The following is a 57,671-nucleotide window of genomic DNA, read 5'->3' on the forward strand; positions in this document are numbered from 1 at the left end:
ATTCCGACAAAATACATGAACACTGTCATCAGACAAAACATTCCTATCAGATACAATGGAACCTGTCTATATCGGTTGTACAGCCCCTCTACATCTCTCTTTTCATTCATATGTCACTGCCCTTCTTATCCTTCCATTCACAATGCAAATGATCAGGCTCAATTCTGAGCCTATACACTTCATAAGTATAACATTGTGCGATTCTGATTACAAGAAATATAGAATTGCAAAAAAATGCAGGTGTGGCAAAACACACCTGCATCTCTTATATATTAATCTGTAAAGATCTATTAACCGTTGATTCTTGCAAGAAGCTTCTTGCCAAGCTCCTCGTTGCCCGGCTTGCCGAGAAGAGCGAACATGTTCTTCTTGTAGCTCTCAACACCTGGCTGATTGAATGGATTTACACCAAGTGTGTATCCACTCACACCACATGCAAACTCAAATGTGTAGAACAGCTCACCGAGAGTGAACTCATCAATCTTGTCGATGTTGATCTGGATGATAGGAATTCCACCATCTGCGTGTGCAAGGATAGTTCCGTTCATAGCACTCTTATTTGCAAAATCAACTGTCTTGCCTGCAAGATAGTTAAGTCCATCAAGATCTGAGTCCTCTTCCTCCATAACAATCTCACATGTTGGGTTAACAACATTGATAACTGTCTCGAAATGGTTCTGTGAACCCTGCTGGATGAACTGTCCAAGTGAATGAAGGTCTGTTGTAAAGTCCGTAGCTGTTGGGAAGAGTCCCTTGCCATCCTTACCCTCGCTCTCGCCGTAGAGCTGCTTCCACCACTCTGATACATAGTGAAGTGCTGGCTCAAAGTTAGCAAGGATCTCGATTGACTTACCCTTGTTGTACAGTACATTTCTTACTGCTGCGTACTTCATAGCATCTGAATCGTCGAAGTCCTGTGCAAGACAATCCTTTCTTGCTGAAGCTGCGCCTTCCATAAGCTTATCTATATCAGCACCGCTTACTGCTATTGGCAGAAGACCAACTGCTGTGAGAACTGAAAAACGTCCTCCTACATCATCAGGAACTACAAATGTCTCATAGCCTTCCTCTGTTGCAAGTGTCTTGAGAGCTCCCTTTGCCTTGTCCGTTGTGGCGTAGATTCTCTTTGCTGCGCCCTCCTTGCCATACTTCTCAACAAGCTTCTTCTTGAAGATTCTTGAAGCGATACCAGGCTCTGTTGTTGTACCCGACTTGGAGATGATGTTGATAGAGAAATCTCTGTCACCGATCACCTGAAGCAGATGAGCCATGTATGTGCTGCTGATGTTTGATCCTGCATAGTAGATCTCAGGAGTCTTACGGATTGACTTGTCAACTGAATTATAAAAGCTGTGTCTTAAAGCTTCGATGGCTGCTCTTGCACCCAGGTAAGAACCACCGATACCGATTACTACAAGCACGTCTGAATCTGCCTGGATCTTAGCTGCTGCCTTCTTGATTCTCGCAAACTCTTCCTTGTCATAGTCTACTGGAAGGTCGATCCATCCAAGGAAATCATTTCCCTCACCGGTCTTGTTTACAAGTGTTGCCTTTGCAGCTACTACCTGATCCTTGATTGCTGCGATATCAGCGTCTGTAGCCATGGCTTTTGCATTCTTAAAATCGAAACTTACTGTCTGTGCCATTTGTTTTCTCTCCTTACTTGTATTAAATTTTTCACATTGAATCAATTTTAGCAAATAGGTATACCATAATCAACTATTAATCTCAAAAAACTCCCCCAAAGCCACAACCGGTTTGGAGGAGTTTTCAATTATAACCATGTCTAAAGCACTACTTAACCGTCACTTTGATCTTTGCACAAACACCATTTTCAGACATTACATAAACCGTACATGTGCCCTTACGCACTGCCTTTATAACTCCTGCAGATGAAACAGTTGCCACCTTTGCATTGGATGTTATGAACCTTTCCTTCTTCGTAAGATGGTTTAACGCCTTCTTCTTTGGATTCTCAAGCTTAACCTTCTTGGTGATCTTAAATGTTTTACCTTTTGCAAGGTTAGCCTTGGTCTTGTTCACAGTAACTTTCAGGACATTTGTCTTTGCTGCATAAGGCATTGCAACATGGACTGTATTTGTCCTGCCGAGATATACCTTCTTGCCACCCGACATCTTGTATGCGACTGTAAAATACTTGTATTCTCTCTTATTATTGAGGTTCTTATCGGCATATTTCTGGGACTTCGGTACATTAGCAAGCTTATTGAAGTTGTTCTTTCCATTATAGTATGACCAGTATACATCATATCCTGTTGCACCTTTGACCTTATCCCATGTCAGATCTATTCTTGTTCCTGTTCCCTTTCCTTTCATAAGGAAGAACGGAAGTGTCTTCTTATAGAGTTCTGTTCCACTAGGTTCAACATTTGGAGATTTCTTTATAACAAGACGGCCAATGGCAAATGTTATATTGTAGTTTGGATTTGCACCCTTCTTCTGGCTTGCTGTGATCGTGTATGTTCCGGACTTCTCACCAGCAGCTCTCTTGAGAACAATTCCTGTAAGCTTATCCTTGCCAACAAGTCCCTCCGCTGTAAATGTAAACTTCGGATCCGCCTTGCCTTCATACTTAGATGCGTCATTTGCAGTTACTCTGATGGCTTTTTTGTTTACCGTGATCGCAACCTTTGCAGCTGCTGCCTTATAGTTCTGATTTGCCGCAACGGATACTGTCACAACCGCCTTGCCTGCACCAACTATAGTTACCTTGCCTGTGCCATCCACCTTGACAACCTTTGTATTGCTGCTTGTAAATGTTTTCTTGTCATTTCTACTGCACTTCACATCGAGGGCAAACTTTGCACCTCCATATGTCTTAGCTCCAACCTTTTCTACAGTAAGAGTTGTTCCCGCAGGAGTGATATCTGCCTTTGCTGTCTGCTGCTGGGCATCTTCTGTAAGTACATAGTTTGAAGCGGTCTTTCCGCTGATCTTTATATCTGTGATGCTTACAGTTTTGCCTGTTCCCACATCTGCACTGTCAAATGTTCCTGTAGCTGTAACTGCAATCACATCTGCGCTGACCTTACCATTCAGAACAACGCCTGAATAGTCAAGCTTTGCCTCTGTCTGTCCATCGTAAGCCTTTGATGTAGCTTTGATTCCCGATACAGCAAGTGGTCTTCTGTTGATGGTGATAGTTGCATGTCCGGATATCGTGTCATATCCCCTTGCTGCAACCTTATAATATACAGTGTACGGTTCATCTGAAGCCTGACTGTACTTCGGACTTACAGTCTTATCGCATGCATCCTCAGAAGTTCCATACGTCACAACCGCATCCTCTGGAATATCACCTGTAACTGTTATTCCATATGACTTGCCGTCATATGTCTTTACAATATCTGCCGCTGTTATGTCTGTCGGAGCTTCTCTCTTTGCAACTGTGAACTGAACCGGTTGTGTTACATACTCATTGTAATTGGTTGTAGCACAAACCTTGGCATACATATAATATGTGCCCGGATCTGCCGATCTGGAGTTCTCCCACAATGTTCCATCCGTGTTGCTGTTCTCTGTTGTGTAGTAATACTCTATAACAGGATCCTCTTGTGCTCCTGTAACCGCTGGAGCCTCTACACTGTCGCCAAATGTGTAATTGCATACATCAAATTCAACATTCTGGTCAAGTCTCTGTATTTCAAATTCTGCATATGCCGTAACATCAGCTATCTTCACAACAAACTTATAAGTACCTGCATTTACCGGCGCATTCTCATTTTCCGGATAATCGGTGTCACCTGTTCCCTCATAATATGTAACAGCTGCCTCTCCGGTCTTCTCTGTTATCCAGTTATTAACAACTGCACCTGCATATTCTGTGCCGTCATACGCTCTGCTTTCTGCTGTCACAGTACAGCTGACCGCCTCGTTTCTGCCCTGATATGCGCAGTGTGCCGGATTCTCAGTTTCATTGCAATATGCAATTATCTTGTTACTGTGGCCTTCTTTTATCTCATACGTCCAGTCATGATAATGAACCATATCCCATGACTTGTTCTGAAGCATGTAATTGGCTGCATTTCCCGTAGTTGCAAGCCCAAATCTGTATGTAGTTACAACCTTCTCTATTCCTGGTGTAACGTCCCACAGTACCACAGTATAATCCTCGTCATATACCAGTTCTTCTCCATCCAGCAATCCTGAGAACTGGATTCCCTGTATATATGCATTTTCATCAACGATTACCTTATCCGCTGTGATCGTTTTCTTTTCGATAGTCACAGTCACATCGCCAAATACCGGTGAACACTCATCTGCTGTAACAAGGTAATACACCTTATATGTTCCGGCATTTTTAAGTTCTGGAACCGTCTGTGTGTACGGCTCATCTGCTGCCAATGAATAACGGATAGAAGCTCCATCCAGGCCATCTGCAATTGTAACAGATGGGCTATGTATCAATCCATCGTAAGTGCAGGTTGTATCTTCTGCAGTTACTCCGACGATCAGGTCACGTGAGACTGCCTTGGCATCTGACCACAATGAAGCTGGTTTTGTCGTATTAGCCACGTATCTTGTGCGAACATATACCCTCTGATTCTCTTCAAGTCCTGAGATAACATAATTATCTGACACATTCAGATCATCGAGAACTGTCCAGGTCGCTCCATCCGTCGAATACTGATACTGCTGTCCGCCAAGCGGGCTTACAGTCACAGAATCGCCAGTCACGCTTACTATCTCAACGCCTTCGCCGTCTGCAGCACTTTCCATATCGGCTGGTGTTGGATTCTGTATGTCTGCAAGAGTCTTCGGTGCAGATGGTGCCTCCGGTCTTGCTGCAACAGTTATATCAGCAGGTGTATCCTGACTGTCTTTCTTGCGGATACTTATATTTTTACCAAACAAACTATATGATACGTCGTTATCATCTGTTCCCTCAAGAGCTATATCACCATACATATCACTCACAATGTCATATGACTCGCCATCAACAGTGATGATATATGATGTATCGCCATCAAGCTCTGTCAGATTTTCTGTTATATAATCAACCTGTCCTGTAACTGCTCCTACATCAGCCACCGCTCCAACGCTGAATTTGAAACCTATATGTCCGCCATCTTCAACATTTGTCCATGACATTGTCAATCCCGAATCTATTCCTTCAACCAGGGATGCAGCATTCTGACCATTTATTTCAGCAGTTTCCTTTATGTAGCTTGATGAACCTGTATTGTACTCAAATATTCTTCTGGAATCATAGCCCCCGATCCAGTAATTACTTGCCTGTGTTATAGGTGAAAGAACAAATGATGGAGTATCATCTGCCGCATCTGCCGCTTTAGCAACTCCCATCATCGCTATCTGCTGTAATTCACCATTCTTGACAGTGGCAGCAAGCACCGCTTCATCTGCACTGTCAGAGCTTGTAATACTATTTCCAATGTTCGCATCCGCTCCTATTGCAAATGAATGCTGTCCCTCACCAAGTTCAGCATCAAAAATCAGATCGTGAGTATTCATAGGATCAAACGACAATCTTAGAGCTGCAAGCGAAGCCACAGATACTTGTGATGTAGCCGTTTCTGCTGAAGGCTCTGAATCGCTTCTGCTGTACAATCTCCATACTTTGTCGTAGCTTGTTCCAAGCATATAGTTCTTTCCGTCCTTGGTATACAAGCCAACAATATCAACCCCTTTGTCATTGGCCATGTAAGCCATAACTCCATTGCTTATATACCAGCAAGTATTTGGCTTTGTCCACGTATTTCCATTGTCACTGGTAGGGATAACTGCCTTTACCGCTCTGCTGGCTGTACCATCCACCACGCACCTGTACCAGTATCCATGAGTCGGGGTGAACGTATATGTACTTCCATTTGCACCTTCAATATCTGTAAATGGTCCACGCTTACTGGTTGCGCTCTGCCACTGATATGTTGCAGCTTCCCCTGTCACGTCCATAACGAGAGTGATTGAACTATTTGTCATATTCTTGCCATATGGATATCCATTGTTCATGAATACAACTTCTTCCTCCGAAGGATCTGTATTGCCTCCGCCTGAAAAGCCACCGATCTGAAATGTTATTTCATTGCCGCTGGCGTCCACGATCTTGCCAGCATTCAGATCAATACTTCCTATGTAAATATCAGGGAATACATAACCATTGTAATATGTCCACGTATACAGATAATACACACCCGTGGTACCCATATCTATTCCCTCTCCGGAAATGGTATCCGTTCTGTCATATGTACCTGAACTCCTTGAGAACGAGTTCTCTGTTATCCAGCCTTTAAATCCGCAGCCTTCAGGTGACTCGGCACTCGCCCATCCACTGTACCTATGGCTGCTCAGATAATCACCAAAGTTTGTGAGATCTCCAGTCGTGAACTTCTCAGACTGAATGCCAAGCTTGCAACTCGCGCTGGCATAACCGCTGGTTGTCCACCCCCACTTGAGACCTCTCATATGTCCATCTGTGCTTATATCCACGTCTGTTACCTTGATATTCTCCATAGCCGCTGCGTAGGCAGTATTCTTACCACCTATCGAAATCAAACACGTTATGACCATGAAAGCTGTCATGAGCCATGCCATAACTTTTCTGCATAGAATTCTTTCTTTCATACACTTCCCTCTCTTTCTCAATAAAACCTCTTTTTCGTGTGTCCGTTAATGTTTTCTCTCTGCAACCATTACCTCCTGTTAATTCTTGACTCTTTCCCTTTAACAATTTATGATAATTATAATTCGTACATCAATGTTCAAGTCAACAATATTTTTGCGGTATTTATGCAATATTCACAATTTTTTTTGTCTATTTTTAAGGGGAGGGAAATCATATGAATCACGCAAATAAAAATCTATATCAAATTGGGGAAGTCACTAAAATGCTTGGAGTGACAAGAAGAATGCTGTTAAACTACGAAGACCTGGGGCTTCTGACACCCGCATACAAAAATGAGAGCAGCGGTTTCCGCTACTACTCTGCCGATAACATCGTACATATACGAATTATAAAAGTTCTTCAGGGACTAGGATTATCGTTATCCGAGATTAACAAGTACTTCAATAATACCGAAAAGCTTGAGGATGTCATTGAACGTATGACTGCGCTCCGTTCCCAGCTGGATCTGTGCATAGCCCAGCTTCAGCTGCGTCAGTCCCAGACATCAGAACCGGAGATCCATTTTACCACTCTTCCCTCATTCACTGCATTTTGTCAGGAGTTCAAAGACTCTGATCTGGCCAGAAAAACTGAAGATCTGCGCAAGACCTTTATCGAGGCAACAAAAAAATATCAACTGGACACCACAGGCAAAATGTGTACAGAGGTTTTTGTCGAATCAACATCCGAAGGAAGATATGTCATACCTGTCGCAGCAGATCCTGACACCAATGACGAACACATAAAAAAACTTCCACAGACTGCAGCTATCTGTATATACTATCGTGGTCCATATGAAAATTTCGACACTGTCCAGAAAAAACTATTGGACTATGCAAAAGAAAACAATCTTGCGACCTGTGGTTATTTTCGCAATTCATTTATGGAGGGTCCTCCAACCCACGGAGCAAATAAAGATGCTTATATCACACAGATCGCACTGCCAATACACAAAAGCTCTCCGTTCGGATCAGCATGATCCGCACAGAGAGCTTCTGTTTCTGATACTACTATTCAATTTTCATCTCATTCAAAGACCTGAACTCATATCCCTCCTTCTCCAGGTTTGTGAGAACCGTATCAAGTGCCTGCGCATTGGACGACGACACATTGTGTATGAGAGGAATGGCTCCCGGATGATGATATTTCGCAAAATGATCAATGACATAGTCCGTCCCCGGCTGATTGTTCACATCATAATCAAGGTAAGCCATACTCCAGAATATGGTCTTATACCCCATATCCTTAGCCAGCTGCAGAACCTGTTCACTGTACTCACCGCTCGGCGGTCTGAAATACATATCCATTTCATACCCAGTTTCATTCCTCATAAAGTCTGAGCACTCCTTTAACTCACTTTTCTGCTCCTCCACACTCTTCTCCGGCATGCACGGATGATGCACCGTGTGGTTTCCCACCTGATGTCCCTCCTCCTTCATCCTCTTTACTATATCCGGATTGTCCCTTATGTAAGTCATCGTCACGAAGAAGCAGCCCTTTGCATTGTGCTTTTTGAGCACATCCAGCATCTGCTCTGTATATCCGTTCTCATACCCACAGTCAAATGTCAGATACATCACCTTTTCATTCTTCTCAGCACACACTCTGTCCACGTAGAACGCATCGTACTGCTCCAGCGGAAAGCTGTTGTCACAGCCACTCATTCCATGATTTTTGTCCCGCACTATGTACCATGAATATTTCTTTGTCGATATCTGGCTGTAATCCCTTAGTCTGGTCATATCCTCACCCTGACTCTCCCCGTCTGTGTCCGTGTTACTCTCCGCATCTTCCGTCTTGTCTCCCGATTTTTCTTTTCCTTCCGCATCACCTTCCCCATTCTTCGCACCGTCCGCCTGACACTCTGCGTCCCCCGGAGTCGCCACCATCTTGGACAGATCCTCCTTGTCATATATGGAGCATCCGCTGAGCACGGCTCCGATCACGCAGGCAGCATACAGTCCTGCTATCAAGTACAGCTTTCTCACTATCTACCATCCTGAATTTATTGGCTTCTGCAGGCGGCTTTCACCTGCATTTCATCTGCCACGCACCTGCTCATCAACACCCCTGCTATCCGTCCGCAAGCATCTTCTTCATGATCCCGTCAAGCAGAGCATCATAATCTGACTTATCACTCCGCTGTGCTTTCCGCGCAGGCTTCGCCTTTCTTTTTATCCTGTCATTTTCATCTGTCTCACTGCATGCTGCCATGGCCTCAACAGTATCCTGCTTCGTTGTCTGTTTCCCTTCTTCCTTTTTCAATCTGTTTGCCAGGCTGTTGCCCAGATAATTTCTGGCGCTGTCACGCAGAGTCCTCATATGCCATTCACAATTCCACTGGTTATGAGCAGCCACCAGCACTATGCAGGCTGCCAGTCCACACCCCAGCATCTTCAATGTCTCCACGCCATCGCCTACTACATAATATTGATACGCCGCTGCAAATATGCCTGTCCCAGCTGCGGCCACTCCCATATTTTTCACAAATCCATTCCACACATTTATCGGTATAAAACCTATCTTCAGCCTGTCTATGTACTTGTCCACAAATGCGGCAGTGTCATGTATGTTCACATCCAGCGATGTTATATCCTCATACCGCCTGCGCATCTCCATCAATTGTTTTTTCCGCGTCGTTCCCATGCGCTCAGCCGCCTTTGCCAGTCTTGCAAGATAACTGCTCATCACAGCCCGTCCTGTCAGCCCTATACACCCACACACTATCATCACATACATACACACATTCTGATTCAACAAAATTTCAAACATAGTTTTCCCTCTCTTTTCAATTATTCGATCATATCCTGTCAGGGCTTAACCCCACATCCGTTTGGCCGGTCCGGATGGTAGTATTATATGAGCGACATTCCGGGGTATACAATTATTTTCGCTCGACAAATGTTTGTCTTTTGCATGCTCTTTTGATATACTTCAAGATGAAAAAAGCAGGATACATATATCTTAGAATGTATCAGCGAATATTAAAATGATTGGTTAAGTACAATAGAAAAGAGGTATTGTTATGGTTTATAAGACTAAAGGAACCTGCTCTGTCGAGATCAACTTTGACGTCATCGATGGCAGGCTGCATGATGTAAAGTTCACCGGAGGATGCAATGGTAACCTCAAGGGTATCGGAGCTCTCGTAGAAGGCATGAAGCCAGAGGACGTCATCGCCAGACTTGAGGGCACAACCTGCGGTTTCAAGCCGACTTCATGCCCGGATCAACTGGCTCAGGCACTCAAGCAGTATCTGGCTTCAGCACAGTAACAGGAGGATTAACAATCATTATGAAGAGAATTATATTGACAGGCGGCGGTACAGCAGGTCATGTCACACCAAACATGGCACTTATGCCGGAGCTGAAGAAGCACGGATATGACATCCAGTACATCGGTTCATATGACGGCATGGAGAAAAAACTTATAGAAGATATGGGCATCCCTTATCACGGCATAGCTTCAGGAAAGCTCAGAAGATACTTCTCAATGAAGAACTTCTCAGATCCGTTCAAGGTACTTAAAGGAATATCTGAAGCAAAGAAGCTCATGAAAGAGCTCAAGCCTGATGTAGTATTCTCAAAGGGAGGATTTGTCACAGTCCCTGTGGTATTTGCCGCACACTCAGCAGGTATCCCTGTGGTGATACACGAATCAGATATGACTCCCGGCCTTGCAAATAAGCTCGCCCTTCCAAAGGCGACAAAGGTATGCTGTAACTTCCCTGAGACAAAGGATCTCTTCCCTGAGGGCAAGGCAGTCGTAACCGGAACCCCTATCAGAGAGGAACTTTTCCGCGGCGATTCCGCATTTGCATATAACTACTGCGGTTTCACTGACAACAAGCCTGTTCTCCTTATCGTGGGCGGAAGTTCAGGAAGCGTCATAATCAACAACGCAATAAGAGACAATATCGACCGTCTTCTGGAGACCTTCAACGTCATCCACCTGTGCGGCAAGGACAATCTGGATGAATCCCTCAAGGATAAGAAGGGCTATGTCCAGTACGAATATGTAAAGAAGGAACTTGCAAGCATGCTTGCACTGTGCGATATCATCATCTCACGTGCAGGAGCCAATGCCATCTGTGAGCTTCTCGCACTCAGAAAACCGAACATCCTCATTCCTCTGTCAAAGGCTGCATCAAGAGGTGATCAGATCCTCAACGCCCAGTCATTTGAGAAGAGCGGATACAGCTATGTGATCCAGGAGGAAGAGCTGAACACAGATTCCCTGTTCGCCGGAATAAATGAAGTGTACAACAACAAAGAGAAATATATCCAGGCTATGGAGTCCAGCAACCTGACCGACTCAACGGGAATCATCATCAACATGATAGAGGATCTCGTAAACGGCCACGACTGATCTGCATAAGATCTGCAAAAGCAATTATAAAAAGGCAAAATAAAACTCCACACCGTCTAAATCATAGTCGGTGTGGAGCTTTATTGTATATTAACTATTATTAGTTAGCCAGAGCCTGAAGTACAGCAGCCTTCATCGCATCGTCACACTGCTCATCTCCTATGTACAATGTAACTGTACTCTTTCCGCCTGCAGGGAAATCAAATACTGCCTTCAGTGTCTTGTCTATATATGTTCCATCTGAACCATACTTTGCAAGATCCATGCTGACCTTTGTTCCATAATATGTGATTCTGAATCCACCGTTTGTTGTGTCCTCATAATACCATACTGTTGTCTTGGCCTTCTTATCAAGAGCGTCTCCATATGTAACACCTGTAGGAACCTTCTTCTCTGTTCCGTTGCTCTGTACATCTGTATAGACGATCTCATTCTTCTTAAGGCTGTCTATCTTGTCCTTTGCCTCATCGTTAGTACGATACTGAATATTACCCTTTACAAATATCTGAGCTGTCTCAGGAAGAACCAGATACACACCGCCACAGATAGCTGCTACCACAATAATGGCTACAAGGATCTTAACAAATGTCTTCATAATTATCTCTCCTATCCACAATCAAATTCATCAATCGATACTAGAACAGTTCTTTCTCAAGCTGGAATATGAAATCCTCAAGGAGCTGCATGCGTTTGCTGTACTCAAGTCGTCCAGCCTCCGTCTTACATCTCTTGATCTTTGGTTTATTGATCTTATAAAAATTCTTGATTCTGTAATATGCGCGCTTATAGCTTGCCTCGTCCTCTATAGCCGTAGCCATGGAATCCCACAGAACACTGATCGCTCCCACTTCATCCAGCAGGTCTGCATCCATAACTATCCTGCACTCAAGTGACAGATCTGCATCAGTATCCTTCTCCTCATGGATCATGATTATCTCGCCTATCTTGGCTATCTTCTGTGGATCGACTCCCAGACTGTCAAGATAATTGACAGCTATCTCTGCTCCGACCTCCCCATGTGGTCTCTCGTCATCCCAGCCCACATCATGAAGAAGTGCCGCGAGAACTATTATATCCAGATCTCCACCTAACTTCGACTGAAGCTTTATCGCCCATCTATACACCCGCATAGTATGTTCAAATCTGCTCCTGAATGGATAATTAGGCGGCCTACCATTAACGGCTGTCTGTTCCTTTACAAAATCAATTACTTCAGCGTAATTCATATCCGTTTCGCCCCTTGGAAATCACTATTCTGCAGCGCATAATAACACTGCAAAAGTATCATACTTGATGATAACATCTTTTGTGGGATTTTGCTATATTTTTTTAAATTTTTAATAAATAATGTTAAAAATAAAAAAATCCATGCGATCTTCCTTCGAAGCGTCACCATAGACGTTACCTCAGCAGTTAACTCAGCCCAGGCACCCTCACGGCACACAGGAGATTCCCCTTAGTGCTGCTTCGTCTCCGACCTGACACGGTTCGAAGATTCCTGTTGCGCGAGACCCAGACATCAACATCACTTACTGAGGGCAGCCCTACAGCGGCCACCCCTCCGGAAGACCATCACCCCTGCTATAGCGGATTGCAGGTACAGGGCGCCGCTACCTCCCCGGTTGCATGGAAACTTTAAAACATATTTAATTGGCTGTGCACAAGATGCACCGCAGGCTACATTATATCTGACATGCCGCCCGCCGTCAAGCATTCTTCGCTTTTCCCTGTCTCAGGTCGCGAAAAAAGCTCTTCATCATCTCACTGCATTCATCCTGCCGCACACCACGTATAACCTCAACCTGATGATTGAACTGTTTCATGTCCAGCAGGTTTATTATGGAGCCCGCACATCCGGCCTTGGGATTCATACATCCTATCACCACATTTGGGATACGGGCCTGCACTATGGCCCCGGCACACATCTGGCACGGTTCAAGGGTCACATACATTGTGCACTCCTCCAGCCGCCAGTCGCCGAGCTTCTTTGACGCCTGTTCTATGGCCAGTATCTCCGCATGTGCAAGTGTGGTCTTTTTCAGATTTCTCTTGTTGAAGCCCCTTGCGATTATCCTGTCATCGTGGACTATGACACAGCCTATCGGAACATCGCCATTTGCATAAGCCCTCTTTGCCTGGGCTATGGCTTTATCCATATACTTCTCATGGATACGCCGCTCCTCCGGCGTCAGCTCATCTATATTGGTATCTTCCATTCTCTTTATCCTCTTCTTCCTATCTTATATCCACTATCCAGTAGCCGAAGCTGCCGGTCTTGATATGTGTCTCCTTCTCCGGCACGAATCTGTCAAATCCAAATATCCCGGCAAGGTATTTCTCCCTCGAGGAATACACCCCCGGAACTCCAAGTATGTAACTGACGCGGTCATCATCTAGGGAAAATATGACTTTGCCAAACATCAGGTATTTGTAGCTGTAATACCCGTGTGTCAGGAAGCTGTTCACCCCGAGCTTCCAGTTGCACATGTCCAGCAGACCTATGTCATTCGGGGATATCTTCACGCTCTCTATGACGCTGTCCAGCCCGTCATCCAGGGAGCTTCCCGGAAGAAGTGGCAGACGTTCATAATTCTCAAACATTTTGTCTATCGCCGTTCCGGTCTCGGAGGTCTCGACCTCATCAGAACATACAGGCTCCGCCGGTGCAGCACAGCTCTCAAGCTCCAACTCTGCCGTGACCGTATCTGTTATGGAGGCCTCTCTCACCGCCTCGCTCAGTTCCTCAGCATCGCGGCCCGCACGTTTCGCATCCCACATTCTGGAATAATCTATCACACTGTCCGTCCAGGACGAACAGAATATATCGCTGTCGTAATACTCCTGCCCCATATTTCCATCCGGCTGTATACGCCTTATGACGATACCGGCAAATGCAGTCACAGGCCGTCCACTCTCCATGACATCATCCCAACAGAATGAGAAGCACTCCTCACCGTGTCCATTTCTGAGTCTCATCTTACCGACGAGCACCGGCAGAGGGATCATCACGGGTTCATTTGTCTGTTCACCGCCCACTGCGCCTTCGTCGGCCAGCGTCTCCCTGTAAATGAACACGCCATAGAATTCCTCTCTGCTGTTCATTCCGTTTCTCAGTCCAACCGTGAGTCTTCCCGTTCTCCCCACCTTTGCCACCTTGGCAAATCCTGAATTTTCACATTTGTGTCCGTCGTGATACCTGTAAATATACGATATAAATCGGTTCCAGTACACCATAGATAATCCTCCTCTCCCTTCCGGAATTCTGCGTCCTTTTCCGGGGGCTTTATCAATTATCTATGATTCTGTCTCACCACCTATGACATTATTTGTCCGTGAGAATGTCGCTCAAAGCTGCAAATTCCGCCAGGCTCAAACTTTCTCCACGGATATTTGCTGATATTCCAAGGGATTCCAGCGCCTTTGCGATCTGCTCCTTGGTAAATGACAGTTCTCCGCTGTTGGCTATGCCGTTCTGAAGAGTCTTTCTTCTCTGGTTAAATGATGCTCTTATCAGCCTGAACATGAGCTGCTCGTCCTTCACCTTGACCGGCGGCTCCTGGTATCTGTTCAGTCTGATGACCGCTGAGCCCACACCCGGTCTCGGTATAAAGCAGTTTGGCGGAACATTTGCCACTATATACGGCTCGGCATAATACTGAACTGCCAGGGACAGTGCTCCGTAATCCTTGGTTCCCGGGCCCACCTGCATGCGGTCCGCGACCTCCTTCTGCACCATGACCGTCACCGAGAGAAGCGGCACATGCTTCTCGAAAAGTCCCATGATGATCGGTGTGGTTATATAGTATGGAAGATTCGCAACCACCTTGATAGGCCTGCCGCCATTTCTCTCCTCCACGATCTTGTTGATATCCACCTTCAGTATGTCATCGTTGATGATGGTCACATTGTCGTACTCCGCAAGGGTCTCGTCCAGAATAGGGAGAAGATTCTTGTCTATCTCCACCGCCACAACCTGTCCGGCACTCTCCGCAAGATACTGGGTCATGGTTCCTATTCCCGGACCTATCTCCAGCACGCAGTCGTCCTTCGTGATGTCCGCTGCGCTGATTATCTTATTTATGACATGGGCATCTATGAGAAAATTCTGACCGAACTTCTTCTGAAATGCAAATTCGTATTTCTTTATCGTCTCTATCGTGACCTGTGGATTGCTTAACTTCTCCATGCTTTATCCTTTCCTGCGTCCAGACAATGGCGGTTTCATCAAGATTTGTGTCACGACCAGGACTTTGTGGTATGCCTGCCTGGGGAATACCACAAAGTCCTGGTCTCAATTCACATTACGAAACCTCCATTGCCTGTAATCTACGTTTTTATTACATCTTGTACATTTTCAGGGCATTCGCGTATGTCTGGTCATACACTTTCTGAACCGGAACGCCCTTGATCTCGGCTATCTTCTCAGCTATATAAGGTATGTTGAGGGCAGAGTTCCTTGTTCCCCGGAATGGAACCGGAGCCATGTATGGGGAGTCTGTTTCGAGAACTATCTTTTCCAGAGGGATGTCCTCCACGACCTCCTGAAGCTTCCGGCTGTTCTTGAAGGTGACTACTCCGCCAACCCCTATGTTAAATCCCATCTTAATATATTCTCTTGCCTGTTCTACGCTGTATGAATAACAGTGTATCACACCGCCATTTCTGCCGCCATCCATTCTTTTCAATATCTCCATGGTGTCTGACGCGGCGTCCCTGCTGTGTATGATGATCGGCATGGCAAGCTCCTGTGCAAGCTCAAGCTGTCTGACGAACCATTTCTTCTGCACATCCCTCGGGGGATCATCATCAAAATGATAATCAAGGCCTATCTCACCTATGGCTCTCACCTTTGGATTATCCAGCACCATGCTCTTAAGCTCCTGTATATCCGTCTCCGTCAGCTCACCGACCTCACTTGGATGCACGCCAACCGCTGCATAGAAATGCGGATACTTTCCGGCAAGCTCCACCGAATTCCTCGACGACTGCATATCCGCTCCGACGTTCATGACCTTGTCTATATCCTTCTCAAGGAATTCTGCAATTAACTGTTCTCTGTCCTCATCAAACTGAGTATCGTCATAATGACCATGTGTCTCAAATATCATATCTCAAACCTCTCTTATGGTACTAATGCATTGTTTATAGTACCGCAATATCGTATCCGTCACGCTGTATTATACAGAAATACCCGCACTTTGTGAACGTTTAATTATTTGTTTATGATTAGTTATTAATCTTTATAAATAGATTAATCTTTAAACACATTTTTTTCACAAATCCTGAATATACTAACAATCGTAAAGAGTTTTTCATTTATTTGAATCCTCTCTCCCCTCATTTTTTTGCAAGAGGCAGCAGATCTTCCCCGTTCTGTTACCTCTTGTTTTTTTGTGTCCAAAACTGTATATTTATTGTGATGTATATATGTACACATAGATTACATCAACGTATAATATGTGTCCACATTACATGTGTCATATTGCATTGATTTTATATGTATATTTATCATAACATTTTACATAACAGGAGGACTTTCATGATTTCAAAGAAATATTCATCAATGTTAAACAACACTTCCATCATCAGGGAATTTGCACAGTATGCTTCAAAGCGTGCCGCTGAGATCGGTGCTGAGAATGTGTTCAACTATACTATAGGCAACCCATCTGTGCCTACCACAGACGACTTCAACAAAGGACTTATCGATCTTATCCAGAATGAGGATTCACTGGCACTTCACGGCTACAGCCCTACACTTACTATTTACTCTGTAAGAAAGGCTGTCGCAGATTCTCTGAACCGCCGTTTCGGCATGGAGTATGTTCCTGAGGACATTTTCATGACATCAGGTGCTGCCGGAGCCCTGGCCCACGCCATCAGATGTGTCACAGAGCCGGGCGACGAGGTCATCACATTTGCGCCTTACTTCCCTGAGTATGTTCCATACGTTGACGGAACCGGTGCTGTTCTCAAGGTCGTTCCCGCGGACATTACTTCATTCCAGATCAACTTTGACGCATTTCTCGAGATGATGAACCCAAATGTTCAGGCAATCCTCATCAACTCGCCAAACAACCCATCCGGAATCGTCTACTCAACAGAGACTATAACACATCTTGCCCAGATCCTCTCAGAGAAACAGGAGGAGTACGGACATGACATTTACCTTATATCAGACGAGCCTTACAGAGAGATCGTATTTGAGGGAACTGATTCGCCATTCATCTCAAAGTTCTACGACAACACCATCTGCTGCTACTCATTCAGCAAGTCTCTGTCACTGCCTGGAGAGCGTATCGGATACGTGGCTGTAAATCCTAAGTGCAAGGACGCTGAACTCATCATCAATATGTGCGGACAGGTATCACGTTTCACAGGACACAACTGTCCTTCATCTCTGATACAGCTCGGAGTTGCAAAGGTGCTTGACGAGACATCTGATCTGTCAATCTATGAGAAGAACAAGAACATCCTGTACAAGGAGCTCACAGCTATGGGATATGAGTGTGTTGAGCCAGGCGGAACTTTCTATATGTTCCCTAAGACTCCTATCGCAGATGCAAATGAGTTCTGTAACATGACTGCCCATGAGCTTGATCTGATCCTTGTTCCTGGCGACAGCTTTATGTGTCCGGGACATATGAGACTGGCTTACTGTACTACAACAGATATGGTTGAGCGCTCTCTGCCACTGTTTGAGAAGGCTATTAAGATGTGTAAATAATGATCTGTGTGTACGACAATAACAGATCTTGTTTGTACAAAATTATTTTAGGAAAGTATAGAGATATAGCATATGACTAACATAAAGATAATTCTCGCCTCGGGATCGCCTAGAAGAAAGGAACTTCTGGCCCAGGCGGGATACGACTTCGATGTGTGTCCAAGTCTTTCTGATGAAGATCTTGAACCGATGGCTCCATCTGAATATGTAATGCTTCTGGCTAAGAAGAAGGCAGATGAAGTGTGCAACAGGATCATCGCCCAGGATGTTGTAAGACGGGTTAAAAAGCTTCCTGAACGCTTCGTTGTCCTCGGCGCAGACACTGTTGTATCGCTGAACGGAAGGATTCTTGGTAAGCCTTACGACTACGACGATGCATACAACACCTTGAACAGTCTGTCCGACCAGACGCATCAGGTGTACACCGGCGTGTGTCTGATATATGTGAACGGAAGAGCCAAGTCATCCAGCTCATTCTATGAGAAGACGGATGTCACCTTCTATCCTGTATCCCACGACGAGATAATCCAGTACCTCGCCACAAATGAGCCGTTTGACAAAGCCGGAAGCTATGGAATTCAGGGCAAGGGCGGTCTGTTCGTCAAGGGAATTGATGGCGACTACAACAATGTTGTCGGGCTGCCACTCGCAAGGGTGTATCACGAGCTTGATGATTTGATTTCTTGAATGGTTTGGAAATATTTTCTCTAAATGGCAATTATATTTATTTTACGACACTAAATTATCCCTTTTTGAGGAAAAGATCTTGAAAAAGGCACAAAATCTGAGATTTTGTATCTTTTCAACTAAATTTCCTTGAAAAGGGATAATTTTATGCACATATTATTAAATTCCACGATAAACAGCACAAAGACTTTTATCCGCCATCGTGCCATAAGAAATAATTCCTACACGAATCCTTACATAAGCTCTTTCTTCACATTGAAGATAGTTCCAACAACCTTTGGTCCTGCATTGGATGCAACTGCTGCCCCGATCTGGAAATAGTCTGATGGGCCATATCCAACCTTCTCCGTCATACGAGCTGTCAGTTCGTCTCTGACGGTCTCATCATTTCCGTATACTACCTGGTACTCTGAACCTGGCTCCATCTCTTCTACTGTGACATCCACCATCTTTGCCATGAGTTTCTTCTCACCGCGGCACTTGATAGCTGTCACGATCTCATTTGCCCAGATCTTCATGATAGGCTTCACGCCGAGTGCGTCACCAACCAGAGCTGCCGCACTTGGAATTCTTCCTGACTTGGCTGCATACTTGAGGCCATATATTCCGAAGTATATCCTTCTCTTTGGAAGCTCTTCCTTCAGATACCACACGATATCCTTGGCATCCCTGCCCTCCTGAACCATTCTAGCTGCCACAACCACCGGATAGCCATACTGTCCACTGTAGCCTATTCCGTCAAATACATATATATTGCACTTTCCGGCACACTCAGGATATTCCTCCTCGAACTGATCTGCGGCCATCTGCGCATTTGCATATGAGGCAGAACCATCCTTGTTGATGCTTACATATATAATATCCGTGTAACCCTGCTCCACCAGCTCCTTATACACCTCGCCGAACTGGTACGCTGTGATCTGTGATGTCTTTGGAAGATCATCATTCTCTGCCATGAGCTTGTAGAAGCCCTCATTGTCAAAATCGACTCTGCTCAGATAAGACTTGCCACCTATTACGACCGGGAAAGGAAGAATCTTGATTCCAAGCTCCTTCTCCTCATTCTCTGAAATGTCACTGGCAGAATCTGTCATTATAATAATTTTTCCCATAATTCACAAAACTCCATTTTTTGCTAATGAGCAGACGCATGAAATGCGCTGCGCGCGGCGTCTGCGTGCTTCATAAGATGTCACTAAGCCCAGCTTAGTGACGGCGCACCCAGTGCGCCACCTCCTTACGAAAAGTTACTTATCATTCTCCATACGCCACTTGATACATCTGTTGAGATAATGAACATAATCTGGATTCTTGCACATACCCTTGCCCTTATCATCAGATATCTTGGCAACATCCATGCCGTTACATGCTGTAGTCTTCATAACTATGTTGAGCGGTTCATCGCACGTATCGTTGGATATATATGTTCCTATTCCAAATGCAACCTTGATCTTGTCCTTGAAATAGCTGTTGAGTTTGTCTGCTTTCTCGAAATCAAGGCTGTCGCTGAACAGAAGTGTCTTGGTCTTTGGATCAAGTCCAAGCTTCTCATAATGATGAACCATCTTGTCGCCCCACTCATAAGGATCGCCACTGTCGTGTCTCACCCCACTGAAAAGTGTCGCATATGTGAGCTGGAAATCCTTTAGGAAGCAATCTGTTGTGATGGCATCAGTGAGAGCTGTTCCGTTCAGCACTCCATACTCCTTAACCCATGCATCCAATGCATACCAGTTGGAATATGCAGGATTGTGCTTATGATTACCCTGTCCAACACACATGATCCACTCATGCGCCATAGTTCCAACCGGAACCAGATTATACTTCCTTGCCAGATATACATTACTTGTTCCGACAAATGTTGAACCCGGATACTTGCGCTTGCTGAGTTCCTTGACTGCAAGCTCCTGAGCTTCAGCCGAAAGTCTTCTTCTGAGTCCAAACTCACTGAAAGCTCCAAGGTTATACTCTCCGGTCTCGACTTTTCGGACCTTCTCATCAAGCTTCTCCCTGAATGATGCAAGCAGCTTATCATAGTCATCGTTCATTCTGAAGTAGACCTCATTCACTATAGCCAGAGTAGGTATCTCATACATGGAAGTATTGAGCCAAGTGCCTCTCGCCTCTATCTTCAGTCCACACTCAGCGTCATCTGATATCTCAAAGTCCTCATATCTTGCCTTCCAGAGTCTCAGGAAATCAACATAAGAACCCTTTATCCACTTGATATTGTGCAGATACTCAAGCTCCTCCTCTGTAAATCTCAGATCACAGTAGAGCTGTATCTGTCTCTTGATCTCATCAACCATCTCCTTTGTGAAGAACACGTCAGTATTCCTGCACTTGAATGACCATGTTGTCTTATAGTCACTGAACTGATGGTAAATCGCCTGTCCCATACTAAACTTGTACATATCCGTTTCAAGCAGGCTTGTGATTATTCTTTCCATTTTTATACTCTTCTTTCTCTTTTTATCCGCTCCACACATACGGCTTAACCGCCATATATCACGGAAATACGGAAGTATACGCAAGTTCAAATACTTCCACTTATAATAAGTTAGCACACAGCCCGCTGTCAAGCACTATTACCTTGCAACTATCACACATAGTATTGTATAATGTTACCGTTCAGAGCCATGCAGCACAATATAAGAAGTGGCTTGTCATGCTTGCATGAACAAGGCATTTCTTATATTGTGCTATACGGCGGATACGCCGCACCGAACAGGCTCGAAGAGACTGTGAGGTGGCATGGCTCTGAACACAGCAGAGTCGTACACTTCGAACAGGCTCGTAAGAGACTGTGAGGTGGCATGGCTCTGAACACGGCAGAGTCGTACACCAGCCGAACAGGCTCGTAAGAGACTGTGAGGTGGCATGGCTCTGAACACAGCGGAGTCGTACACTTCGAACAGGCTCGAAGAGACTGTGAGGTGGCATGGCTCTGAACACGGCATAGTCGTACACCAGCCGAACAGGCTCGTAAGAGACTGTGAGGTGGCATGGCTCTGAACACGGCAGAGTCGTACACTTTGAACAGGCTCGAAGAGACTGTGAGGTGGCATGGCTCTGTGTATACATTATGAAAAGAGGATAGATTATGTTAGAGCAGAACAACGGAAAAAAGCCTAAGAAGTACGCTGGTATTCTGGCTCACCCGACATCATTCCCAAGTCCTTATGGAATCGGAGATCTGGGTCCGGGCGCTTATCAGTTTATCGACTTTCTTGCAGCTTCAGGATTAAATCTGTGGCAGGTGCTTCCACTCGGTCACACGGGCTTTGGCGATTCACCTTATCAGCCATTTTCAGCATTTGCAGGACAACCACTTATCATCGATATCGACTACCTCAGAAAGAAGAAGTTACTTCTGGACGAGGACTTCTCAGCTATGCCTGACTGGGATCCTGAGAAGATCGACTATGGAACACTTATAGAATTCAAGACTGGCCTTCTGAAGAAAGCGTACGAGAGATTTATCGACGCTGACTATGCAGATGATATGTCAGGAGACGAGGATCTCATGGCAAAGTTCGATGCATTTGTCAAGAATACATCATGGCTTGCTGACTACTCTCTGTTCATGGCAGGCAAGGATGCGCACGAGGGAATGCCTTGGTACATGTGGGATGATTCACTGAAGAAGCCGACCGCAAGGCAGAAGACCGCATGGAAGAAGAAGCTTGCAGACGGCATCGGCTACTACAACTTCCTCCAGTTCCTTTTTACAGAGCAGTGGCAGGCCCTCAAGACATATGCAAATGATCTCGGAATCAGTATAGTAGGTGACACACCTATATTCCTCGCATGGGACAGCGCAGACGTATGGTCCAATCAGGAACTGTTTCTGCTGGATTCAAAGGGATACCCTATCGAGGTTGCAGGTGTTCCACCAGATTATTTCTCAGCTACCGGTCAGCTCTGGGGCAACCCTCTGTACAACTGGAAAAAGCATACCGAGACAGGCTATGCATGGTGGATAGAGAGAATCAAATATCAGCTCACAGTAACAGATTTCCTCAGGATAGATCACTTCAGAGGATTTGACCGTTACTGGGCAGTGCCTTACGGTGAGGAGACCGCCATCAACGGCGAGTGGAAGCCAGCTCCAGGGCTGAACTTCTTCACACAGCTCGAAGCTAATCTCGGCTACCATCTTCCTATCATCGCCGAGGATCTCGGCGAGATAGATGATTCAGTCATAGAACTCAGAGACAAATTCGGACTTCCTGGAATGAAGATCCTTCAGTTTGCATTTGAAAATCCAAACGAGAACGACTTCCTTCCACATAACTATACACCTAATTGTGTATGCTATACAGGAACACACGACAACGACACCACCCTTGGATGGTATACGCAGGCTTATGAGGCTTCAAAGGATAAGCTCAGAAGATACTACAGCACTGATGCAAGTGATATCTGCTGGGTTATGATAAGAGCATGCTTCTCTTCTGTTGCCAACATGGCCATCGTTCCTATGCAGGACGTGCTAAAGCTCGACTCATGGGCACGTATGAACACGCCAGGCGTTGGAGAGGGCAACTGGGCATGGAGATTCAAAGCCTCAGACCTGGGCAAGCAGTTGTCAGACAGGCTTCTTGAGACATCAAAGCTCTATGGAAGATATACTCCAATACCGGAGAAGAAGGATTCTGAGGAGAAGTAATCATACGACGAGTCAAATCAATGCTGGAACATTTAAAATAGCATAAGGAGAATTATAATATTGAGAACAATATTTGCATATTTATTTGCCTTTCTGGGCATCATCCTGTGTACTCCGTATCACCTGTATCTGTACCTTCTGGCTAAGAAGGATCAGGAAAAGGCGTACCGCCATGCCCAGAAGCTGGTCAAAGGCTTCTTTGGAATAGTCATGTTCATATGCGGTGCCAAGTGCACTGTCATAGGTCTGGAACGGGTGCCCAAAGATCAGCCTATTCTGTTTGTCGGCAACCACAGAAGCTTCTTCGATATACTGTGCTGTCACAACGCACTGGACAGGCCTCTGGGATTTATGTCCAAGGACGGAATCCTGAAGGTTCCTATCCTTCCATGGTATATGAAGGACATAGGATGTACATTCCTTGACAGGTCCGACCTGAAGAAGGGACTGGAGACTATCATGCAGTCGGCTGATATCGTAAAATCCGGACATTCCATGATGGTATTTCCTGAAGGACACAGAAATGACGGCGAAGAACTTCTTCCTTTCAAGGACGGAGCATACAAGATCGCACAGAAGGCCGGATGTCCTATCGTACCTGTATCCATATGCGGAACAGACAATATCATGGAGGCCAACAAGCACAACTTTATCAGAAGTCACAAGGTGGTCATCGAATTTCTTGACCCTATCGACATAAATGGCTTGAAGCCAAAGGAGCGCAAGGAGGTTCTTGAAACCATTCCGGCACTCATTCAGAAAGCAAGGGTTAAGAATCTTCCCCTTGCAACAAAAAAGTGATCAGACTATAATAATCTGATCACGACAAGACAAAACACCAATAACTAAATATAATCAGGAGGAACTAAACATGGCATGGTGGGTATGGTTGATAATAGTTGCAGTTATACTTATCGGAGGTCTTATTGCATTATACATAGTGGGCAATAAGCTTCAGAAAAAGCAGTCTGCACAGAAGGAAATGATGAAGGAACAGGCACAGCCTGTGACGATGCTTGTCATCGACAAGAAGATGCTCCCTATGAAGGATGCCGGATTGCCTAAGATGGTAATGGAACAGACACCAAAGCGTTACCAGAAGGCCAAGATGCCTATAGTAAAGGCCAAGATCGGACCTCAGATCATGAATCTTATCTGTGATGACGGTATATATGATCAGATGCCTGTCCGCGGAGAGGTAAAGGCTATGGTCAGCGGTATCTATATCATGAGCGTCAAGAATGTTCGTGGTAAGATCGAGGAGAAGAAGGGCAAGAAGACCTTTGGTGAGAAGCTTCGTGCAAAGCAGAGAAAGTATCAGGATATGTACGATAAGGATGTAGCCGAGTCAAAGCTCAGCAAGGAGCAGAAGGCCGCAGCCAAGGCTAAGGCCAAGGAAGAAAAAGAGAGAGCTAAAAAGATCCAGAAGATGTAACAGCTTGAAAGGAGATTCCCAATATGAAGAAATGTCATATTAACCTCCGCGAACTTGGAATAGCTTTACTCGCACCGATATGCATAACTTTTGTCCATGGGCTTATTCCATCATCTCTGGTATCATGTGTTATAATAATTATTCTCTGCGGATGTATACACCATGTATATCCTTGGGTATTCACCACAGGAGATAACCGTAACAATAAAAACAGAACAGGAACGAGATCACTCTCATTCCTGTTCTGTTTTTGTATTTTTATACTTATTGTCATAACAGGCCTCAGCCTGCAGTTCTTTTCGACCGGAATACTGAACGCCATTGAGCTCCATCGTCCAGAGCTTCTCGGCAGTTACAGAGACATGGTTCGTTCATCATTCTCTCTAAACAACGGTATCTTCAGAGTTACAACAGTCATGCTGCTTGCACCGGTCTGTGAGGAGCTTGTGTTCAGAGGGATCTCTCTGAGTTCTTCCAGACGTGCATTTACATGCAGACATTCAGATGCCATCGCCATCCTGCTGTCAGCGCTGCTGTTCGCCCTTTATCACGGCAATTTAGTCCAGTTCTGCTACGCCCTTCCCATGGGAATCCTTCTCGCGCTGCTCGCCACATGGACGTCTTCCCTGCTGCCATCGATCCTTCTTCACATAACGATCAACGTATCTTCTTATTTCACCGGGATGCTGCCATTTGCACTGCCACATACAGGCTGTATACTTGCAACTGGTATCACGTCAGCCGCAGGCTTCATCGCCCTATATCTGCTGTTGCGCCGAAGTGGCAAATCACACAAAGTATCTTGACATGTGATACACATACACTTTTTCATCGGGATCCTCTTCGTATCCTGACAACTTGATGATATTCTTCAACACAAAATACCTGCTGTCCCTCATGACTCTCTGATATTCAAATGTCGGGTAGTACAGCATCAGATATATATTTCTCGGTGCCCTGCGCACGGAATCTATTATATTGTCTATGACCTTCTTGAACACCTCCGGGGAAAATGGATTGAAGAAATAGAAATAATTATCTTCATCTGCAACCTCATACTCCTGCGCCGGAATGTTATAGAAGTTCATCCTGTCTTCCTGATCATAAAATCTGCTCTGATAACCCGCGGCATTTTCCAGAAGCTTCTCGTATATGTCAGCATCTGCCTCTATACCCGTGGCGCGGCAGTAATGCCTTGAGTTGCCATAGAACAACACACGCCCCAGTCCGCAGCCAAAATCAACAAGTGTATCCTCCGGCTCCATGGACACGGCATTGAACAGGGTCACAAGATCCCTGTAGTAAGTCGCCTGATATATATTATTCTCCTCGGTGGGCTGCTCCGCACCTATACACAGCGTCGTATCTATAGACAAAAAATCATCAAACGCCTTCTCGTCATCCATATAGCTATCCTCACTCCACGGTTATCCTGAGTACGTTAAACGATACACATTCATTGCCATAATCCATCACATACACCACGACCAAACCAAACCCCTTTTCCGTCTCCACGAGCTGATAGCCTTCAGTGAGTATGCTTATATTCATCATACCAACCGGAGTAGAATAAAATGCCTCTCTGGTCTCTCCCGGTCTGAATGACATGGCAGCACTGACTTCGCCCTTCTTTGTCAGGTCAAGTCCTAATTTGTCAAACTTCAGCAGATTTCTCGCCGGTTTCTCAAGATCCTCATAATACTCATCGTATTTCAGGTAAAATACCCCGTCCTTCTCATGAAGGCTTCCCCTGGTAACAAGCTCTATGGGTTCAACATTGTTCTCTTCCCTGCTCGTCCTCTGCTCTCCAACTACTGTCACAGTAACATTCTTTACCATATAAACTTCCAATCTATGTAATTTTATAAATTTATCTCTCTTTTGCCATCTCAATAAGCGTTGTGACGAGAGTCTTTATATCGTATCCCTGAGCATTCCACAGCATTGGATACATGCTTATTCCTGTAAATCCAGGAAGTGTGTTGATCTCATTGAATACAACTCTGTTTGTTCCATTCTCAAGGAAGAAATCCACTCTGGAGAGTCCGAAGCCGTCAAGTGCTTTGAATATCTTCACAGCGTCTTCCCTTATCTCGTTCTCTGCTTCCTTAGGGATGTCGGCGCCGATAACCGTTCTCGACTCAGCATTGTTGTACTTTGCATCGAAATCGTAGAACTCAGCAGCGGCAAGTATCTCGCCAACTCCCGAAGCCTTGGTATTGTCCTTGTAACCGAGGACTCCGCACTCAAGCTCACGTCCAACTATCGTCTCCTCAACGAGGATCTTGTTGTCGTGCTTTACGGCCTCATTCAGCGCATACAGAAGGCTTGCTCTGTCAGTCGCCTTATTTACACCCTTTGATGATCCGGCCTTTGAAGGCTTTACAAATACAGGGTAATCAAGCTCAGCCTCAACTCTGTCCATAGCACTGTCTATGTCGCTGAAATCCTCTGCAAGCACAGGTACAAATCTCGCCTGTGAAACACCGATGTGATCAACGATTATCTTCGTATAGAATTTATCCATGGATGCCGCCGATGCCAGAACGCCACATCCAACATATGGAATATCTGCCATCTCGAACAATCCCTGTATAGTTCCATCCTCGCCATACATACCGTGAAGTACAGGGAATATGACGTCCACCTTCTGGCGCTCCACACCTGCATCGGAGAAAACTATAAGCTCTCTTCTGGTGTCCGGTGAGATCACTGCTGTGACCTTGCTGTCATACCAGCTTCCATCCGCTATACTCTCTATATTATCTGCCTTTAACCATCTTCCATCCTTGGTAATGCCAACCAATGTCATATTATACTTTTCAAGATCAACCCCCTTGGCAACTGTCTGTACCGATATACATGAAACCTCATGCTCTGATGATCTTCCTCCAAATATTACAACCAAATTTTCCTTAGCCATGACATGTGCTCCTTATACTTTAATCCGCGGTGCACACGGGGCACACCACAGGTCAAAGTATAACACCTGGGAATCAACTTTTCAACGTCACTTATCCCCCAGATCTATACATAATGTCTCATACATTCCGGGCGGACAGTCCTCCCCGGAATCGCCAAAATACTCATAAGAAAATCCGGAGTTTGCATCGGCATCCACGCCCCACGCATTTGCCGCGCTCTGGGCAATGTCATTTATATCCTCCATCGCCATGACAAGATTGTGGCGCATCTGTATATAACTCAGATTCTCATTGTAGTCGTCCCCAAGCCACATGCCGATCTGCTTCATGACTGTGTTGCCCACATAGCTCTCAAGCTCATCTCTCTCATCCTCAGACTTCATATCGCCATCATAATCGACCTTAAGCCTTATGACCCTTCCACTGTCATCCAGTGAATTGTTGTACATGACCGCATCCGCCATTATCTCCCTCGACACCTTATCCTTATATTTCTTCACATAAGAAACCTGTCCAAATATCACACCGCCGACAATTCCTATGAGGACACCCAGTATGGCCGCCCTGAACATTCTCCACATAAACAATACCTCCTGATCATCTAAGTCTCTATTCACCTATCCCATCTCTCGCGTATGTCGCCAGACACTGGCCTTCATAGTGTGTCTTAAGATATTCATTTGTATTGTTATCCCCGGATTTCTCCAGTATATTCTGTTCTATCACCACAGTCACATAGCTTGTAGCAAATTCCTTCTCAAGTTCGGCTGCAGCCTCGTTCATTACCTGGGTATTCTCCGCTACTATATACTCCACATGACTCGTATCGAGGGACTTCGCATGACTCTCATTATAACTTCTGCAAGCATCGGCAAATGAACCGGCGTCCACCTGGTACACCCCCTCCTCGGTCAGGGAATCCTCATCGTCGTCCAGTCCTGTTATGACCAAACTGTATCTCAGCCCGCCGCCGGCAGGCTCCTCCGTGCTGCGCTCTATGATGACCGCATTCACATAGTCCACATCCTCCACCGGCTTGTATTCACACCCACTCAATATACACGCCGTCAATAACACCGCCGCCAGTCCGGCAGATTTTTTTACAGGCCATTTCCCGGCAAGTGATGCCGCCGGCAATATTATCGACAGTGGTACATCCACCAGAATAAGATATCCGGAGATGATCTTTATACGGTCCTGCTGTCCGGGCAGCATCCCGGCCCACAGGCATACGGCAAATGCAAGGACTGCCCACAATGTCTTCCACAGCCATCTGTGCCGAACACCCAGTCTGTCCACAGCGCCCCATCCACCTATGACGTTTGGAACCAGTGCCATCACACCGAACACGATGACAAGGTAACACACCAGCATGAGCGGCCTGAGCTTCACTCCGCCAGGCAGTTCCATGGCTCCCACTATATATAGTATATTTTTCTCCTTAGCCATGAGCGCACCCGTACCCAGTGTACATATCACAATTATCGAACAGATAATGCCTACTATGGTACTTGTGCCTACGGCTGCACACAACATTCCTCTTCGCCTCCGAATGACGTGTATATACACCAGCATCACCGTCTCCATAGCCGAAAATCCAAGAAAAAGCAGTCCTCCCCTAGCCATGACACGGCTTATGGTGAGATTCGCCCCGCCCTCGTCTCCTATCTCAGTCACAGTCTTAAGCACTGACAGATCAAGGTTACTCACAGAAGACAGAATGACCACAGCCCCCGCCGCGACAGCGAACCAGAACACGGACTCCGCAAACCTGACCATCCCCCTTGTGCCACGGCTACCCATATACAGACATGCAAGCAACAAGGGGATTGAGATAGCAATTACCGTGTATCTTTTCAACATCAACTGCCTGGAACACTCGGCAAGGACAAACAGCAACAAGCCCATCCTAACGGCAGTTCTCGCCCCATAAATCAATGCAATAGTCCTATTTTTGACTTTACCGCTTTCGCTGTTCCCTCTCTCATCAATCTTCATGTATACAATATATAGTGCTATCACGTAAGCAAAAGCCATGCATAGCGTCAAAAAAAGTGACAAAATCAGGCAATTTCTTCCAAAATATGAGGGTATTAATGTAACCACAAAAGTTATCATCCCCGGCAAAACAAGCAAAGCCATCTTAAAAAAGGCAGAAAACGTCACATTATATTTATCATTCATATCTATTTTCTCTTTCTGACCAACCTGCGCCGCTCGTCAGGATTGCTCCATTTAGGTCTGTTGATTATTTTCTTTATAGGCGCGCGGACAACAAAGTCCTTATATCCCTCGCCAGTGTATCCACAGGTCACGACAGGGGACATATACGGCACGCCAAAGCTGTCCAGGGATGCAAGATGAAACACGAGAACCAGCATCGCAAGGATAAATCCAAGTATTCCATAAAGTGCGCTGGTGATTATAATTACGAACTTAAGCAATCTGAAAACAGACGCAAACGCCTCATTCGGAATGGCAAATGAAGCTATAGCCGTGAGTGCCACAACTATCACAACCATGGTGCTGACTATCCCCGCCTCCACGGCTGACTGACCAACTATCAGACCGCCAACCACTCCTATCGTATTTCCAAGCTGGCTCGGCAGTCGTATCCCGGCCTCCCGGAGCAATTCAAACAAAAGCTCCATTATCAGCACTTCAACTACAACGGGGAACGATAGCTGGCTTCTCGCATCGGCTATCGCATACAGAAGCTTGTCGGGTATCAGCTCCCTGTGATAACAGGTGATCGCAATATAAAGTCCCGGCAGTCCCACCGCAATGAACGCTGCCACATACCTTATCATTCTGGCAAATGTCGCCACCGGCCATCTGTTATAATAATCGTCCGCCGTCTGAAACAGAGTGTTGATGGTGGCTGGAGCAATTATGACCTCAGGGGAATTGTCAAACACAACGACAACCCTGCCCTCCACCAGAGCCGCGGCCGCCTTGTCAGGTCTTGTGGTCGCCTGGTATATCGGAAATATCTCCTGCCATTTCTTCTCCATCAGATGTTCAGCCATACCGCTGTCAAACACCGCATCTATCTCATACTTATCGATGGTGTCCCTTATCTGCTGTACCAGCTCAGGCTCCGCTATATCTTCCATATAGAATATCCCGTACTCTGTTCTGGATCTGACGCCCATTGTCCCCTGTTCCAGCTTCAGATGTACGTCCTTGATCCTTCTCCTTATCAGAGCTGTAGATGTCCTAAAGTTCTCATTGAAGCTGTCCCTAGGCCCCCTCATTCCTCCCTCGGTGGAGCTTTCCTCTATACCTCTCACAGGGAAATGTTTCGATGACACTACTATTGCCTGATCGCTCCCGGATACAAATATAGCCGTATCCCCCCTGAGGACCGCCCTGACAACGTTGTCCATGTCACTTTCCTGGGTATAATCCGCCGTCTGACCCTCGCAGGAGATTATATGCTCCCACAGATCTGCCGTGTCTTTATTCCGCCATTCCCAGGTTATTGGTTTTATTAATGTGTTCTCAATCAACTCATGATCGCACAGTCCATCTATATACACCACGTATATTGCCGGATCATCTCCCCAGGCACAGCGGTCCAGATCAAACCTTCGCTCCACGATATCGCTCCAGTTACCGAATATTGTCTCAATTTGTGTGATGTTTTCGTCTATTTTTTTACTGATTGAAGCCATCGTCCGCCGTAAACACCTCCAACATACCGTTTATCTTCTGTAATCTATCTTGTCCAACGGATGAGTTTTTATTCAGACATACACGTAAAAAGGCGGAACACGTTTTCACGCATTCCGCCTCTTATACAGGTATTTATTATTATGCATATTGTTATTTCTGTGCTATGACAACATTTGCGATCACAATCTGTTCCTGATCGTATATATGTATACGGGTTATCTCCTTGGCTTTCTCTTCATCCCTGGCTATTATCGCATTCATGAGAGCCTCATGCTCCGCTATAAGCTTGTCGTGATAGCTGAAATCCTTTACATACTCCACGCGGTATCTGTACACCTGCTCACGAAGACTCTGGGACATGCTGATCAGTCTCGGATTGTTCGTCATGTCCATTATAGTATTGTGAAATGCAACATCCGCATCTACTATCTCCGGGATTATCTTGGAGCTTACCGCTTTCTTAAAGTCGGCATAGGACTGCTTCAACCGCTCTTTTCCCTCGTCGTCTATCCTTTTGCAGGCAAGCCCTGCCGCAAGATCCTCAAGCGCCATCCTGATCTCAAGCGCATCGCTCAGATCCTTTGCCGTTATCCTGGCAACCTCTGCTCCCCTTCTCGGGATCATGACCACAAGCCCTTCAAGCTCAAGCATTCTCATGGCCTCCCTGACAGGGGTACGGCTTACGCCAAGCCTCTTCGCAAGAGTGACCTCCATAAGTCTCTCCCCCGGCTCAAACTCACCGTGAACTATAGCATTCCTCAAAGTCTTAAACACTACCTCTCGAAGGGGCAGGTACTCATCCATATTCAATCTAAGATCCATCACATACCTCTTCTTATGTTATACGGGCTGACGGCATACGCAGCCTGTATCTCGTCCTTTTCACGCAGCATATCTACTACCCTTTGTGCCAGTTCTTTATCCCTGTTGTCATATATTCCGAACACTGTCGGCCCACTGCCACTCATGAGCACTCCCATGGAGTCGTTCTCCGCTATGAGCTTCTTGACTGAATCTATCACAGGATTTGCAGGTATCGTAACCGTCTCGAGCACATTTGCCATTCTGTCTGTTATTCCCTTCAGATCTCCGGTCTTGAGTGCATCCGCCATGCCATCGATATCTGGATGCTCCTCCAGCAGATCCACCTTCAGGTTCTGGTATACCCATTTTGTGGACACTCCGATCGCCGGCTTCGCTATGACGATCAGGCAGTCCGGCATAGGTGGAAGTGGTGTAAGGATCTCTCCTATTCCCTCCGAGAGTGCCGTACCCTGCATGATACAGTAAGGCACATCTGCGCCGAGCTTCACTCCATGTTCCATGAGCTGTTCATCGGAAAGGTTCAGTCCAAACAGCATATTCATCGCCTTGAGGGCTGCCGCTGCATCAGCGCTTCCCCCTGCCATTCCGGCTGCAACCGGTATGTGTTTATCCACGGTTACATGAACACCCTTGTCTATTCCATATATATCCTTCATCATCCGGCACGCCTTGTATATGATGTTATCCTTCACATCCGGCAGCTCCGCCGAATCCGATGTTATAACGATCTCGTCTGTGGTGACATCGCAAAATGTCAGTTCATCCCACAGATCGACCGTCTGCATGATCATTTTCACCTCATGATATCCATCCTCGCGTCTCCTGACCACGTCGAGACCGAGGTTTATCTTTCCATATGCCTTTAATGATATTTCCATTTTCTCTCCTATCCGTGACATTTCCCCTGCAGCTTTTCAGCCTGCGATCACTTTTTTCTAACAGAATATCCAAATTTGCCGAGTTTGTCGCCAAGTGCAAAATACTCTCCATGTGAATATGCGACAAGTCCCGTGCTGTTGAGGTTGAATTTGCCGGTCTTATCCATGTATTCATCACTTATCTGGACTCCGACCACCTCAGCGATAAACATGTGGTGGGATCCAAGCTCAACTACCTGCTTTACCTTGCACTCTACGTTCACCGGACTCTCCTCTATAGCCGGGCATGACACATTCACGCCGTCACATGCATGGAGGTTCATCTCCTTGAATTTATCCACGTCTCTTCCTGACTTCACACCACAATAATCAGTTGCAAATGCCAGTTTCTCGGTGACGAGATTTATGGTAAATTCTCCTGTCTCCTTGATTATGTCGTAGGAATATCTCTCCGGACGCACCGATATGGACACCATTGCAGGATCGCTGCATATGGTACCGGCCCACGCTATCGTCACTATGTTTGGCTTCTCTCCCGGTCTCTGGCAGCTCACCATAACTGCCGGAACCGGATACAACATATTTCCTGGTTTCCAATTCTGTTTTGCCATGTCTATACCTCTTTCTCTATTGACCTTCAACTCATTTTCAGCCACTTTCAGTCACTGTGGCGCAACGCACCACAGTGCTGATATCTCAAGCTGTCAATTGTTCGTATTTTGTATATTGTATACATTATACATAATAATACATGCCAGTGCATAAAATTACAACCGCATACAGCGCTCTTTATTTATCTTATTTTATTGACAGCGGATTTATTACTATAATATGAATGATCTGTCCCGGTGTTACACAAGGAAATGCAGACAAAAAAAATGATCACCCGGAAGATCATTCCAGATAATCACTTATTATTCCCTGTGCCGTTTCGCTGTCATCGGACACCATGTATACCACAAATGTATCATGCACATACAGAACCGCATCATCAAGTCTGGCGGTCTCCGACGATTTGTAATCAAGGTACATCTGCAACTGTGAGTCGCGTCTTTTCTTCATGTCCGCCAGTATGCCCTGGGCATCGACCGTTGACGACGCCTGAAATACTGCGAGCTCCTCGGCGGTGGCTCCCGTTGACATGTACACTGCACTGTCCTGCACCTGAACGCTGTCTATACCATAATATCTGAGCGCCGTCTCAGAGGAGACCTCCTCCACGGAATCCTCAAACTTCACGTTCTGCATGAGCATATCAGCCAGAGAGTGCACATCCGGCATATCTGCCTCGTCGTCTCCATTTCCTGCGCATCCCGCAAGCGAACAGATCACCAGACAGCATGCAAACAAATATATTATTCTTTTTATCATATGCCTCCGTCTCCACTATCTTCTGACATACACGTTCTTTCTGATGTAGTCCATCATCTTGAGACAATATTTCTTATTACAATGTTTGCCATCTATTCCCGCATCCTCCGGCAGAACACCATCCACAGACACGCTGTGAGCCACATCGAGATAGATCACCTGGTCGTAGCTGCCACACATCTCCTGCATGAGAGAATTGAGCTTGTCCACACCCGGGTTGTTATACACCTGGTCTTTTGATGAAAGCTCCGCCGATACAGGAAGTACTGACATCACATATACATTTGCCGCAGGCTGTAACTGGGAGATCTGATCCAGTAAAGTCTTGTAGGCCAACATGTACCGCTCGTTATACCACGAAAGCTCCTCAAGCCCAAATGAAATGTATATATTCTCATAGCTCTTCATGCCAAGCATCTCGACAACCGTACACTGTTCTCCTGAATCGCAGGTGAACATCTTGGTATTAGCGACCTTCTCTATGTCCAGATTCTTCGCCACACACATATCCCAGTTGTCTACACCGCTGTACAGTCCCAGCGCCTCGGCTCTGGAATCACCTATGAGCAGAGATGTCGAGAAATACTGGTCATCCGTGGCATTCGCCGGAATGTATATATTGCTGTCATATTTGTCCGCTCCCTTGCCGCTCACATCAGGGTTGGTGTAATTGACAAATTGTACATACTGACCATTTCGCTGATCCGGAATGGCCGCATCCTCCGCAGTTGCCAGATACTGCTGTGCAGCCCCCTCCGTGTCACTGTATGACATATCCTGAGTGCTGCTCTCACTTATATCTGCCGATGTTCCGCTCTCAGGCTGGAACTCCTCCTGGCCGTTCACATTCTTTTTCAGGTTGCCCTGTCCAAGCGCAAATATCATTATGACTGCGACGATCACTCCTATTCCGCTCTCGACGAGTTTCATTCTGCGGTGATGCCGCTGTCTGTATATCTTTTTTCTATAATCAGTGTTATTATTCTTAGTCACCTTCGACCTCCGAATTAACTAACTTTCATGTCTTTCGCAAAATATCCTATGATAGTATAGCAATTAATGATAAAATAATCAAGAACGCCGCGTTTTGTGAACCTCATTGTTGCCATACAATTTTTTCCGTGTTACTATTTCACATAGGAAAGTTCAATGTTTTTGTGGATTTCAGCATACAACTTAAACACAACATATTTATAGAAGAGGAGAACACGATGAACACTACAGCACGTACAATAGACTACAAGGGCGAGACTTGTATTGAACTTATATCAGGCGATTACCGTGCACTGATCGCACCATTTAACGGAAGCAACATTATGAAGATGGAGAACACAGCTCTGGATATTGATATATTCAGGAACGATCCTTCCCTGACTCCTGCACAGCTCAAAGCAGCAGCAGAGATCTACGGAATGCCTACCCTGTATCTCCCTAACAGACTGTCACACGGCAACTTAAGAACCTCCGATGCCATGTATCATTTCCCATGCAATGATCCTCTCGGCAACCATCTCCACGGTTTCCTTCATCTCAGAAACCACAGCATAGAGAGCGTGTCAGTGGATGGAGACAAGGCCATCGGCAAGACTTCATATGTATATGATGAGAAGGATGAGTTTTTCGCTACATACCCTGTGAGCTTCAGAGCAGACTTCACATTCACTCTTGCTCCGGACGGTATGCACTACGAGTTCACACTCACCAACCTCTCCGACAAGCAGATGCCGTACGGCGTATGTAACCACGTTGCATTCAAGGGGCCTTTCACAAGCACAGGAAAGGGCGAGGATGTACGTCTCTGTGTACCTGTTGGAGACAAATGGGAGCTTGATGAGCACGCTATCCCTACAGAGAAGAACCTTCCTATAACAGATTACGATCTCCAGTACAAGAACGGAACCATGGTACCTGTTCTGAAGGACATCGACAACGATCTCTACACAGCGGAGATGAACGAGCTGGACGGCAAGCCTTTCTACGGAGTATACGCAACTGATGTTGCCACAGGCAAGAAGGTCTGCTATGAGGTTGACGACACAATGAAGTTCTGGATCATGTGGAACGATCACGGCGACAAGGGTTACTTCTGTCCTGAGCCAATGAGCTGGAATATTGACGCTCCAAATCTCTCAGGAGCACCGGAGATCACAGGCTACACAGAGCTTGCTCCAGGCGAGTCCAAAACAGTAAAAGAAAGAATATTCACAATGGCATAAAACATGACATTTTCTATGGAACGGTCTCTCGGCGGAGGCCGTTCTTTCATATTATTAATTTTTCCCCTGTCTCGTTGTTTTTCTCCCCCCAGTATAATAAAATTATTATAATACCATATGCAAGGAGGGATTCTATGAAAAAAATACTTAGATTTTTACTGGTTTTCGCGGCAATGTTCTGTATGACATGCTTCACAGCATTTGCAGAAGATACCGACGATCCAGACACATACTATCTGGAGTTGGATGCAGCAGGAGGACAGTTATCAGGGGAGACTTCCACTGTGATAAGCAGCCCATCAGCAGAATTTACGACTGTTGACCTGTCAAAGTACAAGCCGGAGAAAGACGGCTTTACATTCACAGGATGGTACAATGACAAGACAAAGGTCACCAGCATTGACACATCATACTTCCAGTCTACAAACCGTATAAAGCTGACAGCGATGTACACCAAGGACAGCTTCTCCGGTTCAGGGCTCACCTTCACACTGAATGCAAATGGAGGCAAGCTCGGAGATGCGGACAGCGGAACATATGACTTTGATGTAGCAGGATCAGGATATGGCGTGGCACTGAACGACTACCCACCGACCCGTGAGGGCTATGAGTTCAAGGGCTGGAACACGAAGTCCGACGGATCAGGCAAGACCGTGAACATCATATACACCTCTTCCTTTGAGAAGGCGGCAGATAACGGATATGAGTATTCCGATACTGATGACTCATCGGCTAAAAGAAACCTGGTATTTTATGCGATGTGGAAATCAGACTCTGCTCCTACAGGCACCATCAGCATGGGCGATAAGAGCTGGAACGGTCTCCAGGATGTATCATCATTTGAGCAGTATTACAACAAGACCCAGAAGGTTACCATCACCTGTGACAACAACTCCGACCCTTCCATCACAGTCGGCTACCTGATAAGCGACTCAGCTCTGTCATCGGACGATCTGGGTGCAGCAACATTTACCGAGTATAAGAAAGCATTTTCCATAAAGGACGAGGGCAAATATGTTGTATACGCAAAGCTTTCATCAGAGGACGGCAAAACAACATACTTATCCACAGATGGCTTCATCATCGACACACACGCGCCAAAGGTCACAGGAATCGCCGACGGAGAGACTTACTGCCTGTCAGCCGTGATGACCGTGAAGGAATCCCATCTGGCAAAGGTCACAGTGAACGGCGAGGAGAAATCCCTTGACGACGATCACTCACTTGCTCTGGAAGCCACAGATGGTGAGCAGACCATCATCGTATCCGACAAGGCGGGAAATGAAACCAAATTGACTGTAACAGTAAACAAGAAACACACCGCAGAAACCGACGACGGTGACTGCACGACACCTCAGAAATGCCGCTACTGCGGTGAGATCGTCGTAGAGGGCAAGAGCAGCCACGACCTCGGCAACTGGACAAGTGATGGCAACGGCAAAACCCATTCCCGCAAGTGCAAGAACAAGGGCTGTGGATATAAGGTCATCCAGGACTGCTCCGGCGGAACCGCAACCTGCCAGAAGAAGGCAGTGTGCTCTGTGTGCGGCAAGAGCTACGGCAAACTCAGCACAACGAACCACACAGACCTTAAGAAGACTGATTATGTAGCAGCAACCACCTCCAGCAAGGGCAATATAGAATACTGGTATTGCTCAGCCTGCAAGAAATATTTCAGCAACAAGGGCTGTACAAAGGAGATAAGCAAGGCTGACACAGTCATCGACAAGGCAGCACCCGAGATTATCGGCGGCAAGGGAAGCAAATGGAGCAAGGCCAGCAAGAACACTATCAAGTTCAGATCGAACGCTGAGTACGCTGACTTTGTCTGTGTCCTCATAGATGACAAGGAACTTGACCCTTCATATTACAACAAGAAAGAGGGAAGCATCATAATCGAGCTCAAGACGAGCTATCTTGAATCCCTCTCGGTCGGAAGCCACACCATAACCATCAGATCCAAGACCGGAGATGCTGTGACAACATTTACAGTGTCCAAGAAGGAGACTTCCACAACCACACAGACAACTACCAGAGCCACAACCGAGGCGACAACGGCAAGTACGACCGAGGTCACCACAGAGTATAGAAATACATTTACCCCTGTGACGACCGAGGCGACCACAACTGAGATATCCACGATAGAGCGTACCACAACCGAGACGACCACTGAGGTCACAACAGAAAAGAGCACACTCACCGTGGGCAGCTACGCTTCCACTGATAAGAGTAAGAGTAAGGTACATAACCTTCAGCTCATAATCCTTATAACAGTGCTTGCGACCATTCTAGTCTCGTTTGTGATAATCATAATTTCAGGTATGAAGAAGAAATAATACCGAAAAGTTCAATAAGGCAGCACGTCAGGACAACCTGACGTGCTGTTTTTCTATGTTTTTCCATGTGACAACGTTTTCACTCTTTTCTTTTGATTTCCAGCATTTACAAGCATATATTGCATACATACCCGATATGAAAACGGGAAATTAAAAAAAGAGAGGAAGAAGATTATGAAGAAACAATTGGCAACATTACTCGCAGTCACAGCACTTGGAATTGGAGTTCTGTCAGGATGCGGTGTGAGCGCAGCATCTAACTCAACCGGCAGCTCATCTGACTCAGCGGGCGCTATTGAGATAACGAACGTATCCTACGACCCAACCAGAGAGCTATACGCAGCGTACAACGATTTATTTGCAAAGCACTGGAAAGAGGAAAAGGGACAGGACGTATCAGTTGTTCAGTCACACGGTGGTTCAGGAAAGCAGGCGCTTGAGGTGGCAAATGGACTTCAGGCCGATGTGCTTCTCGCATGGGAGAACGAGGCGTTCCTCTCACTGGATGAGCATCCTGGTGAGTACGAGATCGTGGTTCCTTCCGTATCTATACTGTGCCAGCCTACAGTCTCAGTAGTCGACGAGGTGGTTGACAAGAGAGGCACAAGGGATGTCGCAACCGAATATCTGAACTACCTATATTCCGACGAGGCACAGAAGCTGGAGGCAGAGTGGTACTACAGACCATCAGATCAGGAGATCCTGAAGCAGTTCGAATATCAGAGACAGAGCAACACCATATCGGAGCTGCCACAGGACGGCAAATGGATCATAACAAATGTTGACCTCACAGACATATCACACTTCGGAGGCTGGACAGAGGCCAGCAGGAAACATTTCGCAGACGGAGGTCTCTTCGACTCCATATACGAGGAAAAGAATTAATTTGAAATGGCAGTCTGGCGGGAAATACAGATAATACATACAGGAAAGGAATGACTGAGACATGACACATCAGCACACACACGCAAAAAAGAAAAGTAAAAGCATCATACCGGGATTCGGTTTGTCATTTGGAATAGTAATGGCAATCCTCGGAATCATAGTGGTGATTCCCCTGTGCTCTCTGGTGGTATTCTCAGCCAGACTGTCACTATCCGAATTCTGGCAGACCATCACCAGACCGAGAGTTCTGTCCAGCTACGCAGTGAAGTCAATACTTCTCACCTTGAAGGTCGTGGTCATCACGGTGGTGGTCAACACAATTTTCGGACTTTATGCCGCGTGGCTCATAACCAAATTCACCTTCCGGGGCAAAAAGATCATATCAACGCTCATCGATCTGCCGCTTACCATATCCCCGATCATCGCGGGCCTTATATTCGTACTTACATTTGGCAGGCAGAGCTTCCTGTATCCATACCTTGAAAAGCTCGGGATACAGATCATATTCGCGGTTCCGGGGATCGTCCTGGCTACTATATTTGTAACATTTCCTTTCATATCAAGGGAGATCATACCGGTTCTCACAGCGGCGGGCAACGATGAGGAGGAGGCTGCAGCCCTCATGGGAGCAAATGGATTCCAGATATTCTCACAGATCACACTCCCCCACATACGCTGGGCTCTGCTGTACGGAATTGTACTGTGCTCCGCAAGGGCCATGGGTGAATTTGGAGCTGTGTCAGTTCTCTCGGGACATCTCAGAGGACTCACCAACACCATGCCACTCTATATCGAACTGCTGTACCAGGCATTTGACTTCACAGGAGCCTTTGCCATGTCGTCCATACTGGTCATCATGGCAGTCATCATACTGATACTTAGAAACATACTTGAACACAGAGGAAATAAAGAGGGAGGTATATGATATGAATACACCTGCAGATACACATTCATACGTAGAGCTCAGAAACATCAATAAAACATTTGGAGATTACAGGGCATCCGATGATGTCAGTTTCTCCATTGAGAAAGGAAAGCTCATCGGACTTCTGGGTCCAAGTGGAAGCGGCAAGACCACTATCCTCCGCATACTTGCAGGACTCGAGACCGCGGACTCAGGGGACATATACATAGATGGCAAAAAAGTAAATGACATTCCCGCCAGCAAGAGGGAGATTGGCTTCGTATTCCAGAATTACGCGCTGTTCAGATACAAGACAGTGTATGACAATATCGCATTTGGAATGAAGATACAGAAATACCCAAAGTCAGAGATCCGCGACAGAGTGACGGAGCTGATAGAACTGGTTGGACTGAAGGGCCTTGAGAAACGATACCCAAGGCAGTTGTCGGGAGGCCAGCGTCAGAGGGTCGCATTTGCCAGAGCGCTTGCCACCCAGCCACAGCTCCTGCTTCTCGATGAGCCATTTGCCGCTATAGATGCAAAGGTCAGAAAGGAGCTCCGCGCATGGCTCAGGGATAAGATCTGGAACGCAGCTATGAAGCTCAACTACACGCCAAACCAGTCTGCCCGCCAGCTCAAGAATGGAAAAGGCGCGACTGTGGAGAAGACCTACTATATAAATGTGCTCATGACCAGAATGGACTCTGCCACGTCGGACCCATTCTTTACAGAACTGCTGCATGTCATAGAGAGTGAGATCCACAAGAACGGATGCATCCTGTCCAAGGTATGGTATCGGTCCATCTTCTCCGACGACAGGAGATGCAGGTATGAGAACGTGGATTCTGTAATCCGCAGGATGTGCGAGGAAGCGGACGGCCACAACGACGGACTTATTGTCATCGGAAAATGCAACCGCGCAGCCCTGAAGAAGCTCAGCCAGTGCTATCGCAGCACAGTGTATGTCAACAGGGATTCTGCAAACGGCGAGGTGGATGAGGTCATCTGCAACGGTAGCCAGATTGCCAGAACAGCGGTTGAATACCTCATATCTCTTGGACATGAGAATATCGGATATGTGGGAAACTGCAATAACGAGGCCCGCTACAAAGGATATCTTGAAACTCTTCACGATCATGGACTTGATATCGACACGGACTACGTCATCAACACAAAGCTCAGCGAGGTTGAAGGATTTGAGGCCATGGAACACTTCATGAAGTCCGACAAGAGCCCAACCGGAATATACTGTGCCAATGACATAACGGCCATAGGGATGCTGAAATATCTTGCCAAATGCAAGAACAGATATTACACTCCTTCCATCATATCCAGCGACGGTATCGAGGAAGCCCAGTACACAACTCCGATGCTGACCACAGTGGAGATCTCCAAGACGGACATGGGGCATTTCGCCCTGCAGCTTCTAATGGACAGACTCAAGGGCGGTCACAATGGAGTCGCAAGAATTGAGCTCCAGTGCAAGCTCATCAAGAGAGATAGCTGCACACTGGCAGAAGACAGCAAATGGTGCGAATATTACATTTAATATCCGCACCATTTGTCGTCTGTTCATGTATCCATGTCCATATATTCAGTTTCTGTATTCAATATCTGTATCCAGCAATTGTCCTTCTCGTGACTACTCTGTCGTATCATCTGTAGTCGTATCTCCCGTAGTCATAACTGTTCCGCCGAGATACCACTCTCCATCCTTCTCATAACAAATGATATCCATGTCCAGATCATACGGTGAAGTCTGACCCTGGAATGTCATCATTATCTTTCCGGTAACCGGAATGACATAACCCTTTGATATACCTGCTTCCTTCTGGGTCTTTCCATATACAGTGCTGCTGACTGCCGCCAGATCGCTGGACTCTGCCACATGCCCATCACCCATGGTATAGCTGACTGTATATTCTATATTATTTTCCTTATAAGTCTGGAACACAGTGACCAGATTCTTTGACGAATCGCTGTCTATGGTATCAGGATCCATAACACTCTCCACCTTGTCAAGATCCGCTTCCTCAAGGCCCTCCATGTAGGTCTTTATCAAATCCTCGCTCTCTGATTTTCCGGTCATATTTTTTCTGGCGACTATGTATATCACCACTACTATCACTGCTAACACGATCGCACCAAGTGCTATAAACAGCTTCTTTTTGCCTTCTTTTCTGCTCTCCTCCATAAGCTGTATATCACGCTCGTCCAGCTCCATATCATCCATTCCGCTTCCGCCTACATAATTCTTAGTTTCATTTTTTCCCATAGTAAATAACTCCTATACTGTTTTGATATTACACAGTATAACACAGCATAAGCATCAATTAATTACTCAAATACAGGAATTAATACATTTAGTAATTGTGCAATTTTCACTATAACTTTGTTGTGTTTTAAAGTCTTTTATTATATAATCAGAGTGTATGGCTGACTTTAAGGGAGAATTTAGCACAAGTCGATACAAAAGCGGCTTCAGGGGGGCTGGCATAGCCATCTGGAAGCCTTCACAAAACATTGGAAGGAAGGTATATGCTACATGAAATTTGGTTATTTTGATGATGCCAACAAGGAGTATGTCATCACATCTCCTAGAACTCCTTATCCTTGGATCAACTACCTTGGAACACAGGATTTCTTTTCACTGATCTCCAACACTGCAGGAGGTTACAGCTTCTACAAGGACGCTCGTCTTCGTAGAATCACAAGATATCGTTATAACAACGTGCCTATAGATATGGGCGGACGTTATTTCTATATCAACGACAATGGTACAATATGGAATCCGGGATGGTCACCGGTAAAGACAGAGCTTGACGAGTATCAGTGTCGTCATGGTATGGGATATACAATCATCACAGGTAAGAAGAATGACCTTAAGGCTGAGGTTACTTTCTTTGTTCCTCAGAACTACGCTGGAGAGGTTCAGCAGGTCGTTCTTACAAATGAAGGCTCAGAGGAGAAGACATTCTCATTCTTCTCATTTGAGGAGTGGTGTCTCTGGGATGCACAGGATGACTGCACCAACTTCCAGAGAAACTTCAGTACAGGTCGTGTAGAGGTTGTCGGATCAACTATCTACCACAAGACAGAGTACAGAGACAGACGTGACCACTTCGCATTCTACACAGTGAATGACGAGATCGATGGTTACGATACAGACAGAGATTCATTCATCGGACTTTACAACGGCTTCCACAACCCACAGGCTGTTGAGGCTGGCAAGTCAAATGATTCATTTGCTGATGGATGGTCGCCTATCGCTTCACACTACAAGAAGATCACTCTTGCTCCAGGCGAGACAAAGACTCTTGTATTTATACTTGGATATGTTGAGATGCCTGTTGACCAGAAGTTCGAGGCAGACGGCAAGACTATCAATAAGGTAAAGGCTCTCGAGATGATCGAGAAGTACAACACTCCTGAGAAGGTTGCTGCAGGTCTTGAGGAGCTCAAGGAGCACTGGAACAGACTGTTGAGCATTCTCAACGTCAACACACCTGATGACAAGGTTAACCGTATGGTCAACATCTGGAATCAGTATCAGTGTATGGTTACATTCAACCTTTCACGTTCAGCTTCATACTTCGAGTCAGGTATCGGCCGTGGTATGGGATTCCGTGATTCCAACCAGGATGTGCTTGGATTTGTTCATCAGATCCCTGATCGTGCAAGAGAGAGAATCATCGATATAGCTTCAACACAGTTCCCAGACGGTGGATGCTACCATCAGTACCAGCCACTTACCAAGAAGGGTAACGCAGATATCGGTGGAGACTTCTCAGATGATCCATTATGGCTGATCCTTTCAGTTTCAGCTTATATCAAGGAGACTGGCGACTGGGGCATCCTTGACGAGATGGTTCCATATGACAACGATATGTCAATTGCAAAGCCTATGCTTGACCACCTCAAGGTTTCATTCTACAAGATCGTGAACAACCTTGGACCACACGGACTTCCACTTGCAATGAGAGCTGACTGGAACGATTGTATCAACCTTTCATGCTTCTCAGATACACCAGGTGAGAGCTTCCAGACATACACCAACCCTAAGTTCGCTGCTGAGGGTGGATACTCAAAGGTTGCTGAGTCAGTTATGGTTGCTACACTCTTCACATATGCAGGTCCTAACTACGTTGCTATCCTTAAGCACCTTGGAATGGACGCTGAGGCTGATGCTGCTCAGGCTGAGATCGACAAGATGAAGGCCAACATCATGGAGTCAGCATGGGACGGCGACTGGTTCCTCAGAGCTTACGATGCAAACGGTGAGAAGATGGGATCCAAGGAGTGCGAGGAAGGTCAGATCTTCATCGAGCCACAGGGATTCGCTATCATGTCAGACATCGGTAAGGATCAGGGCTGCGACAAGAAGACTCTTGCTGCAATCGATGAGAGACTTAATACACAGCACGGACTTGTACTCAACAACCCAGCATTTACAAAGTATTACATCCAGTATGGTGAGATTTCTACATACCCAGGTGGATACAAGGAGAATGCCGGAATCTTCACACATAACAATGCATGGATCATCTGTGCTGCTGCTTACGCAGGTGCCGGTGATCAGGCATTTAAGTACTACTCAGAGATAGCTCCAGCTTTCACTGAGGAGACATCAGATATACACAAGACTGAGCCATATGTATACGGCCAGATGATCGGTGGTAAGGATGCCGGATCTGATATCGGCAAGCCGGGCAACCACTTCGGTCAGGGTAAGAACTCATGGCTGACTGGTACTGCTGCTTGGAACATGGTAGCTATATCACAGTACATCCTTGGTATCTCAGCAGACTTCGATGGTCTGAAGATCGATCCATCAATTCCTGCTGCATGGGATGGAATGACAGCTACACGTCAGTTCCGTGGTGCTACATACGACATCAAGGTTTCTAACCCAGCTCACATCAACAAGGGCGTTAAGAGCGTACTCGTTGATGGCAACGCTATCGAGGGCAACGTTATCCCAGCATTTGGCGATGGCAAGACTCACTCAGTAGAGGTTGTAATGGGCTAATATAGACCGTGGATTATAAAGCACATTTAAGAAAATATACGTAAGTATATAGTGCAAAAGCCCCACAATATCTATTTTAGATATTGTGGGGCTCTTTTGTTTATATGGCCTATCTTCTTCATCCCGCCACGGGATTGTCGCAAAACGCTGTGTTGTCCTCGTAAAAGATACAAATTAGCAACCTGTCCAACCCTACCTCTACTGTATAAGCAGCATCGGATCCACAGGATTGCCGTCCTTCTCGACTGCAAAATAGAGATTGCTTCCTTCCTCGCTGTAGAATCTGCTTGGCTCGCCAACGGTTCCCACTACCTGGCCGGCATCCAGATGCTCGCCAAGTGCAACCTTCACATCCTGAAGCTGTCCAAGTGTCACGGTGTAGCCGTCTCCAAGCTCAAGCTTGACGTAATTGCCCAGCTCTGGGTTGCTTGAGACCTCCGCTACCTTACTCTCATATACAGCCTTGACCTCATCGCCCGTCTGCGCCTCAATTACCATTGCAGGGCTGCACTTGTATTCCTTGAGTGTCTCAAAATACACTGTCGTATCCATGCTGTAAGGAATTATCACATTGCCATTTATAGGCCATGATATGCTATCCTTTGGATCGTAATGCAGGCTGTCATTTGAAACTCCTGAAGCTCCAGTCTCAGCACTCTCACTCTCCACTGTGGATGCAGTGGAATCCTCTATGGTATTATCCGTCTCAATATCTTTCTGCTCTGATGTACCTTCATCCGACACTCCGCTGTTCTTATCATTTTTCTTATCGTTCAAAGCTTCCTTCGCATCGGCTTCTGTCGTACTGTCATTCGGCGTATTCTGTCCTATTGTTATGGTCTTCTCCTTTGAATTGGTCTGTGCGTTATAAAGTCCGAGCACTGTCACAAGCACTGCCATGCCTGTGATGAGCGAGATATAAAATATATTCTTCTTTATGCCGCCCAAAAATTTCTTCATATTCATCACCTCATCTGTATCATGTCCACTTATTGGCACTTATATACAGATGATTTGAATGTGTAAATATTTTTTATCAACCTTTATTTTGCAATCTCTATTCCAGTATAATAATACCTGAGGATCTGATCATACTTCTCTCCATTTTCCGCCAATACAGACGCCCCATACAGTGACATTCCCAGAGAATCTCCAACGCCCACCGTTATAATCCTGTATCCATCCTTAACCTTATCTATGTGTATATTCGTCGAGGCAAGTCCCAGTTGTTCTTTGAAAACATCAGCCTCCAGCTCGCTCCCAAATACATTTATGGTCTGTGCAAATCCAGATTCTGTGGCTGTCATAACCTTGACCTCATCCGTCATATTGTCAGCGTCTATCCATTTTCTGAATATCTTCTGAAGCCTGTCCCCGCTGTATATCTCAGTGGTCGAAAAGTCCTCCGCCATCTGATCCACATCACTTGCCACCTGCTTGAGATACGGTATGTCATGCCCATATATTTCCTGTGCACTCACAGTATGCCCTGTACTTATCATATGATACGCCGGAAGTATTACCTCTCCACCGTATTTCATAACCTGTCCACCGGTCGCATACACCGCCTTCTTCGCCCTTCTCATTATCCCGGAGCACTCGCCTCCCCATTTCTTCTTGAGCTGCGATTCCGTATATCTTATCTCCCGGAGCTGGGACTCATTTATAAGATTCTTTGTCTGCCCCTGTGTGGCGGAATTCCTGTCATTTTCATCCATCTGGTAATAGATTCCGGTCCTAACCACAACTGCGACCGCCTTGAGCATTTCATCGCTCCATTTGTCACTCATCATTCCCGCCAGCGTCGATGCTGTATACTCTTCCACATCCACGAGGGAATACTCCCCATTATCATAAATACACACATTGCGCCCGCTTTTTGCCGATCCGTCAGTGTCATCTCCCCCAACCGCCTTGTCGTATATTCCTGATATTATGTAAGCAAGTGCCATAGCACACGCAATCCCTATAATGATCGTCTTTGCATTCCTCATTTCACCCTCCCGCATTTTTATACCTCTTATATATATATCGTTTTTACACTGCTCATATACCCTTTTTACTGAGAAATCTTAACGCAAATTTTAGTCGTATCGTTTATTGACAAATGCAACATGACATAATATGATAATAGCGTATTCAAGATTAACGGTTCGATTGCTATATAAGGTAAGCTTTTCTTTGGAGTATTCTCTATAAGGTATATTGTAGTGTTTTCATTGAGTACAAATTTTCATTTTTAGGAGGTACTCGTGATGAAGAACGGTACAGTTAAGTGGTTCAACGGAGAAAAGGGTTATGGATTCATCTCAGATGATGAGACAGGAAAGGACGTATTTGTTCATTTTTCAGCAATCAACTCTGATGGATATAAGACTCTTAACGAGGGACAGAAGGTTACATTTGATGTAGAGGCTGATCCTAAGGACGCTTCTAAGGAGAGAGCAACTAACGTAACAGTTGTAGCTTAATTCACATATAACCATTAACACAAGAACAGGCGCTATACAGATCTTTGATCTATATAGCGCCTGTTTTTTATTGCTTGTTAATATCACGGTTTCCTCACGGCTTCCCGTTACGCCCTGCTTCCGAGAGCCTTCTTGCGGGCTCTGTATTTCGCTCTGATATAACGGCCTGCCTCAGACAGTTCACTCGTCTTCCACCGGCTCGTCTTGCTCGTCCACGACGCCAGGAGGGATGCCGATTCATTCTTGTTGCTGAGACTCCAGCAGAAATAGCTGACATTCGCCTTGTTGAGTCTGGTCAGCCATTTGCCGGTGTAGGTTTTGCTTATGCCTCCATCGCCGCTTGCCGCGGACATTCCGAACTCTGTGACTATGACCGCTATCCCCTTCTTCCTTGCGTATGCAAGCTTCGCAGGAAGATACCGGTTGTGGCTCCACTCATTAGCATAGAAATGGAGTGAGTACATTATATTCTTGTAGCCCTTGATAGGGTTATCCGCAACCTCATTGTGTGTGCCATCCGAACCGAGCTGGGACCATGTCGGCGTTCCCACTACGATGATCGCCTTCTTGTCATACTTTCTTATGACCTTTATGACCTGGGACGCATATCGCTTGACAGTCTTCCAGTCGCAGCCATTTGGCTCATTGCATATCTCATAAATGATATTTTTCTGTTTCTTATACTTCTTCGCCATAGTTGCAAAGAATCTTCTTGCCTCTGCAACCTGTGTCATAGGATTCCCGTCGTTGAGTATGTGCCAGTCGATGATCACATACATGCCGAGGTCGGTCGCATATTTCACGCCCTTGTATATCTGATTTCGAAGTGCCGCTTTGCTGCCGCCCGCGCAATAGCCGTTGTATTCAGATGTATACATGGCAAGTCTTACCGCATTAACTCCCCAGTCGTCTCTCAGAGTCTTGAACGCCGCCTTGTTCACATAAGGATATCCCACATCCCAGTTGATACCGTGTGTGCTGATTCCCCTGAGCTGGAATTTCTTGCCTTTGGCATCCACCAGATCTGCCCCCTTCACAGACAGTCTTCCATGTGTCGCCACCGGCGTCTTTACCTTCGTAGCTGCAAATGCATCACAGTTCGGCTGTACGGCGACCGCTGTAAATATCATTGCAAATGCGAGCAGCAGAGCCGTGAGTCTGTGTCTCAATTTTCTACCTTTCATATGTTTATAACCCCCTTTTCATCACAACGTAACATATATATCTATCATAACATAGGCGCGGATGTATTAACAGATGCAAAATAAAAACGGACACCATATGATCCTTACCATATGATGTCCGTCCTTTATTTTGTTATTTCATTCTATCTGATAATTACTTATCAAGTGAAACCTTAACCTTCTTAAGCTTCCAGATCTCCTTTGCATACTCCTCGATAGTTCTGTCTGATGAGAACTTTCCAGCGCATGCTGTGTTGAGCATAGCCATCTTTGCCCAGCCCTTCTCATCCTGGTATGCTTCGTTAACCTTCTGCTGAGCCTCTGCATATGAATCGAAGTCCTTGAGGATGAAGTATACATCTTCCTTTGTGAGAGAATCATAGAGATCTCTGAATCTGTCCGGATCATCCTTTGCATAAGTGCCATCGATAAGCTGTGTGAGAACTCTTCTTACAGCCTGGTTGTTGTTGTAGATATCCATTGGGTTGTAGCCGCCCTCGCGCTCATACTTCATAACCTCTTCTGCTGAAAGTCCGAAGATAAATGCGTTCTCGATGCCAACTTCCTCAACGATCTCTACATTTGCTCCATCCATGGTTCCAAGTGTAGGTGCACCGTTCAGCATGAACTTCATGTTACCTGTACCTGAAGCCTCTCTTGAAGCTGTTGAGATCTGCTCTGATACATCTGCTGCTGCGAAGATGATCTCGGCATTGGATACTCTGTAGTTCTCTATAAATACAACCTTGATCTTGCCTTCGATTGAAGCATCGTTGTTGACAACATCTGCAACTGAGTTGATGAGCTTGATGATAAGCTTAGCTCTCTTGTAGCCTGCTGATGCCTTTGCTCCAAAGATGAATGTTCTTGGGTACATATCGAATTCTGGCTCTGTCTTCAGTCTGTTATACAGATGCATAACATGAAGAATGTTCAGGAGCTGTCTCTTGTACTCATGAAGTCTCTTAACCTGTACATCGAAGATTGAACGAGGATCTACATCCACATTGTTATGCTCCTTGATGTACTTTGCAAGACGGATCTTGTTCTGGTACTTGATGTTCATGAACTCATGCTGGCACTTCTCATCGTTCACATATACCTTGAGCTTCTTAAGGTGTGAAAGATTTGTTATCCACTCATCACCGATCTTGTCTGTAATCCAGTTTGCAAGAAGTGGGTTAGCATGAAGCAGGAAACGTCTCTGAGTGATACCATTTGTCTTGTTGTTGAACTGCTCTGGTCTCATCTCGTAGAAGTCCTTAAGCTCTCTCTCCTCAAGGATCTTGGTATGAAGAGCTGCAACACCGTTTACTGAGTAAGAACCTGCAATTGCAAGATGAGCCATCTTAACCTGACCATCGTACAGAACTGCCATATTCTTAACCTTATCCTGGTTGCCCGGATACATCTCCTGGATCTTAAGAACGAATCTTCTGTTGATCTCCTCAACGATCTGGTAGATACGTGGAAGTAATCTTGAGAACAGCTCGATAGGCCACTTCTCAAGTGCCTCTGCCATGATCGTATGGTTGGTGTATGCACATGTTCTTGTTGTGATATCCCATGCGTCATCCCACTCAAGACCTTCCTCATCCATGAGGATTCTCATGAGCTCGGCAACTGCTACTGTTGGGTGTGTATCATTCATCTGGAATGTCACCTTCTCTGGCAGCTTGTTGATATCCTTGTTGAGCTCCTTGAACTTGAGGATTGCTCTCTGTACTGAAGCTGAGATGAAGAAATACTGCTGTCTCAGTCTCAGTTCCTTACCTGCGTAGTGATTGTCATTTGGATAGAGAACCTCGACAATAGTCTTTGCAAGGTTCTGCTGCTCTACTGCCTTCTCATACTCACCCTTGTCAAATGAGTCAAGGCAGAACTCCTGGATTGCCTCAGCATCCCAGATTCTAAGTGTATTTACAACGTTGTTGCCATATCCGATGACTGGAAGGTCATAAGGTACGGCACGAACTGACTGATATCCTTCCTGTATAAAGTAGTTTCTGCCATTCTTGTTCTCAACTCTGACATATCCACCGAACTTAACCTCAACAGCGTACTCTGAACGCTTTACCTCGAATGGGTTGCCGTCCTTGAGCCAGTCATCCGGCATCTCTACCTGATAACCGTCTTTGATGCCCTGCTTGAACATACCGTACTTGTATCTGATACCACATCCATATGCAGGATAGCCAAGTGTTGCCAATGAATCAAGGAAACAAGCTGCAAGACGTCCGAGACCGCCATTACCCAGAGCGGCATCAGGCTCCTGATCCTCTATAAAGTTCAGATCAAATCCTAATTCATCAAGTGCTTCCTTAACTGCATCGTAGTAGGTCAAGTTGATAAGATTGTTACCGAGTGCTCTACCCATAAGGAACTCCATAGACAGATAGTAAACTGTCTTGACGTTCTTCTTCTCATACTCCTTGTGTGTAGCAATCCATCTGTCAATGATGTCGTCCTTTACTGCGTAGCTGACTGCCTGGAATACCTGCTGTGGAGTAGCCTCCTCGATAGGCTTGCGGAAAAGGGTCTTTATGTTAGTAATGACTTCCTTCTTGAAGCCTTCCTTATCGAAATCTGCTAACATCTTCATCTGATTCATTCCCTCCTTGGATAAATAGATATATTTTATTTCCATTTTCACTGTTTCATTCTATCATCAACCCTTTTTTTTAACAATACATGAGGAAAAATTTATTAAATGACGACATAAAATTAGACTATAGTCAAATAGAATTTACAGTTTTTTTACATTAAACGGCGAGAAATGTCTGATAATATCAAAATTTATTGGGAGCTCATGCGTTTTCGATGATTACTAGAATATTGTAAACGTATCTCGTATATGCTATAGTATCACCACTTTATCGCCACTTATCGTCATTTATCGTCAAGTGATGCCAAATCACCGAAAAATCGGGGCTTTTGGCGGTAGAAAAGTTAAAAACCGCGCTATTACGGGAAATCGTAAAAATCGCAAATCAGAAGATTTTTGGTAGAAACTCGGTAGAAACCCAACAGCACAAAAGTTGGTAGAAACTTGGTAGATACCGAAAACAACCCTAAAACGGTAGAAAGCCTGTTGACAAAGCAAACTGAATAATGGACAATAGCGGACGGTGTTTCATAACAGAAGCGCTGTCCGCTATTTTTATGCCCAAAATTGAATACCGTACATCGCTTCTCAGAAATGAGGAGCGATTTTTTTATTTCAGATGAATTATGTCAAGGAGGTCTTTCTATGCCTAATCCTACGAAAATCAGCTTGCCGAGAATAGACTATCATTTCGAGGAAAGTGCCTGTGAACAGGTTCTTACCGTCATGCTCAACAAGGTCGATAAGGACTATTCCACGGTCGATGAACTGGCTGAACACGATGAACTGTCAATGTTTACCCGTGATGAGATCAAGAAGGCTGTATCCGAGCTGAACGGCAGAAAGTTTCTCCTGAAAGTGGATAAGCCGTATGGCTGCGTTTATGCGGTAAATAAGCTGTATATCCCCAACATGGAATTTGTTTACGGCAGATGAGCTGAGGAGGAACGGAAATGGACAAGCGCAACAGGAAAAAGAAAACCGTGGACGATACCGTCTGCGAGATACATAAATTCAGCGGATATGCCGTTCTGAGCAACTGCTTCGTGCGGTCTACCAATCTCGGCTGTCCTGCTATCGGTCTGCTTGGCAGAGTTATGGACTTGCCGCCGGAGTGGAACTTCTCAAAGGCAGGGCTGATTGCAATCTGCCCTGACGGTGAGACAGCTATCGACAGCGCCCTCAATGATCTGAAAGAGTGGGGCTACCTTGAAGTCGTGGTAAAGATGCCGAATGAGAACCCGACCGGCAGGATACAGACGGTCTACAAGTTCTATGAGTATTCAGCGAAGGATACCTCTATCCCTCAGTATGACTATGAGCTTGAAACCTTTACGGTGGATAACGCCGTTCTGAATCGTGTCAAAAAGGACAGCAACTTTACTATGGTAAGCACTGCTCTCCTGCGGAACAAGACGATTCCCAATAAGCTCCTCGGCTTGCTGCTCAAAGTGCGTTCTCTGCCTGACTACTGGCATTTCTCTATGTCGGGACTGAAAGCGATCTGCAAAGAGGGCAGGACTGCGGTTCATAACGCTGTAAACAAGCTCATAGATATGGGTTACCTTGTACGCACACAGCTTCTCTCCAATGAGAGCGTTCACAACTGCTTTGAGTACGTTTACAGCTTTTTCGATGTGCCTGTCACCAAAGAACAGGCTGACGAGCTTGAAGCTGAGACCAGACGCAAGGCAATCACGATACGTGCAGGCGGTCGGGCTGAAAAGCCTATTTCTTCTGAGGGGGAAAAACAGAGGGTGGAAAACCTGTATCCGGACATTCCGTCTGCTGAAACTCCGCTGTCTGAAAACCACGGACAATATAATAACAACAATACATTACAGAAAAATCAATTACGGAGTGATAAATCCTCTATCATTCCTTCTGCGGCAATTCCACAAGTTTTCAACGGTGAAAATGTTGAAAAGTCGAACGAGGGATATAACGCAGAAGAAGTTGAGTATTATACGGAAGTCGTGAAACAGAACATCGGCTACGGCTATCTCGGAGACTGGCTGACCGTTGACGGTCGGGACGGCTATGCAGAAGCAGATAATATCGTCGGCTTTATCGTTGACGAAATATGCTCTACTCTGCCGTACACCACGCTCAGAGGTACGAATTTCCCCAGAAGCGTGATAAAGTCCAAGATGCTTAGGGCTAATATTTACATGGTCGAGAATGTCCTTGTGAATATGGCAAAGGTCGATAATATCAAGAATTTCCGCAAATATTTCATCAGCGCCCTCTACAACGAAGTCCTGACATATCATTTCAACGAAGGCTGTGAAAGCCGATGGGCTGACAATGCTGTGGCAGAGATGTACGGTCGGGCTGTCTGATTACGAAGGGAGGTGTTCCTATGGGTGCAAAGAGAATCAGTGAGCATGATCTTGTGTTTACGGGAAGAAATGTTCCTCTGTCGGAGATCGCACGGGCAAGCGGTATCGGTATTACTACGCTGAAAAATGGTATTCTGTCCGGAGTTCTTGACTTCGGTTATGCGATCCCCTGCGGTGAGGGCAAACAGCATCGCTATTACTGCCCTGACAGGGTAGTATATCTCAAGACCGGATATTTCAATCCGAAGCCGCAGCAGACCAATGAGGAGGTGTAACTATGCCCGATAATCCTTCTTTTCAGGAGATAGACGGACTTTTTAACCGTTTTCATAGCGAATTTGAAGCTATCGTTATGGATATGCTCGGTGATAAGGTCAGCTATAATCTTCTGAGCTGCGTTTTCTGCGATCTCGATGAAACGCAGGAGGAGTATCACAACAAGCTCTCAGAGCTTTACGGAAAGGATGGTGAGGACAATGGCTAAGACTATCGTTACGCAGTTTGGCGAGTTCCTGAACTATGCCAACATCGTGAAGATCGGCGTTGAAACAAATTGGGATGATGCCGAAATTGACGAGGAAAACGGCACGATCAAGCCCGATTTTGAAATGATCGGCACGGATACCGCTGGCAACAAGATTCCTATGGGTATCTATGACACGCCCGATGAAGCAGATAATGCACTCAAAGCCCTTCATGACTGGCTTTCGACCGAGGCGTATGCCGTTTATGAGATCACGGGCGGTGATGCGTAATGCCGTCCGACTACGAAAGCGGTGCTAAGAAAACCATAGATATTTCGATCAAGGCGGAGAAACTGACCGCCGATGTGCTGAAATCTGCCTTGCAGGAGTTTATGTCGGGTAAGGCGGAGAAAAAGGGACGAATGACCTACAAGCAGTTGCAGGCGAAGTCCCCGTCCAAGCTCGACAGCATTGAGGTTTCAGACCGGAATATCGGTGATTTCCTGAAAACCGCACGAAAATACGATGTGGATTTTGCTCTGAAAAGAGATAAAAGCACCCAGCCGCCTACCTATCATGTTTTCTTCTCCGCTGCTAAAACGGAGAATTTCAAGAGAGCATTTTCGGAGTATCTCGGCAAGGGACAGGGCAAATCGCAGAAGCGCGGCGAGTTTACCCGTGAGCAGATGCACCAGCAGGCTCAGAAGGTGGCAAACAGACCTCGTAAACAGAAACAGAGAGAGAAAAACCGTGCGAAGAATCGCACATAGGAGAACAGACGTTGATCTATGACTACTTCAAGTCCGCACCCGTTCCACGGGCAAGGGGCGATGATATTTTTACGGCAGACTTTTGTGCCGATAACTGCGGAAAGGATAAGACTGCGTATTGCAGCTTAACACCAGAAAGCTCAAAAAGCTGATCATCAAGGCTGTTCCCTATGTAGCTTTCTCTTATGTGGGCAACCTGATCGGCTTTGCGTACCGAACCGCTGAGGGCAATGGATTTCAGGAAAAGCTCCTGCCCTTTATGAGCAATCTCGGTGTGGCGTTTGCACGAATCTTTCCCAGTTTACACCCGTTTGATCTTCTTTTCGGCTTGGTTCTTGCGGGTGTAATGAGGTTAGTCCTCTATGTCAAGTCGAAAAACAAGAAGAAATTCCGTCAGGGAGAGGAGTACGGCTCTGCCGTATGGGGCGGTGAAAAGGATATTGAGCCGTATATGGACTGCTCAAATCCCGATAACAACGTCATTCTCACGAAAACGGAATCTCTGACTATGGGCAAGCCCTCTGAACCGAAGTATGCGAGAAATAAAAATATCCTCGTTATCGGCGGTTCAGGTTCAGGTAAAACGCGCTTTTTCGTGAAGCCGAACCTGATGCAAATGCACTCCTCCTATGTAGTTACCGATCCGAAGGGAACGGTTTTGGTCGAGTGCGGAAAAATGCTTGCACGGGGCCGCCCAGCGCGCGGCAAAAACGGCGAGGTGCTGTATACAGTGGACAAGGACGGCAAGAGACAGATTGTTTATGAGCCGTATAAGATCAAGGTGTTCAACACCATTGATTTTGCAAAGTCGATGCACTACAACCCGTTTGCGTACATCAGCGAAAAGAACCGTGAAAAAGACATTCTGAAATTCGTCGAGGTCTTGATAAAAAACACTTCTTCCTCTCAGCAGCCGTCCGGCGATGACTTTTGGGTAAAAGCCGAAAAGCTCCTGTACACGGCATATATCGCTCTTATCTTTGCGATGTATGATCCTGAACAATGGAATTTTGAAACGCTTATTGATATGATAAACGCTTCGGAATGCCGTGAGGACGATGAGGAGTTCAAGAATGCGATAGACCTTGAATTTGAAATTGTAGAGTGTTGGCTGAACGGTACAGAGCATAGTGATCCCGAAGTAATGGCAGACTATGCCGATCTTTTTGAAACAGAACCCGATGCCGAACAACGGCGCTTGGGTGCTTTTGCACTCAAACAATTCAAGGCGTATAAGCTCGCTGCCGGTGTTGTATGCTCTAAAAGACTTCTTAATCAAGCAGTTGGGAAGTCTCTTAGAACACACAACCTAAAACCGAAGAAAGGAGCGCAAGTTATGAGAAAAAACGAGAAAATCACAGCTCTGTACGAGCGACTGAGCCGTGATGACTTTGGCAAAGATGATGACCAACAGCGTGAGAGCAATTCCATTTCCAATCAAAAGGCTATGTTGGAGGAGTTCGCCGCACGGCAGGGCTTTACAAACATTGTCCATTTCACGGACGATGGCATTAGCGGCACTTGCTTTGACCGTCCCGGATTTTTGGCAATGATGAAAGAGGTTGAAGCCGGGAATGTGGAGTATCTGTGTATCAAGGACATGAGCCGCATGGGTCGTGACTATCTGAAAGTCGGTCAGATTATGGAAATCCTGCGTCAGCGTGGCGTTCGCCTTATCGCCATCAATGACGGCGTGGACAGCGCCAGAGGTGACGATGATTTTACCCCTTTCCGCAACATTATGAACGAGTATTACGCCAGAGACACCAGCCGTAAAATCCGTTCCACTTTCCAGTCCAAAGGCAAGTCCGGCAAGCACCTCACAGGCACAGTCATTTACGGCTATCTCTGGAACGAAGCCAGAGACCAATGGTTGGTTGACCCCGAAGCCGCAGAGGTGGTCAAGCGCATCTTTGCCATGACGATTGAGGGCTACGGTCCGTATCAGATCGCCAGCAAACTGAAATCGGAAAAGGTGCTTATTCCGTCTGCTTACCTTGCCCAACACGGCGAGGGCGTGAACAAAAACAAGACTTTCAAAGATGTGTACGGCTGGGGTTCTTCCACCATCTGCAACATTCTTGAAAAGCGTGAGTATCTGGGACACACCATCAATTTCAAGACCCGAAAGCACTTCAAGGACAAAAAAAGCCATTATGTCCCGGAGGACGAATGGACGATTTTCGAGAATACCCATGAAGCTATCATTGACCAGCAGACCTTTGACCTTGTGCAGAAAATCCGTGGGAATGTCAGA

At 45.9% G+C, this 57,671-nt stretch carries 52 protein-coding genes, 1 other RNA gene and 1 pseudogene (2 of these 54 cut by a window edge); 24 read left to right on the top strand and 30 right to left on the bottom strand.

Annotated features, from left to right (window positions below; translation table 11 throughout):
* From GT575_RS02090 to GT575_RS02100, 3 genes are all read right to left on the bottom strand, one after another.
* Positions 1–110, bottom strand: partial view of a DHH family phosphoesterase gene (locus GT575_RS02090; RefSeq protein ID WP_161171397.1) — the start only. It extends 2,029 nt beyond the left edge of the window; 110 of the gene's 2,139 nt are visible here — the first part of the coding sequence; its start codon is at positions 108–110; its stop codon lies beyond the left edge, outside the window.
* A 180-nt stretch (positions 111–290) separates the two neighbouring features.
* Positions 291–1,646, bottom strand: coding sequence for a glucose-6-phosphate isomerase (locus GT575_RS02095; protein WP_015534510.1), 1,356 nt, complete (start codon positions 1,644–1,646; stop codon positions 291–293).
* 148 nt (positions 1,647–1,794) lie between these two features.
* Positions 1,795–6,603: a YDG domain-containing protein gene (locus GT575_RS02100; RefSeq protein WP_161171398.1), complete on the bottom strand. Its 4,809-nt coding sequence runs from the start codon at positions 6,601–6,603 to the stop codon at positions 1,795–1,797.
* Between the two features lie 215 nt (positions 6,604–6,818).
* Between GT575_RS02100 and GT575_RS02105 the strand changes: the two genes are divergently transcribed.
* Complete coding sequence (locus GT575_RS02105) at positions 6,819–7,622, top strand: MerR family transcriptional regulator (RefSeq protein ID WP_161171399.1); 804 nt, start codon at positions 6,819–6,821, stop codon at positions 7,620–7,622.
* Positions 7,623–7,653: 31 nt separating this feature from the next.
* On the opposite strand, the gene GT575_RS02110 is transcribed toward GT575_RS02105, so the two are convergent.
* Entirely contained in the window at positions 7,654–8,631 is a 978-nt protein-coding gene (locus GT575_RS02110; RefSeq protein ID WP_243106188.1) for a polysaccharide deacetylase family protein, read from the bottom strand.
* 85 nt (positions 8,632–8,716) lie between these two features.
* Positions 8,717–9,415: a hypothetical protein gene (locus GT575_RS02115; protein ID WP_161171400.1), complete on the bottom strand. Its 699-nt coding sequence runs from the start codon at positions 9,413–9,415 to the stop codon at positions 8,717–8,719.
* Positions 9,416–9,668: 253 nt separating this feature from the next.
* Between GT575_RS02115 and GT575_RS02120 the strand changes: the two genes are divergently transcribed.
* Together GT575_RS02120 and GT575_RS02125 are read left to right on the top strand one after the other, a co-directional pair.
* Positions 9,669–9,917, top strand: a complete 249-nt coding sequence (locus GT575_RS02120) for a TIGR03905 family TSCPD domain-containing protein (protein WP_015534506.1) — start codon at positions 9,669–9,671, stop codon at positions 9,915–9,917.
* A gap of 20 nt (positions 9,918–9,937) precedes the next feature.
* Positions 9,938–11,011, top strand: a complete 1,074-nt coding sequence (locus GT575_RS02125) for an undecaprenyldiphospho-muramoylpentapeptide beta-N-acetylglucosaminyltransferase (protein WP_022216000.1) — start codon at positions 9,938–9,940, stop codon at positions 11,009–11,011.
* 100 nt (positions 11,012–11,111) lie between these two features.
* On the opposite strand, the gene GT575_RS02130 is transcribed toward GT575_RS02125, so the two are convergent.
* From GT575_RS02130 to GT575_RS02160, 7 genes are all read right to left on the bottom strand, one after another.
* A complete protein-coding gene (locus tag GT575_RS02130; protein ID WP_015534504.1) occupies positions 11,112–11,606 on the bottom strand; it encodes a hypothetical protein in 495 nt (164 codons plus the stop codon).
* A 40-nt stretch (positions 11,607–11,646) separates the two neighbouring features.
* On the bottom strand, positions 11,647–12,237 hold the full coding sequence (locus GT575_RS02135; RefSeq protein ID WP_015534503.1) for an HD domain-containing protein: 591 nt from the start codon (positions 12,235–12,237) through the stop codon (positions 11,647–11,649).
* A gap of 140 nt (positions 12,238–12,377) precedes the next feature.
* Positions 12,378–12,641: signal recognition particle sRNA large type (gene ffs / locus GT575_RS02140), an RNA gene on the bottom strand.
* Positions 12,642–12,717: 76 nt separating this feature from the next.
* Positions 12,718–13,227 (bottom strand): tRNA adenosine(34) deaminase TadA, encoded by a 510-nt coding sequence (tadA, locus tag GT575_RS02145; RefSeq protein ID WP_015534501.1) that lies wholly within the window; start codon positions 13,225–13,227, stop codon positions 12,718–12,720.
* A 19-nt stretch (positions 13,228–13,246) separates the two neighbouring features.
* On the bottom strand, positions 13,247–14,245 hold the full coding sequence (locus tag GT575_RS02150) for a DUF6128 domain-containing protein (RefSeq protein ID WP_161171401.1): 999 nt from the start codon (positions 14,243–14,245) through the stop codon (positions 13,247–13,249).
* 88 nt (positions 14,246–14,333) lie between these two features.
* The gene (gene rsmA / locus GT575_RS02155; RefSeq protein WP_015534498.1) at positions 14,334–15,197 is read right to left on the bottom strand and encodes a 16S rRNA (adenine(1518)-N(6)/adenine(1519)-N(6))-dimethyltransferase RsmA; all 864 of its coding nucleotides are present in this window, start codon (positions 15,195–15,197) and stop codon (positions 14,334–14,336) included.
* 151 nt (positions 15,198–15,348) lie between these two features.
* Positions 15,349–16,119 (bottom strand): TatD family hydrolase, encoded by a 771-nt coding sequence (locus GT575_RS02160; RefSeq protein WP_161171402.1) that lies wholly within the window; start codon positions 16,117–16,119, stop codon positions 15,349–15,351.
* 431 nt (positions 16,120–16,550) lie between these two features.
* Between GT575_RS02160 and GT575_RS02165 the strand changes: the two genes are divergently transcribed.
* Together GT575_RS02165 and GT575_RS02170 are read left to right on the top strand one after the other, a co-directional pair.
* Complete coding sequence (locus GT575_RS02165; RefSeq protein ID WP_118017007.1) at positions 16,551–17,738, top strand: pyridoxal phosphate-dependent aminotransferase; 1,188 nt, start codon at positions 16,551–16,553, stop codon at positions 17,736–17,738.
* A 72-nt stretch (positions 17,739–17,810) separates the two neighbouring features.
* Positions 17,811–18,425 carry a Maf family protein gene (locus tag GT575_RS02170; protein WP_161171403.1) on the top strand — a complete coding sequence of 205 codons (615 nt, stop codon included), beginning with the start codon at positions 17,811–17,813 and terminating at the stop codon, positions 18,423–18,425.
* A gap of 233 nt (positions 18,426–18,658) precedes the next feature.
* On the opposite strand, the gene GT575_RS02175 is transcribed toward GT575_RS02170, so the two are convergent.
* Both GT575_RS02175 and pncB read right to left on the bottom strand, forming a co-directional pair.
* Positions 18,659–19,537, bottom strand: coding sequence for a DegV family protein (locus GT575_RS02175; RefSeq protein WP_161171404.1), 879 nt, complete (start codon positions 19,535–19,537; stop codon positions 18,659–18,661).
* Between the two features lie 135 nt (positions 19,538–19,672).
* Positions 19,673–20,914 (bottom strand): nicotinate phosphoribosyltransferase, encoded by a 1,242-nt coding sequence (pncB, locus tag GT575_RS02180; RefSeq protein WP_015534493.1) that lies wholly within the window; start codon positions 20,912–20,914, stop codon positions 19,673–19,675.
* Positions 20,915–21,528: 614 nt separating this feature from the next.
* Here pncB and malQ point away from each other — a divergent pair.
* From malQ to GT575_RS02200, 4 genes are all read left to right on the top strand, one after another.
* On the top strand, positions 21,529–23,097 hold the full coding sequence (gene malQ / locus GT575_RS02185; RefSeq protein WP_015534492.1) for a 4-alpha-glucanotransferase: 1,569 nt from the start codon (positions 21,529–21,531) through the stop codon (positions 23,095–23,097).
* Positions 23,098–23,157: 60 nt separating this feature from the next.
* Positions 23,158–23,898: a lysophospholipid acyltransferase family protein gene (locus GT575_RS02190; protein ID WP_117874368.1), complete on the top strand. Its 741-nt coding sequence runs from the start codon at positions 23,158–23,160 to the stop codon at positions 23,896–23,898.
* A gap of 70 nt (positions 23,899–23,968) precedes the next feature.
* The gene (locus GT575_RS02195) at positions 23,969–24,532 is read left to right on the top strand and encodes a hypothetical protein (RefSeq protein ID WP_015534491.1); all 564 of its coding nucleotides are present in this window, start codon (positions 23,969–23,971) and stop codon (positions 24,530–24,532) included.
* Between the two features lie 23 nt (positions 24,533–24,555).
* On the top strand, positions 24,556–25,338 hold the full coding sequence (locus GT575_RS02200; RefSeq protein WP_055280408.1) for a CPBP family intramembrane glutamic endopeptidase: 783 nt from the start codon (positions 24,556–24,558) through the stop codon (positions 25,336–25,338).
* Here the strand turns inward: GT575_RS02200 and GT575_RS02205 are convergent.
* The 11 genes from GT575_RS02205 to GT575_RS02255 form a co-directional block, all read right to left on the bottom strand.
* Positions 25,321–25,938: a histone methylation protein DOT1 gene (locus tag GT575_RS02205; protein WP_015534489.1), complete on the bottom strand. Its 618-nt coding sequence runs from the start codon at positions 25,936–25,938 to the stop codon at positions 25,321–25,323. The genes GT575_RS02200 and GT575_RS02205 overlap by 18 nt on opposite strands.
* A gap of 10 nt (positions 25,939–25,948) precedes the next feature.
* Positions 25,949–26,371, bottom strand: coding sequence for a DUF1934 domain-containing protein (locus GT575_RS02210; RefSeq protein WP_055145825.1), 423 nt, complete (start codon positions 26,369–26,371; stop codon positions 25,949–25,951).
* Between the two features lie 31 nt (positions 26,372–26,402).
* A complete protein-coding gene (locus tag GT575_RS02215) occupies positions 26,403–27,455 on the bottom strand; it encodes a D-alanine--D-alanine ligase family protein (RefSeq protein WP_022217335.1) in 1,053 nt (350 codons plus the stop codon).
* 87 nt (positions 27,456–27,542) lie between these two features.
* Positions 27,543–28,037 carry a hypothetical protein gene (locus tag GT575_RS02220; protein ID WP_022217336.1) on the bottom strand — a complete coding sequence of 165 codons (495 nt, stop codon included), beginning with the start codon at positions 28,035–28,037 and terminating at the stop codon, positions 27,543–27,545.
* 28 nt (positions 28,038–28,065) lie between these two features.
* Positions 28,066–29,259, bottom strand: a complete 1,194-nt coding sequence (locus GT575_RS02225) for a hypothetical protein (RefSeq protein WP_161171405.1) — start codon at positions 29,257–29,259, stop codon at positions 28,066–28,068.
* A gap of 383 nt (positions 29,260–29,642) precedes the next feature.
* Positions 29,643–31,133, bottom strand: coding sequence for a spore germination protein (locus GT575_RS02230; protein ID WP_161171406.1), 1,491 nt, complete (start codon positions 31,131–31,133; stop codon positions 29,643–29,645).
* Positions 31,134–31,284: 151 nt separating this feature from the next.
* Positions 31,285–31,956: a GntR family transcriptional regulator gene (locus GT575_RS02235; protein ID WP_015534484.1), complete on the bottom strand. Its 672-nt coding sequence runs from the start codon at positions 31,954–31,956 to the stop codon at positions 31,285–31,287.
* Positions 31,956–32,837: a 4-(cytidine 5'-diphospho)-2-C-methyl-D-erythritol kinase gene (gene ispE / locus GT575_RS02240; RefSeq protein WP_055272043.1), complete on the bottom strand. Its 882-nt coding sequence runs from the start codon at positions 32,835–32,837 to the stop codon at positions 31,956–31,958. Before ispE ends, GT575_RS02235 begins: the two co-directional genes overlap by 1 nt.
* 47 nt (positions 32,838–32,884) lie before the next feature.
* Complete coding sequence (locus tag GT575_RS02245) at positions 32,885–33,448, bottom strand: flavin reductase family protein (RefSeq protein WP_015534482.1); 564 nt, start codon at positions 33,446–33,448, stop codon at positions 32,885–32,887.
* Positions 33,449–33,731: 283 nt separating this feature from the next.
* On the bottom strand, positions 33,732–34,208 hold the full coding sequence (locus GT575_RS02250; RefSeq protein ID WP_055222342.1) for a DUF4358 domain-containing protein: 477 nt from the start codon (positions 34,206–34,208) through the stop codon (positions 33,732–33,734).
* Positions 34,209–34,223: 15 nt separating this feature from the next.
* Positions 34,224–35,201 (bottom strand): hypothetical protein, encoded by a 978-nt coding sequence (locus tag GT575_RS02255; RefSeq protein WP_161171407.1) that lies wholly within the window; start codon positions 35,199–35,201, stop codon positions 34,224–34,226.
* A gap of 218 nt (positions 35,202–35,419) precedes the next feature.
* Between GT575_RS02255 and GT575_RS02260 the strand changes: the two genes are divergently transcribed.
* The 6 genes and pseudogenes from GT575_RS02260 to GT575_RS15525 all read left to right on the top strand — a co-directional run bounded on the left by GT575_RS02260 (position 35,420) and on the right by GT575_RS15525 (position 42,098).
* The gene (locus GT575_RS02260; protein ID WP_015534480.1) at positions 35,420–36,424 is read left to right on the top strand and encodes an aldose 1-epimerase; all 1,005 of its coding nucleotides are present in this window, start codon (positions 35,420–35,422) and stop codon (positions 36,422–36,424) included.
* A 134-nt stretch (positions 36,425–36,558) separates the two neighbouring features.
* Positions 36,559–38,760: an InlB B-repeat-containing protein gene (locus GT575_RS02265; RefSeq protein WP_161171408.1), complete on the top strand. Its 2,202-nt coding sequence runs from the start codon at positions 36,559–36,561 to the stop codon at positions 38,758–38,760.
* 174 nt (positions 38,761–38,934) lie between these two features.
* A complete protein-coding gene (locus tag GT575_RS02270) occupies positions 38,935–39,645 on the top strand; it encodes a substrate-binding domain-containing protein (protein ID WP_161171409.1) in 711 nt (236 codons plus the stop codon).
* 61 nt (positions 39,646–39,706) lie between these two features.
* On the top strand, positions 39,707–40,570 hold the full coding sequence (locus GT575_RS02275; RefSeq protein ID WP_161171410.1) for a sulfate ABC transporter permease: 864 nt from the start codon (positions 39,707–39,709) through the stop codon (positions 40,568–40,570).
* 1 nt (position 40,571) lies between these two features.
* Positions 40,572–41,132 (top strand): annotated as a pseudogene (locus tag GT575_RS15520) (sulfate/molybdate ABC transporter ATP-binding protein); the annotation flags it as partial.
* 12 nt (positions 41,133–41,144) lie between these two features.
* On the top strand, positions 41,145–42,098 hold the full coding sequence (locus GT575_RS15525) for a LacI family DNA-binding transcriptional regulator (protein WP_192934949.1): 954 nt from the start codon (positions 41,145–41,147) through the stop codon (positions 42,096–42,098).
* A gap of 93 nt (positions 42,099–42,191) precedes the next feature.
* Here GT575_RS15525 and GT575_RS02285 read toward each other — a convergent pair whose 3' ends face one another.
* Complete coding sequence (locus GT575_RS02285) at positions 42,192–42,824, bottom strand: hypothetical protein (protein WP_055145852.1); 633 nt, start codon at positions 42,822–42,824, stop codon at positions 42,192–42,194.
* A gap of 270 nt (positions 42,825–43,094) precedes the next feature.
* Between GT575_RS02285 and GT575_RS02290 the strand changes: the two genes are divergently transcribed.
* A complete protein-coding gene (locus GT575_RS02290) occupies positions 43,095–45,578 on the top strand; it encodes a GH36-type glycosyl hydrolase domain-containing protein (RefSeq protein ID WP_015534474.1) in 2,484 nt (827 codons plus the stop codon).
* A gap of 198 nt (positions 45,579–45,776) precedes the next feature.
* Here the strand turns inward: GT575_RS02290 and GT575_RS02295 are convergent, their stop codons facing one another.
* Together GT575_RS02295 and GT575_RS02300 are read right to left on the bottom strand one after the other, a co-directional pair.
* Complete coding sequence (locus GT575_RS02295) at positions 45,777–46,538, bottom strand: M23 family metallopeptidase (protein ID WP_022217347.1); 762 nt, start codon at positions 46,536–46,538, stop codon at positions 45,777–45,779.
* Between the two features lie 83 nt (positions 46,539–46,621).
* On the bottom strand, positions 46,622–47,572 hold the full coding sequence (locus GT575_RS02300) for a SpoIID/LytB domain-containing protein (protein ID WP_243147806.1): 951 nt from the start codon (positions 47,570–47,572) through the stop codon (positions 46,622–46,624).
* A 261-nt stretch (positions 47,573–47,833) separates the two neighbouring features.
* Between GT575_RS02300 and GT575_RS02305 the strand changes: the two genes are divergently transcribed.
* The gene (locus tag GT575_RS02305) at positions 47,834–48,049 is read left to right on the top strand and encodes a cold-shock protein (RefSeq protein ID WP_015534471.1); all 216 of its coding nucleotides are present in this window, start codon (positions 47,834–47,836) and stop codon (positions 48,047–48,049) included.
* Positions 48,050–48,156: 107 nt separating this feature from the next.
* On the opposite strand, the gene GT575_RS02310 is transcribed toward GT575_RS02305, so the two are convergent.
* Complete coding sequence (locus tag GT575_RS02310; RefSeq protein WP_118757889.1) at positions 48,157–49,233, bottom strand: glycoside hydrolase family 5 protein; 1,077 nt, start codon at positions 49,231–49,233, stop codon at positions 48,157–48,159.
* Positions 49,234–49,387: 154 nt separating this feature from the next.
* Positions 49,388–51,829 (bottom strand): glycogen/starch/alpha-glucan phosphorylase, encoded by a 2,442-nt coding sequence (locus tag GT575_RS02315; protein ID WP_161171537.1) that lies wholly within the window; start codon positions 51,827–51,829, stop codon positions 49,388–49,390.
* A gap of 654 nt (positions 51,830–52,483) precedes the next feature.
* Here GT575_RS02315 and GT575_RS02320 point away from each other — a divergent pair.
* The 7 genes from GT575_RS02320 to GT575_RS02350 form a co-directional block, all read left to right on the top strand.
* Positions 52,484–52,774, top strand: coding sequence for a hypothetical protein (locus GT575_RS02320; RefSeq protein WP_117904614.1), 291 nt, complete (start codon positions 52,484–52,486; stop codon positions 52,772–52,774).
* A 17-nt stretch (positions 52,775–52,791) separates the two neighbouring features.
* Positions 52,792–54,180 (top strand): DUF6017 domain-containing protein, encoded by a 1,389-nt coding sequence (locus GT575_RS02325; RefSeq protein ID WP_117904612.1) that lies wholly within the window; start codon positions 52,792–52,794, stop codon positions 54,178–54,180.
* Between the two features lie 20 nt (positions 54,181–54,200).
* Positions 54,201–54,455: a hypothetical protein gene (locus GT575_RS02330; protein WP_117904610.1), complete on the top strand. Its 255-nt coding sequence runs from the start codon at positions 54,201–54,203 to the stop codon at positions 54,453–54,455.
* 2 nt (positions 54,456–54,457) lie between these two features.
* The gene (locus GT575_RS02335; protein ID WP_117904608.1) at positions 54,458–54,664 is read left to right on the top strand and encodes a hypothetical protein; all 207 of its coding nucleotides are present in this window, start codon (positions 54,458–54,460) and stop codon (positions 54,662–54,664) included.
* Entirely contained in the window at positions 54,648–54,935 is a 288-nt protein-coding gene (locus tag GT575_RS02340) for a hypothetical protein (protein WP_330673355.1), read from the top strand. Before GT575_RS02335 ends, GT575_RS02340 begins: the two co-directional genes overlap by 17 nt.
* A complete protein-coding gene (locus tag GT575_RS02345; protein ID WP_117904604.1) occupies positions 54,935–55,414 on the top strand; it encodes a PcfB family protein in 480 nt (159 codons plus the stop codon). The genes GT575_RS02340 and GT575_RS02345 overlap by 1 nt, the downstream gene beginning before the upstream one ends.
* A 259-nt stretch (positions 55,415–55,673) precedes the next feature.
* Positions 55,674–57,671 carry the 5' portion of a DUF4368 domain-containing protein gene (locus GT575_RS02350; protein ID WP_161171538.1) on the top strand. Its footprint extends 966 nt past the window's final position, so only the first 1,998 of its 2,964 coding nucleotides appear in the window; its start codon is at positions 55,674–55,676; its stop codon lies off the right edge, out of view.

This window comes from Coprococcus sp. BIOML-A2 (assembly GCF_009875795.1).
Taxonomy (GTDB): domain Bacteria; phylum Bacillota; class Clostridia; order Lachnospirales; family Lachnospiraceae; genus Coprococcus; species Coprococcus aceti.

What these genes read in the sequence shown, in the direction of transcription:
- GT575_RS02175 (WP_161171404.1), bottom strand. Translation starts at nt 19,537, where the DNA reads ATGGGAAAAATTATTATAATGACAGATTCTGCCAGTGACATTTCAGAG.
- GT575_RS02100 (WP_161171398.1), bottom strand. Translation starts at nt 6,603, where the DNA reads ATGAAAGAAAGAATTCTATGCAGAAAAGTTATGGCATGGCTCATGACA.
- pncB (WP_015534493.1), bottom strand. Translation starts at nt 20,914, where the DNA reads ATGTGTGGAGCGGATAAAAAGAGAAAGAAGAGTATAAAAATGGAAAGA.
- GT575_RS02160 (WP_161171402.1), bottom strand. Translation starts at nt 16,119, where the DNA reads ATGATATTTGAGACACATGGTCATTATGACGATACTCAGTTTGATGAG.
- GT575_RS02305 (WP_015534471.1), top strand. Translation starts at nt 47,834, where the DNA reads ATGAAGAACGGTACAGTTAAGTGGTTCAACGGAGAAAAGGGTTATGGA.
- GT575_RS02295 (WP_022217347.1), bottom strand. Translation starts at nt 46,538, where the DNA reads ATGAAGAAATTTTTGGGCGGCATAAAGAAGAATATATTTTATATCTCG.
- GT575_RS02270 (WP_161171409.1), top strand. Translation starts at nt 38,935, where the DNA reads ATGAAGAAACAATTGGCAACATTACTCGCAGTCACAGCACTTGGAATT.
- GT575_RS02345 (WP_117904604.1), top strand. Translation starts at nt 54,935, where the DNA reads ATGCCGTCCGACTACGAAAGCGGTGCTAAGAAAACCATAGATATTTCG.
- GT575_RS02300 (WP_243147806.1), bottom strand. Translation starts at nt 47,572, where the DNA reads ATGAGGAATGCAAAGACGATCATTATAGGGATTGCGTGTGCTATGGCA.
- GT575_RS02290 (WP_015534474.1), top strand. Translation starts at nt 43,095, where the DNA reads ATGAAATTTGGTTATTTTGATGATGCCAACAAGGAGTATGTCATCACA.
- GT575_RS15525 (WP_192934949.1), top strand. Translation starts at nt 41,145, where the DNA reads ATGAAGCTCAACTACACGCCAAACCAGTCTGCCCGCCAGCTCAAGAAT.
- ispE (WP_055272043.1), bottom strand. Translation starts at nt 32,837, where the DNA reads ATGGAAATATCATTAAAGGCATATGGAAAGATAAACCTCGGTCTCGAC.
- GT575_RS02220 (WP_022217336.1), bottom strand. Translation starts at nt 28,037, where the DNA reads ATGTGGAGAATGTTCAGGGCGGCCATACTGGGTGTCCTCATAGGAATT.
- GT575_RS02335 (WP_117904608.1), top strand. Translation starts at nt 54,458, where the DNA reads ATGCCCGATAATCCTTCTTTTCAGGAGATAGACGGACTTTTTAACCGT.
- GT575_RS02210 (WP_055145825.1), bottom strand. Translation starts at nt 26,371, where the DNA reads ATGGTAAAGAATGTTACTGTGACAGTAGTTGGAGAGCAGAGGACGAGC.
- GT575_RS02170 (WP_161171403.1), top strand. Translation starts at nt 17,811, where the DNA reads ATGACTAACATAAAGATAATTCTCGCCTCGGGATCGCCTAGAAGAAAG.
- GT575_RS02260 (WP_015534480.1), top strand. Translation starts at nt 35,420, where the DNA reads ATGAACACTACAGCACGTACAATAGACTACAAGGGCGAGACTTGTATT.
- GT575_RS02115 (WP_161171400.1), bottom strand. Translation starts at nt 9,415, where the DNA reads ATGTTTGAAATTTTGTTGAATCAGAATGTGTGTATGTATGTGATGATA.
- GT575_RS02215 (WP_022217335.1), bottom strand. Translation starts at nt 27,455, where the DNA reads ATGGCTAAGGAAAATTTGGTTGTAATATTTGGAGGAAGATCATCAGAG.
- GT575_RS02285 (WP_055145852.1), bottom strand. Translation starts at nt 42,824, where the DNA reads ATGGGAAAAAATGAAACTAAGAATTATGTAGGCGGAAGCGGAATGGAT.
- GT575_RS02135 (WP_015534503.1), bottom strand. Translation starts at nt 12,237, where the DNA reads ATGAATTACGCTGAAGTAATTGATTTTGTAAAGGAACAGACAGCCGTT.
- GT575_RS02275 (WP_161171410.1), top strand. Translation starts at nt 39,707, where the DNA reads ATGACACATCAGCACACACACGCAAAAAAGAAAAGTAAAAGCATCATA.
- GT575_RS02120 (WP_015534506.1), top strand. Translation starts at nt 9,669, where the DNA reads ATGGTTTATAAGACTAAAGGAACCTGCTCTGTCGAGATCAACTTTGAC.
- GT575_RS02320 (WP_117904614.1), top strand. Translation starts at nt 52,484, where the DNA reads ATGCCTAATCCTACGAAAATCAGCTTGCCGAGAATAGACTATCATTTC.
- GT575_RS02195 (WP_015534491.1), top strand. Translation starts at nt 23,969, where the DNA reads ATGGCATGGTGGGTATGGTTGATAATAGTTGCAGTTATACTTATCGGA.
- GT575_RS02310 (WP_118757889.1), bottom strand. Translation starts at nt 49,233, where the DNA reads ATGAAAGGTAGAAAATTGAGACACAGACTCACGGCTCTGCTGCTCGCA.
- GT575_RS02130 (WP_015534504.1), bottom strand. Translation starts at nt 11,606, where the DNA reads ATGAAGACATTTGTTAAGATCCTTGTAGCCATTATTGTGGTAGCAGCT.
- GT575_RS02105 (WP_161171399.1), top strand. Translation starts at nt 6,819, where the DNA reads ATGAATCACGCAAATAAAAATCTATATCAAATTGGGGAAGTCACTAAA.
- GT575_RS02235 (WP_015534484.1), bottom strand. Translation starts at nt 31,956, where the DNA reads ATGGATCTTAGATTGAATATGGATGAGTACCTGCCCCTTCGAGAGGTA.
- GT575_RS02205 (WP_015534489.1), bottom strand. Translation starts at nt 25,938, where the DNA reads ATGGATGACGAGAAGGCGTTTGATGATTTTTTGTCTATAGATACGACG.
- GT575_RS02095 (WP_015534510.1), bottom strand. Translation starts at nt 1,646, where the DNA reads ATGGCACAGACAGTAAGTTTCGATTTTAAGAATGCAAAAGCCATGGCT.
- GT575_RS02315 (WP_161171537.1), bottom strand. Translation starts at nt 51,829, where the DNA reads ATGTTAGCAGATTTCGATAAGGAAGGCTTCAAGAAGGAAGTCATTACT.
- GT575_RS02165 (WP_118017007.1), top strand. Translation starts at nt 16,551, where the DNA reads ATGATTTCAAAGAAATATTCATCAATGTTAAACAACACTTCCATCATC.
- GT575_RS02125 (WP_022216000.1), top strand. Translation starts at nt 9,938, where the DNA reads ATGAAGAGAATTATATTGACAGGCGGCGGTACAGCAGGTCATGTCACA.
- GT575_RS02225 (WP_161171405.1), bottom strand. Translation starts at nt 29,259, where the DNA reads ATGGGTAGCCGTGGCACAAGGGGGATGGTCAGGTTTGCGGAGTCCGTG.
- GT575_RS02150 (WP_161171401.1), bottom strand. Translation starts at nt 14,245, where the DNA reads ATGGTGTACTGGAACCGATTTATATCGTATATTTACAGGTATCACGAC.
- GT575_RS02330 (WP_117904610.1), top strand. Translation starts at nt 54,201, where the DNA reads ATGGGTGCAAAGAGAATCAGTGAGCATGATCTTGTGTTTACGGGAAGA.
- GT575_RS02230 (WP_161171406.1), bottom strand. Translation starts at nt 31,133, where the DNA reads ATGGCTTCAATCAGTAAAAAAATAGACGAAAACATCACACAAATTGAG.
- GT575_RS02245 (WP_015534482.1), bottom strand. Translation starts at nt 33,448, where the DNA reads ATGGCAAAACAGAATTGGAAACCAGGAAATATGTTGTATCCGGTTCCG.
- GT575_RS02250 (WP_055222342.1), bottom strand. Translation starts at nt 34,208, where the DNA reads ATGATAAAAAGAATAATATATTTGTTTGCATGCTGTCTGGTGATCTGT.
- tadA (WP_015534501.1), bottom strand. Translation starts at nt 13,227, where the DNA reads ATGGAAGATACCAATATAGATGAGCTGACGCCGGAGGAGCGGCGTATC.
- malQ (WP_015534492.1), top strand. Translation starts at nt 21,529, where the DNA reads ATGTTAGAGCAGAACAACGGAAAAAAGCCTAAGAAGTACGCTGGTATT.
- rsmA (WP_015534498.1), bottom strand. Translation starts at nt 15,197, where the DNA reads ATGGAGAAGTTAAGCAATCCACAGGTCACGATAGAGACGATAAAGAAA.
- GT575_RS02325 (WP_117904612.1), top strand. Translation starts at nt 52,792, where the DNA reads ATGGACAAGCGCAACAGGAAAAAGAAAACCGTGGACGATACCGTCTGC.
- GT575_RS02200 (WP_055280408.1), top strand. Translation starts at nt 24,556, where the DNA reads ATGAAGAAATGTCATATTAACCTCCGCGAACTTGGAATAGCTTTACTC.
- GT575_RS02265 (WP_161171408.1), top strand. Translation starts at nt 36,559, where the DNA reads ATGAAAAAAATACTTAGATTTTTACTGGTTTTCGCGGCAATGTTCTGT.